This window comes from Ulvibacter sp. 2305UL32-6 (genome assembly GCF_058148545.1).
The window spans coordinates 1,037,406-1,095,076 of record NZ_JBYVKA010000001.1 but is presented as its reverse complement, the minus strand read 5'-3'; the positions used below and the strand labels follow the sequence as shown (position 1 = coordinate 1,095,076).

43 protein-coding genes (2 of these 43 cut by a window edge) are annotated in these 57,671 nt (G+C 39.1%); 30 read left to right on the top strand and 13 right to left on the bottom strand.

Features of this window, described 5'->3' with window-relative positions:
- Positions 1–2,235, top strand: the 3' portion of a protein-coding gene (locus ACY2RU_RS05230; RefSeq protein ID WP_490137351.1) for a GEVED domain-containing protein. It extends 681 nt beyond the left edge of the window; the window shows 2,235 of its 2,916 coding nt (coding positions 682–2,916); its start codon lies off the left edge, out of view; its stop codon occupies positions 2,233–2,235.
- Positions 2,236–2,297: 62 nt separating this feature from the next.
- On the opposite strand, the gene ACY2RU_RS05225 is transcribed toward ACY2RU_RS05230, so the two are convergent.
- Positions 2,298–5,711 carry a DUF8818 domain-containing protein gene (locus tag ACY2RU_RS05225; RefSeq protein WP_490137350.1) on the bottom strand — a complete coding sequence of 1,138 codons (3,414 nt, stop codon included), beginning with the start codon at positions 5,709–5,711 and terminating at the stop codon, positions 2,298–2,300.
- 157 nt (positions 5,712–5,868) lie between these two features.
- Between ACY2RU_RS05225 and ACY2RU_RS05220 the strand changes: the two genes are divergently transcribed.
- The 4 genes from ACY2RU_RS05220 (at position 5,869) to ACY2RU_RS05205 (ending at position 11,915) form a co-directional block, all read left to right on the top strand.
- Positions 5,869–6,633, top strand: a complete 765-nt coding sequence (locus ACY2RU_RS05220) for an exodeoxyribonuclease III (protein ID WP_490137349.1) — start codon at positions 5,869–5,871, stop codon at positions 6,631–6,633.
- A 9-nt stretch (positions 6,634–6,642) separates the two neighbouring features.
- Positions 6,643–7,596, top strand: a complete 954-nt coding sequence (locus ACY2RU_RS05215) for an OmpA/MotB family protein (RefSeq protein ID WP_490137348.1) — start codon at positions 6,643–6,645, stop codon at positions 7,594–7,596.
- 140 nt (positions 7,597–7,736) lie between these two features.
- Positions 7,737–11,294, top strand: coding sequence for a T9SS type A sorting domain-containing protein (locus ACY2RU_RS05210; protein WP_490137347.1), 3,558 nt, complete (start codon positions 7,737–7,739; stop codon positions 11,292–11,294).
- A 72-nt stretch (positions 11,295–11,366) separates the two neighbouring features.
- Complete coding sequence (locus ACY2RU_RS05205) at positions 11,367–11,915, top strand: hypothetical protein (RefSeq protein WP_490137346.1); 549 nt, start codon at positions 11,367–11,369, stop codon at positions 11,913–11,915.
- A 17-nt stretch (positions 11,916–11,932) separates the two neighbouring features.
- On the opposite strand, the gene ACY2RU_RS05200 is transcribed toward ACY2RU_RS05205, so the two are convergent.
- Complete coding sequence (locus ACY2RU_RS05200) at positions 11,933–12,673, bottom strand: tetratricopeptide repeat protein (RefSeq protein WP_490137345.1); 741 nt, start codon at positions 12,671–12,673, stop codon at positions 11,933–11,935.
- Positions 12,673–13,260, bottom strand: a complete 588-nt coding sequence (locus ACY2RU_RS05195) for an RNA polymerase sigma factor (RefSeq protein WP_490137344.1) — start codon at positions 13,258–13,260, stop codon at positions 12,673–12,675. The genes ACY2RU_RS05200 and ACY2RU_RS05195 overlap by 1 nt, the downstream gene beginning before the upstream one ends.
- A 134-nt stretch (positions 13,261–13,394) precedes the next feature.
- On the opposite strand from ACY2RU_RS05195, the gene ACY2RU_RS05190 reads away from it, so the two are divergent.
- The 6 genes from ACY2RU_RS05190 to ACY2RU_RS05165 all read left to right on the top strand — a co-directional run bounded on the left by ACY2RU_RS05190 (position 13,395) and on the right by ACY2RU_RS05165 (position 24,288).
- Positions 13,395–15,137: a T9SS type A sorting domain-containing protein gene (locus tag ACY2RU_RS05190; protein WP_490137343.1), complete on the top strand. Its 1,743-nt coding sequence runs from the start codon at positions 13,395–13,397 to the stop codon at positions 15,135–15,137.
- 280 nt (positions 15,138–15,417) lie between these two features.
- On the top strand, positions 15,418–17,322 hold the full coding sequence (locus ACY2RU_RS05185) for a T9SS type A sorting domain-containing protein (RefSeq protein WP_490137342.1): 1,905 nt from the start codon (positions 15,418–15,420) through the stop codon (positions 17,320–17,322).
- A 288-nt stretch (positions 17,323–17,610) separates the two neighbouring features.
- A complete protein-coding gene (locus ACY2RU_RS05180; protein ID WP_490137341.1) occupies positions 17,611–18,609 on the top strand; it encodes a hypothetical protein in 999 nt (332 codons plus the stop codon).
- 1 nt (position 18,610) lies between these two features.
- On the top strand, positions 18,611–20,629 hold the full coding sequence (locus tag ACY2RU_RS05175) for a DUF7849 domain-containing protein (protein ID WP_490137340.1): 2,019 nt from the start codon (positions 18,611–18,613) through the stop codon (positions 20,627–20,629).
- On the top strand, positions 20,617–23,208 hold the full coding sequence (locus tag ACY2RU_RS05170) for a CHAT domain-containing protein (protein WP_490137339.1): 2,592 nt from the start codon (positions 20,617–20,619) through the stop codon (positions 23,206–23,208). The genes ACY2RU_RS05175 and ACY2RU_RS05170 overlap by 13 nt, the downstream gene beginning before the upstream one ends.
- Positions 23,209–23,250: 42 nt before the next feature.
- Positions 23,251–24,288: an NADP(H)-dependent aldo-keto reductase gene (locus ACY2RU_RS05165; RefSeq protein WP_490137338.1), complete on the top strand. Its 1,038-nt coding sequence runs from the start codon at positions 23,251–23,253 to the stop codon at positions 24,286–24,288.
- Here ACY2RU_RS05165 and ACY2RU_RS05160 read toward each other — a convergent pair.
- The gene (locus ACY2RU_RS05160) at positions 24,285–25,649 is read right to left on the bottom strand and encodes an acyl-CoA dehydrogenase family protein (RefSeq protein ID WP_490137337.1); all 1,365 of its coding nucleotides are present in this window, start codon (positions 25,647–25,649) and stop codon (positions 24,285–24,287) included. The genes ACY2RU_RS05165 and ACY2RU_RS05160 overlap by 4 nt on opposite strands.
- A 295-nt stretch (positions 25,650–25,944) precedes the next feature.
- On the opposite strand from ACY2RU_RS05160, the gene ACY2RU_RS05155 reads away from it, so the two are divergent.
- Positions 25,945–29,904 (top strand): T9SS type A sorting domain-containing protein, encoded by a 3,960-nt coding sequence (locus tag ACY2RU_RS05155; RefSeq protein ID WP_490137336.1) that lies wholly within the window; start codon positions 25,945–25,947, stop codon positions 29,902–29,904.
- 3 nt (positions 29,905–29,907) lie between these two features.
- Here ACY2RU_RS05155 and radA read toward each other — a convergent pair whose 3' ends face one another.
- Positions 29,908–31,281: a DNA repair protein RadA gene (gene radA, locus ACY2RU_RS05150; protein WP_490137335.1), complete on the bottom strand. Its 1,374-nt coding sequence runs from the start codon at positions 31,279–31,281 to the stop codon at positions 29,908–29,910.
- A gap of 47 nt (positions 31,282–31,328) precedes the next feature.
- On the opposite strand from radA, the gene ACY2RU_RS05145 reads away from it, so the two are divergent.
- The 4 genes from ACY2RU_RS05145 (at position 31,329) to ACY2RU_RS05130 (ending at position 36,806) form a co-directional block, all read left to right on the top strand.
- Positions 31,329–33,335: a tetratricopeptide repeat-containing sensor histidine kinase gene (locus tag ACY2RU_RS05145; RefSeq protein WP_490137334.1), complete on the top strand. Its 2,007-nt coding sequence runs from the start codon at positions 31,329–31,331 to the stop codon at positions 33,333–33,335.
- Between the two features lie 47 nt (positions 33,336–33,382).
- Positions 33,383–35,407: a sensor histidine kinase gene (locus ACY2RU_RS05140; protein WP_490137333.1), complete on the top strand. Its 2,025-nt coding sequence runs from the start codon at positions 33,383–33,385 to the stop codon at positions 35,405–35,407.
- A 22-nt stretch (positions 35,408–35,429) separates the two neighbouring features.
- The gene (locus ACY2RU_RS05135) at positions 35,430–36,056 is read left to right on the top strand and encodes a response regulator (RefSeq protein ID WP_490137332.1); all 627 of its coding nucleotides are present in this window, start codon (positions 35,430–35,432) and stop codon (positions 36,054–36,056) included.
- Positions 36,057–36,146: 90 nt separating this feature from the next.
- Positions 36,147–36,806, top strand: a complete 660-nt coding sequence (locus tag ACY2RU_RS05130) for a response regulator transcription factor (RefSeq protein WP_490137331.1) — start codon at positions 36,147–36,149, stop codon at positions 36,804–36,806.
- 421 nt (positions 36,807–37,227) lie between these two features.
- Here the strand turns inward: ACY2RU_RS05130 and ACY2RU_RS05125 are convergent, their stop codons facing one another.
- From ACY2RU_RS05125 to panC, 4 genes are all read right to left on the bottom strand, one after another.
- Positions 37,228–38,376 (bottom strand): alpha/beta hydrolase, encoded by a 1,149-nt coding sequence (locus tag ACY2RU_RS05125; RefSeq protein WP_490137330.1) that lies wholly within the window; start codon positions 38,374–38,376, stop codon positions 37,228–37,230.
- 76 nt (positions 38,377–38,452) lie between these two features.
- A complete protein-coding gene (locus ACY2RU_RS05120; protein WP_490137329.1) occupies positions 38,453–39,418 on the bottom strand; it encodes a lysylphosphatidylglycerol synthase transmembrane domain-containing protein in 966 nt (321 codons plus the stop codon).
- Position 39,419: 1 nt separating this feature from the next.
- Positions 39,420–39,767, bottom strand: a complete 348-nt coding sequence (gene panD / locus ACY2RU_RS05115) for an aspartate 1-decarboxylase (protein WP_490137328.1) — start codon at positions 39,765–39,767, stop codon at positions 39,420–39,422.
- A 147-nt stretch (positions 39,768–39,914) separates the two neighbouring features.
- Positions 39,915–40,766: a pantoate--beta-alanine ligase gene (gene panC / locus ACY2RU_RS05110; RefSeq protein ID WP_490137327.1), complete on the bottom strand. Its 852-nt coding sequence runs from the start codon at positions 40,764–40,766 to the stop codon at positions 39,915–39,917.
- A gap of 182 nt (positions 40,767–40,948) precedes the next feature.
- On the opposite strand from panC, the gene ACY2RU_RS05105 reads away from it, so the two are divergent.
- From ACY2RU_RS05105 to ACY2RU_RS05080, 6 genes are all read left to right on the top strand, one after another.
- Positions 40,949–41,767, top strand: a complete 819-nt coding sequence (locus ACY2RU_RS05105) for a glycogen/starch synthase (protein ID WP_490137326.1) — start codon at positions 40,949–40,951, stop codon at positions 41,765–41,767.
- Positions 41,768–41,808: 41 nt separating this feature from the next.
- Positions 41,809–43,422, top strand: coding sequence for a BamH family beta-barrel-assembly machinery protein (bamH, locus tag ACY2RU_RS05100; RefSeq protein WP_490137325.1), 1,614 nt, complete (start codon positions 41,809–41,811; stop codon positions 43,420–43,422).
- Positions 43,423–43,428: 6 nt separating this feature from the next.
- Positions 43,429–45,276 carry a glutamine--fructose-6-phosphate transaminase (isomerizing) gene (gene glmS / locus ACY2RU_RS05095; RefSeq protein WP_490137324.1) on the top strand — a complete coding sequence of 616 codons (1,848 nt, stop codon included), beginning with the start codon at positions 43,429–43,431 and terminating at the stop codon, positions 45,274–45,276.
- Between the two features lie 418 nt (positions 45,277–45,694).
- Positions 45,695–47,200, top strand: a complete 1,506-nt coding sequence (gene atpD, locus ACY2RU_RS05090; RefSeq protein ID WP_490137323.1) for a F0F1 ATP synthase subunit beta — start codon at positions 45,695–45,697, stop codon at positions 47,198–47,200.
- 41 nt (positions 47,201–47,241) lie between these two features.
- Positions 47,242–47,520 carry a F0F1 ATP synthase subunit delta/epsilon gene (locus ACY2RU_RS05085; RefSeq protein ID WP_490137322.1) on the top strand — a complete coding sequence of 93 codons (279 nt, stop codon included), beginning with the start codon at positions 47,242–47,244 and terminating at the stop codon, positions 47,518–47,520.
- A 108-nt stretch (positions 47,521–47,628) separates the two neighbouring features.
- On the top strand, positions 47,629–48,705 hold the full coding sequence (locus tag ACY2RU_RS05080; protein WP_490137321.1) for a hypothetical protein: 1,077 nt from the start codon (positions 47,629–47,631) through the stop codon (positions 48,703–48,705).
- Here the strand turns inward: ACY2RU_RS05080 and ACY2RU_RS05075 are convergent.
- The 3 genes from ACY2RU_RS05075 to ACY2RU_RS05065 are packed head-to-tail and all read right to left on the bottom strand — an operon-like array spanning position 48,702 to position 49,989.
- Positions 48,702–49,259 carry a GNAT family N-acetyltransferase gene (locus ACY2RU_RS05075; RefSeq protein WP_490137320.1) on the bottom strand — a complete coding sequence of 186 codons (558 nt, stop codon included), beginning with the start codon at positions 49,257–49,259 and terminating at the stop codon, positions 48,702–48,704. The genes ACY2RU_RS05080 and ACY2RU_RS05075 overlap by 4 nt on opposite strands.
- Before the next feature lie 38 nt (positions 49,260–49,297).
- Positions 49,298–49,501 (bottom strand): helix-turn-helix domain-containing protein, encoded by a 204-nt coding sequence (locus tag ACY2RU_RS05070; protein WP_490137319.1) that lies wholly within the window; start codon positions 49,499–49,501, stop codon positions 49,298–49,300.
- Between the two features lie 2 nt (positions 49,502–49,503).
- The gene (locus tag ACY2RU_RS05065; RefSeq protein WP_490137318.1) at positions 49,504–49,989 is read right to left on the bottom strand and encodes a DUF2975 domain-containing protein; all 486 of its coding nucleotides are present in this window, start codon (positions 49,987–49,989) and stop codon (positions 49,504–49,506) included.
- A 117-nt stretch (positions 49,990–50,106) separates the two neighbouring features.
- Between ACY2RU_RS05065 and ACY2RU_RS05060 the strand changes: the two genes are divergently transcribed.
- Genes ACY2RU_RS05060 through bioA form a run of 4 tightly spaced genes read left to right on the top strand, consistent with a single transcriptional unit; the run spans position 50,107 to position 53,590 of the window.
- Positions 50,107–51,258 carry an aminotransferase class I/II-fold pyridoxal phosphate-dependent enzyme gene (locus tag ACY2RU_RS05060; RefSeq protein WP_490137317.1) on the top strand — a complete coding sequence of 384 codons (1,152 nt, stop codon included), beginning with the start codon at positions 50,107–50,109 and terminating at the stop codon, positions 51,256–51,258.
- Positions 51,258–51,671, top strand: a complete 414-nt coding sequence (locus ACY2RU_RS05055; RefSeq protein ID WP_490137316.1) for a putative signal transducing protein — start codon at positions 51,258–51,260, stop codon at positions 51,669–51,671. The genes ACY2RU_RS05060 and ACY2RU_RS05055 overlap by 1 nt, the downstream gene beginning before the upstream one ends.
- Entirely contained in the window at positions 51,668–52,288 is a 621-nt protein-coding gene (gene bioD / locus ACY2RU_RS05050; RefSeq protein WP_490137315.1) for a dethiobiotin synthase, read from the top strand. The genes ACY2RU_RS05055 and bioD overlap by 4 nt, the downstream gene beginning before the upstream one ends.
- A gap of 36 nt (positions 52,289–52,324) precedes the next feature.
- Positions 52,325–53,590 (top strand): adenosylmethionine--8-amino-7-oxononanoate transaminase, encoded by a 1,266-nt coding sequence (gene bioA / locus ACY2RU_RS05045; protein WP_490137314.1) that lies wholly within the window; start codon positions 52,325–52,327, stop codon positions 53,588–53,590.
- On the opposite strand, the gene ACY2RU_RS05040 is transcribed toward bioA, so the two are convergent.
- On the bottom strand, positions 53,582–54,016 hold the full coding sequence (locus ACY2RU_RS05040; RefSeq protein ID WP_490137313.1) for a cytochrome c oxidase assembly factor Coa1 family protein: 435 nt from the start codon (positions 54,014–54,016) through the stop codon (positions 53,582–53,584). The genes bioA and ACY2RU_RS05040 overlap by 9 nt on opposite strands.
- A gap of 52 nt (positions 54,017–54,068) precedes the next feature.
- On the opposite strand from ACY2RU_RS05040, the gene ACY2RU_RS05035 reads away from it, so the two are divergent.
- The 4 genes from ACY2RU_RS05035 to bioB form a co-directional block, all read left to right on the top strand.
- Positions 54,069–55,232, top strand: a complete 1,164-nt coding sequence (locus tag ACY2RU_RS05035; protein WP_490137312.1) for a beta-ketoacyl synthase N-terminal-like domain-containing protein — start codon at positions 54,069–54,071, stop codon at positions 55,230–55,232.
- Between the two features lie 275 nt (positions 55,233–55,507).
- The gene (locus ACY2RU_RS05030; RefSeq protein ID WP_490137311.1) at positions 55,508–56,083 is read left to right on the top strand and encodes a hypothetical protein; all 576 of its coding nucleotides are present in this window, start codon (positions 55,508–55,510) and stop codon (positions 56,081–56,083) included.
- A 1-nt stretch (position 56,084) separates the two neighbouring features.
- Positions 56,085–57,491, top strand: a complete 1,407-nt coding sequence (locus ACY2RU_RS05025) for a flotillin family protein (protein WP_490137310.1) — start codon at positions 56,085–56,087, stop codon at positions 57,489–57,491.
- Between the two features lie 111 nt (positions 57,492–57,602).
- Positions 57,603–57,671 carry the beginning of a biotin synthase BioB gene (bioB, locus tag ACY2RU_RS05020; RefSeq protein WP_490137309.1) on the top strand. Its footprint extends 1,017 nt past the window's final position, so the window shows 69 of its 1,086 coding nt (coding positions 1–69); it begins with the start codon at positions 57,603–57,605; its stop codon lies off the right edge, out of view.

Sequence of the window (57,671 nt, the reverse complement as noted above, 5' to 3'; positions counted from 1 at the left end):
GTGTGGGCATTAGAAAGAGACGAAATGCTTGCAGGTAATGCAGGTGCTGGAATTCAAGGATTTGATCTTCCCGGAATTGTAACTAGTGGTTTTTATAGCCCACAAGCGCTTAATGTAACCGATGATAACATGCCAGCTCCTGGTGGTCTTCCGGTAATCTACCTTCAAGATGATGCTTGGGGTGGTGTAGGTGCAGATCACGTTAAAGTATGGACTATTGATGTTGACTGGGCAACTCCAGGGAACTCAACAGTTTCTGCTCCAAACGAATTAAATACAACACCATTTATCTCTGTGTTTGATGGAGGTAGTTTTTCTAACCTTACACAACCAGGTGGAGGAACACCAATTGATGCGCTTCAGGCGACCATCATGAATCAAGCTCAGTTCCGCAAATTTGCAGGTCATAACTCTGCTGTTTTTAACTTTGTGGTAGATACTGATGCTACTTCTGGTGAGCGTGCAGGTGTTCGTTGGTTCGAATTAAGACAAGCAGGTGATGGTCAGCCTTGGGGTATTTTCCAAGAAGGAACATATACATCTCCTAACAATAAGCACGCATGGCATGCGAGTATGATGATGGATGTTCAAGGAAATATTGGTATGGGATACTCTGGTATGACAGTTGATCCTAATGATCCAAATCCTGTACAAGTTAGTTCATTCTATACTGGACGTTTCGCTGCAGATCCATTAAACACAATGACTATTACAGAAGAATTGATCGCAGCTGGAAATGCAAATATTCCAGGATTGCGTTATGGAGATTACAGTAAAATTGATATTGATCCTGTAGATGATAAAACATTTTGGTTTATCAACGAATATATGAACAGCGGTCGTAAAGATGTTGTTGGTGTATTTAAAATTGCTCCTAATTTCAATAATGATCTAGGTGTTGTTAACTTGGTAACGCCAGTTACTGGAACATTGACAAACGCTGAAACAGTAACTGTTGATATCTTCAACTTCGGTCAATTACCTGCAACAGGATTTAATGTTACGTATCAAGTTGATGGTGGAATGGTTGTTTCTGAACCGTATGTAGGTAGTATTCCTTCTGCGACTTCAGCACAATTTACTTTTGCAACAACGGCTGATCTTTCTACTGTTGGTCAAACATATTCAATTACAACAGGAACTGTTTATGGTACTGATGAAGATACATCAAATGATGATATTACAGTTGAGGTAACACACTTACAGCCAAACGATCTTGGAGTTATTAGTATTTCTTCACCAGTTTCAGGTGAGAACTTATCAAATGCTGAAACGGTAACTGTTGAGATCAACAACTTTGGAGGTGCTACCCAAACTAATTTTGACGTAAGCTACGATCTTAACGGTACCGTGGTTACAGAAGTAGTTCCTGGTCCTTTGGCCGGAGATACTTCAATGGTTTATGACTTTACTCAAACAGCAGATCTTTCAGCTTTTGGTGTTTATGATCTTAGTGCTACTACTTCATTAACTGGAGATAGTGACACGGCTAATGATGAAACGGCTGTTCAAGTTGTGAATTCAAACTGTTTGCCATCTTCTGATTGTTCTTTTGGTGACGGTTTCCAATTGTTTAGTGTGACTGATATAAACAATCCATCAGCTTGTGAAGGTTATGGTGATTTTACAAGTCTTGTTGCAGGTTTTGAACCAGGTACTACGTACGATCTTACAGTAACAACAGGTTACGGTGATCAATTTGTAGTAGTTTGGATCGATTTTAACGACGATTTCATTTTTACAACAGACGAAATTGTAGTTGATAACTACGAGATCGCAGACGGACAAGCAGGTGGAACATACACTGAAACGATGGATCTAGTAATTCCTGCCGGTGCTACCTTAGGGCAACACATCATGAGAGCTAAAACAAACTGGGATGCTGAAGTGCCTACCGATGCTTGTGAAACAACCGATTTTGGTGAAACTGAAGACTACTCTGCTTTAATAGGAGTTTTGGGTGTTAATGAGTCAACTTTCTCAGGAGCAGATTTCAAAGTAATTGAAACTTCTACCGATATGTTTGAGATCACTTTAAGCAATGTTGCTTATGACGATAAACTAGAACTTAATGTTTATAATACTTTAGGACAACGTTTAACTAACTATCGTTTAGAAAAGGAAAACAATCAGTATAGCTACACATTAGATATGTCGTATGCTGCTTCTGGTGTTTACTTGATCAAACTAGGAACAAAAACCGATGGCGTTGTAAAACGTATTATCGTGAAGTAGTTTTTCTTCGGAAGAATTTAAAAACAAAGGCCGTCTTGCATCGCAAGGCGGCTTTTTTATTTTTAAAAGAATGCACGTAGTTGAATATTTCCTGTGTGAATCGCGTTCGAATTTTCACTCTTTCTTCCGAAGTACGAAAGATTAGCATCCAAATACTTCGTTATTTTCTTCTGAAGTAAAACGTTCCAAGTAAAATTGGTCCCTGGCTGTAAACCTTCTAGCATCTGATAAGCAACCGGCGAAAAAGCACTTCCGTCGAAAGCATTTTGAATATAATTAATGGTTCCGCTCATCGAGATCTTTTCAGCATTGTTGTAAGCGAAAGAGAAGCCTGTTTTCTGCTGTTTAAGCGTTTCCATGGCTCCTAATACATTCGTTTTATTTAAGAAGCCATAAAACAGATCAAAACGTGTTTGCCGATTCAATAAATACGAAACCTTCGGATCTATATCGTAAGTGTCTAACTCAAAATTCCGGCTCTCAAAATTTTCAGAAATACTCGCTGTTTCTCCTAAAGAACCTTTCAATGTTACCAGCCAGCTTTCCCAAAATTTATGATTAAAATTAAACTGATGACTATTCAAGGTTGAAGTTTGAAGTCCTAAAGAGATCAAATTACTACTTGAGGTCTCCAAATACGTATAGCTTGTTGTGAAATATTGTTTTCCACGGTTAAAGAAAAGTGCGTTTCTAAAATTCTTTGTAAGACCCAATTCGTCTTCACCACCATCTTCAAAAGGGTTTAAAAGCAATTCGTCCTTGGCGCGGCGTACTTTGCGATTGATCTGAAAAGACGTTTGATTGTAAAAATGTGATAAGGTTTTTAAAAAACCTTCCTTATTGTTCCATGACTGCGGATTCAAAGTCACGATCTGACTCAATTTATTCTCTCGAACTTTTAAAAAGATCTGATTGGGCAATAAGACACGTACATACTCGGCTTCATCCTGATATTGGGCGATTTCAAATTCTTCCAATTCTTGAATTCCATTGTTATTATAATCGATCCACGTATACACTCCTTGACCGGGCTCCACCTTTAAATATGTAAATTCCTGCTGAGCGATCACACCGTTATTCGATTCTAAAGCGGTATTCCATTGAATTCCACCTTTTAGAAAACGTTGATTGTAGAGCAAGCGTGCATTTAATGATTGATCGTCTTCTTCACTTCCGAAGTCATCCTTCAACACTCTATAATTCGCAAAAATAGAGAGTTGAGACGCCGTTGTTTGAATCGGTCTTGATTTGAGATAAAATGTACTCGCATGATTTACTCGCTGTACTTTATTATTGCGCAAACTATCATTAGTTCGATATTGATAACCTCCAGCAACAAAGACCTTGGTGCTATCGCCAAGTCCAACAAACGCTTCGTAGGCCGCGTAGCGTTGGCTTACGGGTGACAAACTATCGCGCATTTCGTTTTTTACTGAATTGTCTTCGGAAGAGATCTTGCCGCCCACCCATGCCTTGTTAAACGAATAGGTCGTAACATTGTGAACTCTAAAAAAGTTTGAATTGATACTATCACCTTCGCTTTCTAAATAACTTCCATTGGTTCGTGACCGAAGATTTTTATAACGCAATCCCGAGGTAAATACATGTCGCAAGCCATCAAAATTTTCAGAAAAGTTTAATTGCTGAACTTCGTAACGTCCGCCACCGTATTTGGGATGACTAGCCTCCAAACCACCTGTGATCAAACGTTGATCACCCGTAGCATTTTGAAGGTTCCAGTCACGGTTAAATTCGATATTATAGATGCGCTGTACATTTCTAAAATCTGTATTCACATAATCTAAGGTTCCAAAACCAACAAGGTTTAAGGTGTCTTCGGAAGTGAGCAACGCCTGTCTTATATCTAACCTTCCCGCAAAACCGTCATTATCATCATCGGCGAGATCCGAAAATAAGTTAAGATCATTGTTACTGGCAGCTAACTCAAAACCTATTCGGGTCTTTTCCGAAGGGCGATAATTACCATGAACTCCACCCAACTGCAATTTGGTTGGAGCTGTTAACTGAATGATCGGTTCATAATCTCCTTGCGGCACGCCGTTTATTGGTGGCACAAACTCAAAAATTCGATTAATGGCGCTACTTTCACTCAGTATATAATTACCAGCGTTTACGCCTACTTGGGTAAAACGGACATTAAATAGTTCTTCCGTAGGGTCAATAGAGAACTCAAAGATCTCAATCCCGTTTAGCGTTACTTTTCGGTAAAGAATTTTGTTTTCTGAAAAGGTATCTGATACAGCCGAAGGTGCCGTCATTGCCATCATATCATCACCCGCAGCTTGTAAAACATCAACCTGTTCTTCAGATAAGTTTTGTTGTAATGGCTGATTTTTAGCATCATTTTCAGAATACAAATAGGTGCCAATAGAAAGTGTTTCACTCTCGTAACTTCCACCGCCATAGCCAATAAAACGTGTATAATTACGGTCTGTAAACTGATAATCTACCACAATTCGCATATTGGCCGTAATAGGATATGTAGGATTAAATTTGATCTCTCCACTGTTATAATCAATCACATAATCTGCATTTTCGCCGCGCTCTAATAGGAGTCCGTTGACATACACCAATTCACTCCCAGAAACCACCAAAATGTATAGCTCGCCATTCGGACCGATAAGTTTATAGGGTCCTTGATTTCCTTCTTGGGCGGTAAACTGACTGCTAGTAAAGACACCTCGAACTAAGGCACCTGCTGCAAAAGCTGAAGTTTTACTTCCATCCTGATGATCAAGGGTTCCCCCGAGTGAGATTCCTTGTACTTTTTTAGTGAATTGCCCAAAGTAGCTCGTGTTGTTTTGCAGATCAATATCTCCGGCCCTAATTTTCCAAGAGTCGCTAAACAATTCAATAAATATTTGATCAAACTCGTTTAAATTTTGTGAATAACCTCCTTCTTGAGTAGGAACATTAGCATCCTGTAGCGAAGCGCGAATGGATACTTTATCACTTAATTTCCCTGTTATTTGGAGATCGAGTTCCGAATTAACAACCGCGTTTTGATTGTTTCCAACCGTTATACTTCGGGAGATATTTCCAACGGTATTTAAACCGTCAAAGGGTGTAAACTGGTTTTTAGCGGTGTTTTCTTCCAACTTATACAAACGATCCTGAATATCGGTATTGTTTACAATGACCTTGGGGTCAAAGGTAAAATAGTCGCGCGTCAGGAAATCAGGATAGCGCAAATAATGAATAGAGAGCGTGTCTTGAAATGCTTTAATTTCTTCAGAAAAAACCACATAACCCCTTTGATAATCTACCTCATAAGAAGTTTTAGGTAATTTCTCTCCTTTATTGTAGATGTCAAATTTGGCGGGATTGATGCTCACGCTGTCTAAAACAACAGTATCGCGGGCTACTACCTTTTTTATGCGATAATTTGAAGTAATATCCTGTGCATAGCCATAAGACAGTATGCAAAACAAAGAAAGAAATAGATATAACTTCATCAACTATACAACTTGGTGAGCGGCTTTTTATTTTGTTGATTCTTTTTTGAAAATCTTTTAAAGAACACCCGTGGTAAAAATACAATCTTATTTATTTTCGCATAAGTGCGTTTAAGCACGCAATAGATTGCAAGATAAACCTTAAAACACCTTTGATTTGAAGATAATCTCTTATAATGTAAATGGCATCCGTGCCGCCATGCGAAAAGGCTTTTTAGACTGGCTTCAAGCTGCAGATCCTGATGTGGTTTGTATTCAGGAGACAAAGGCAAATATGGATCAAGTGGAAGTAGCCGAAATTGAAGGAGCAGGTTATCCGTTTCATTATTGGTTTAGCGCTCAAAAGAAGGGTTATAGCGGCGTGGCAATTTTTTGTAAAACCGAACCCAAACATATAGCATACGGTACTGGTATTGAGTCCATGGATTTTGAAGGAAGAAATATTCGGGTTGATTTTGATGAACTGTCTGTGATGAGCTTGTATTTACCAAGTGGAACAAATATGGCTCGTTTGGAGCATAAGTTGGATTATATGGCGCAATTTCAAGATTATATAAACACACTTAAAAAAGAGATCCCAAATCTTGTGATCTGCGGTGATTACAATATTTGTCACCAAGCAATAGACATTCACGACCCGGTGCGCAATAAAAATGTTTCAGGGTTTTTACCCGTTGAACGTGAGTGGATCGGGAACTTTATCGATAGCGGATTTATAGATAGTTTCCGTCATTTTAATAAAGAACCACATCAATATACGTGGTGGAGTTATCGCGCTAACTCGCGTGCAAACAATAAAGGATGGCGTATAGATTATAATATGGTTGCAAATCCATTACAAGAAAATCTAAAACGCGCCGTTATATTACCCGAAGCTCACCATAGCGACCATTGCCCTCATCTAGTAGAATTCAAATTTTAAACTTGACCTATGTTTTATAAAATTTTCCTCGGAATTGCACTTGCATTCCTTAGTACCTCTTGCGTTTCATCGAAGATCTATGACGATCTAAAAAATAAATATGACGTGCTCAAAGCCGAAAACGAATCGTTAATGGCGCAATTAGACGGTTCTGAAGGAAACGGAGAAGTGTATAGTGTTGCGAATCTTCGGAAGGAGATCGAGAAGTTACAGGCTGAAAAAAGTAGACTCGCTATGGACTTATCAGCATGTGAAAGCAGCCAAAAACGACTACAAGAATCGTATGACGCATTAGAAGCGAATAGCTCTTCATCACTCACAGAAAATTTAGAACGCAATCGGGCGCTACTTACCCAATTGGAAGAAAAGGAACGTGCCCTTGCTGCCGAAGAATCGCGTTTAAAGCAAGTTCAAAAGGAACTGTCAGCGCGTTCTCAACGCGTGGAAGAACTAGAAGGGATCATCGCGGCAAAAGATGCAAAGATGCGTGCTTTAAAGGATGCCATTTCTGCGGCGCTCACTAATTTTGAGGGCAACGGACTCACAGTAGAGCAGCGTGATGGGAAGGTGTATGTTTCTATGGAAAACAAGCTGTTGTTTGAAAGTGGAAGCTGGGCAGTGAATACTCGAGGTAAGGAAGCTGTTGTCGCTTTAGGACGTGTGCTAGCTGAAAATAAGGAGATCGCTGTACTTATTGAAGGTCATACAGATAATGTGCCTTACGGTGGAAGTGGAAATATTGAAAATAACTGGGATCTGTCTACAAAACGAGCTACAGCTATTGTAAATATCCTTACCCAAAATGGCAATATTCCGAAAGATAATTTAACCGCTGCAGGACGTGGCGAGTTTTCGCCAATTGCACCAAATTCAACTTCCGAAGGGAAAGCAAAAAACAGACGTATTGAGGTCGTTCTTACGCCTAAATTGGATGAGATTAATAAATTGCTAGAGCAATTATAAGATTATTCTGAAGTCATTTTTTGTTTGAAAAATTAGGTTATAGTTAGTTAGACAATAATCATTACCCACTTTTTATTTATATTGCAATAAGTCAATTTCAGTGGCTATCCCCTGATCACAGCCTCCAAATAAATGTACTTATGATAAATCGCTTACTTTTTTTATTACTTCTTTCTTACGCGTCAAGCTCTTATTCTCAAATTAGCTTTGATCCGAATGTGGTCATGGAGAATGATATTACTGCCGAAAACGTAACGTCTATTTTTGATGCAGACCTTGATGGTGATGGGGATGTAGATTTACTATTTACCGATTCTTATACCATTACTTGGTTCGAAAATGTAGATGGACAAAATGGTACTATCGAAAAACATGTGGTAGTAGACTTATCGGTTCGATATATTTCTGCTTCAGATATTGACAACGACGGCGATATGGATATAGTCGCTGAAAGTTCCAGTAAAGTATTCTGGCTTGAAAATATAGATGGTTTAGGAACTTTTAGTCAGCCCATACAGATTTTACAGACTAGTAATGCACCCATTTACACAACATTTACGGTAGATTTTGATTCAGATGGAGACTTAGATATTTTGTACTCTTATCAGGCAACTGCCTTTACTTCTAGAATATCCTGGCTTGAAAATACAGATGGTCAAGGGACTTTTGTGGACGGTATCTTAGTTGAATTTGCAGACTCTCGTTATATCCATGCTGCAAATTTAGACAATGACAACGATATAGACATCCTCTCATTTAATATCGACAATGGTGAGGTTGAATGGTTCGAAAATGTTGGAACCTCAAATTATGTAGCACATAGCATAATAGACGCTCAAGATAATGGATTAGGAACCATTCGTGTTAACGATATAGATAATGATAATGATCTCGATCTTTTAATTACAGATTCAGACCCTTTTGCTGGTGCCATTGAAAGTATTATGATCTTAAAAAATGATGGCGCAGGAAATTTTGCTCTGTTTCAGGAATTTATAACTGATGTAGTTGGTTTATCATTCATGGAACTATATGATATTGACACAGATGGCGATGACGATGTAGTGTATTCTTCCTTTGAGAGTAATTCGGTAGGGCTGGCTCTAAACGACGGACTAGGAAATTTTGGGGGCTTAACCATTGTCAATGATAATGCTGTGGGAGCAGTGGCTGCGAGATGCTATGATTATGATAGTGATGGCGATCTTGATATCATTTCGGCGTCTAGAATAGACGACAAAATTGCTTGGTATATTAATGATGGTACTACTACCTTTTCCGAAGAAATTATTTTAACTGCAAGCATAAATTTACCATTGAAGGCAATTTCTGCGGATATGGACAATGATGGAGATCTTGATATTGTTTCGATATCGCAATATGATAATAAAGTAGCCTGGTATAAAAATATTAATGGGCAGGGAAATTTTGGGAGCCAGCAAATTGTTGGGGTTGATATTACTACTCCTAAAGCGCTTGAAGTAGTAGATATAGATGGTGATGGTGACCTAGACATTCTCACAGGAGATCACAATAGTAATTCGGCGGATCGACTATTATGGTTTGAGAATATGGATGGCTTAGGAAACTTCGGAAATGCTCAGGTCATCTATGAGAATGACTCAGGTCCAGAATCAATAGTGGGTGAGGACCTTGATGGCGATGGAGATATTGATCTGGTTTTTACTAAATACTTCGGATCTGATTTATTTTTTATGTTAAATACTGATGGACAAGGAAACTTTGGTTCAATTCAAACCATTAGTACGTCCCAAGGTTCTGCATCACCCACGGTGTTTACAGGAGACCTGAATGGTGATGGAAACATAGATATTTTATACTATAATTCTGGTCCGCTATCGTGGTTTGAAAATGATGGTAATGCTAACTTTTCTTCGGAAGAATTAATTTTTAATATTTCAGAAGAAGGTTATGGAGCAACGGTTGCCGACTTAGATGGCGATAATGACAATGATGTTATCTATGCGCACAGAACCAATACATTTAATAACACAGATCTCGCTTGGTTCGAAAATGTGGACGGTCAAGGTACTTTTGGTCCAAAGTTGTTGATATCAAATGATATCCAGTTACTACATGACGTGGAAGCGGTTGATATAGACAGTGATGGCGATTTGGATATTGTTTCAGGTTCCGCAGAAAAACTTGCATGGTATGAGAACACAGACGGCTTAGGCGTTTTTAGCTTTCAGCAAATTATCGTGGAGAACTTGAATATATCAAATACCGCAATTATGGGCGATATAAACGGTGACGGAAGTCCAGATGTTATTACCACTAGAGCGGCAGACTATGGAGCTACTTCTAGTAGTGATGATAAAATTGAGTGGTATGAAAATTCTGGACTCGGGTCTAATGAAATTAATGGTTATGTGCGATTAGATGCTGCATTAGACGATTGTGCAACCTCCAATACGCCCGTTCCGGGTTTAATGGTTGTTGCTGAAGACGGTTCTGAAATTTTAGCAACGTTCACTTTAAGTAACGGCTTTTATCAACTCTTCCCGAGTCTCGGAGATTATTCAACTAGTGTTTTATCTACGCTACCAAGTTACTATTCATCTAATCCGCTTTCGCACGATTTCAATTTTACAACCACAGGAGATACCTACGAGGCAGATTTTTGTGTTACTGCCTTAAATCCTGCCGAAGGCCTCAACGTAAGCATCATTCCAATCTCTGACGCAAGACCTGGTTTTGATGCATCATATCAAATCATCTATGGAAATAATGGAACAGCACCAATAGATGGATCTGTTGAATATGTATTTGATGATGCTAAAATGGATTTTCTTAGTTCGAGTGAACCTACAAGTTCTCAAACTGCGAACAGTATAACGTTCGATTTCTTAACATTAGAACCTTTTCAAACGAGAACCATCGATGTTGAAATGAACATTTTGCCGCCACCAACTGTGAATATCGATGATATATTAGTTCATGTGTTGACCTTAACTCCAACCATGGGAGAGGTTATTTCGTTTGGTTATAACCAAACAGTAGTAGGATCTTTTGACCCCAATGACATGACGGTTTTGGAGGGAGAATCGATATTAATTGAAGATATAAACGAATATCTGCACTACCTAATTCGCTTTCAAAATACTGGAACAGCAAGCGCCATTAACGTAAATATAGAAAATGTACTAGACGGTAAATTAGATTGGACTACTCTGCAACTAGAAAGTTATAGTCATCCAAACCGAGTTACTATTGAAAACGGAACAGACATCAATTTTATTTTTGACAACATTAATCTACCAAGTAGTTCTATGAATGAGCCAGAATCTCACGGTCATGTTGCCTATAGAATTAAACCAAAAGCAGATGTTGTGATAGGGGATGTCTTTTTTAATGATGCCGCTATTTACTTCGACTTTAACGCACCGATAATCACAAATACAGTGGCTACAGAAGTTGTTGATGAGGTTTTTGGTGTAGAAGAATTCTCAAAAATCAAATTTCAAGTGTATCCAAATCCTACCAGCGAATTGTTTACCATAGTGCCAGGGTCGCGGGTAGCACAGGTAGCATTGTATAATACCTTAGGGCAGGAAGTATTTTCAGAGGTGGGTACTAACGAAATCAACATTTCAAATCTAGAAGTAGGCTTATATTTTCTGAAAATACAAGACGATTTGGGAAGAGAAAACATAACAAAAATTATCAAAAGATAGCAGATTCATCAAAGGTTTAGCGAATCTTTTGCAATTGAACGCAAGATCATTTCCGGAAAAAAAGAAATGTCTATGGATAAAACCCTAGAAGTCAAAGAATTCATTGATCAACATCTAATCTTTGTGCTACCAGCCATAATTCTGATCCTTGTTATTCTTAAAAAGCTTTTTAAAGATCGCTATGAAGTTTCAAAAACGCTCAATCTCATTCGTTGGATCATCGTTGGATTTGCGATCATTGGTATTGTTACCACTACAATCGGACTAATAATAGAGCCTGACAAATATGCTATTACCTCTCGCGCAACAGGGCCGTATAAATATGCATATTGGTTGATGTTCTTTGGGGCTACAATTGTTCCTCTCACGCTTTTAAGTAAAAAATTAAGTTCAAAATGGTTATACTTACTATTTGTGTCCGTCGCAATAAAAATTGGTGCCTACATGGAAATGTTTGTGGTTATAGTGACCAGCTTTTACAGAGATTACTCGCGTACAGGTCAGAGTTGGAACTTATTTCCTTTAGAAACCTTTTTGGTGTATATCATACAAAGCGTAATTCTCAGCGTTGCCTTATTAACAATCGCAACTGGCTATTCAAAGAGTTTTCGAAAGCATTAAGGAGACAAAGCAAACAACTATAGATCCTTCAGCAGTCGCTTTGCCTTCTCATATTCCGACGCATTTTCAGGGATCTCGTGTAATAACTGCTTGCTTTGTAATATGTCATCTTGCTTCCAATAACTAATAGCGCCGTAGTAAAGCGCTTTGTTTTTGTACGCTGAATTACCCTTCGCTAATGTTAAAAACAGTGTGTTTGCTTCGTTAAAATCTTCAACAGCATCGTGTGCAATTGCCTTATAGAATTGTACTTCAGCGTTGTTTGGATCTTGAAGTAGTAGTTGTTCAAATTGCGGGATCGCTTTTGCATATTCTTGGGTGTTAAAAAGCAATTCGGCTTCTTTTGCTGTTGCATCAGAATCTCCACGTACTCCCAGCGAGATACGTTCCTCAAATTGATAATCGGTATAATCTAAGCTGCTGTTTTGATTAAAGAACACAACGCCAAGCGCAAGTACAACACTTGCGGCAACAGCTAATTGCCAGGGTTTGAATTGGATCAGTTTGCCCCCTTTTTTAGTGCTACTTTCTTCCAAATTATAGGCATCAGTGATGTTTTTAAGGTTCGAGGCGAATGCTTTCTTTTCTTCGGAAAATTCATTCGCTAAAAATGAACGCATTTCTTTATAGGTCGCAAAATCGTTGGCAAATTCGCTGTCTTGACTCAGTCGTGTTTCAAAAGCTGTGGTAACCGCGTCTGAAAGTTCGTTTTCCAGATACTGATCAAAGAGGAGAGATGTTTCTTCATTTAGGGCCATTAGTAATCTTCTTTTAGTTGCTTAAATTCGGTAGATTCTTGAACCCATTTTGTGAGTTGACCAATACATAACGACTTCTTTTTACGCGCATAAGCGTATGAAATGTCTAATTGCGTTGCCACTTCTTCCATCGAAAAACGTGAGAATGACAACTGTAATATCTTTTTACAGGTATCACCCAACTTTTGAAAAACGGTTTTATACAATTCCATTTTTGTATCAAAGGTTTCGGTTTCGGTGACGTGATCGGCTACCGTTTCAGAAATAAATCCACCAAGTGGCTCATTTGTTACCCTTTGCTTGCTATTCTTTTTCAAAACATTGAGCCATTTTCGTTTGCAAAGCAAGAAGAAATAGGCATCAAATGGGCAGGTAAGCTGTAAGTTCTTGGTTTTGGCCTGATCGTATACTATAATGAGTACTTCCTGAATGAGATCTTTGGCTGCAGCTTCGTCTCCACTGTTTTTTTTGATATACCCAATAACCTTAGGAGCGTATTTGCTATAGATCTCAGAGATGATCAGACTATCATTTTTGAGTAGCCCGTCAATATATTTTTGATCGGTGTGAACGGTTGTTTGCCCCATAGTGGTTGTAAAGAGAGACCAAAGTAAAAAAAAAATGTCACAAGGGGTAACAATCTCGAAGGTATGGGATATAAGTTCAAACAAAGGCAAACATTGAAAAGCCAAAAACTAGTTAGAACTCTAAATTATATATTATGAAAACAACATTACTTTTATCTGTATTCGCTTTATTACTGAACGTATCTGTTTACGCCCAATTCCAAAAGAATGTAGGCGCAGCGGGCGAAAATTATCACGATCTTAACCAAGAGCCCATGAATGACGGCTCCAACGACATTATGGTAGCAGCCAATCTTTTTGATGCCAGCATGACCAACCAGACGTTTACATTAAAGCGAATTGATCAAACAGGGACGGTTTTGTGGGCGCAAAAATATGACAACCCCTCCTTTCCAAACGCTCGTGTTTTTGACATCGTTCCTTATTTAGATATGATCGTCGCCACAGGATCAATTGATGTGGGCGGAACCAAACGAACTTTTATTGCACGTATTCTAGCCACCACAGGTTCTGTGATCAACGTCAAATATTATGACATAGTTTCACCCAACTTCAATTCACGTGGCTTGCAAATTGAATATACAGATAGCGACGCTAACGGCGATGCTACACCCGACCCAGGCTTTATTGTTGGAGGCTTTTTTAGCTCGTGCTATAATCTAGATACAAACTGTTCACTCAATATTGGGTTTGTTTTACGAGTGAACAATAATTTGGATCTTATTTGGGCTTCAGAATTAGATACTTCAGTGCCTGCAACGGCCGATTATGATTTTATCAACGGAATTACTGAAACAAATGACGGTTTTTTCCTTACCGGAAGCGCAACCGGTCTAAACGCTGCCAATAATACACAGCAAGGTGTATTAGCGCATAAAATTGACTTTACGGGAAGCCCGGTTTGGGATCGCAGTTATATCTTCGGAAATTCTCGTGACGTAAGTGTTGATGCCTATTTTGACGTAACTTCTCAAAAGATCTATATGCTGGCAAATTACTCTGTGTCACATTATTTTGGAGTAACTGTACTAGATAATACCACAGGAACTATCGATATGACAAGCTCTTGGTATGCTACTTCAGGTGATGTAGATCGCTATGGTTTTACGTTGATGGAATCGGCTACCAGCTCAAATAATCTAGTTGTAACAGGTTATGATCGTCAGGAAAACTTCGTTGATGCTGCAGGGGTAGCACAGACCGGGGAAAGCAACATTTTTGTCTATGAATTTGAAAAATCTAGTGGTAACGCCGTGGGTGTAAACTATCAGTTTTTACTGCCACATACAGAGCCAGTAGGTGATGAGTTTAACTTTTGGAACGGACAAATGCCATTGATCTACTATCCAGACATAAGCTTTTTATATAGTGAAATTCCAGGCGCAGTAGGGAACTACTACCATGTAGGATATCGTACGCAAGCTGCTGGAAGCTTTACGGAAGCCGAACTTTTTAAAACAGGAACCGATAAGCGAAATATTTGTGACAATCTTGTATTGAATATCACCCCAAGTAGTATCAATATTTTTCCGATCCAGGTGATGTCTGGTTCAACACCTGCTTCGGAAACGCCCATGAGCTTTACTGTAAATGGATTTAATTATACAGAAAATTCATGTTCAGATATCTTAGGAACAAAGGATTTTGAAAAGGAAACGGGCTTTATCTATCCGAATCCTGTGCAAAATGAGCTTCAAACTACAGTGAAAAATGCGCAAGAGTATCAGGTCTTGGATGCAACAGGACGTGTGGTTCGTAACGGAAACTTTGCCCAAGAATCGGTTGTGAATACAAGCGAATTACCAAACGGACTCTATTTTATAACCATATCAAACGAATTAAGACAAGTTCAAACCTTTAAATTTTTGAAGAAGTAAGCCCCCCGCTCATAGGGTTTACTACCTAGCCGGAGATCCCATACTACTTTTTTGTAGTGTGGGATTTCTTCTTTCTGAAGTACTTCGGAAATCGCACGGAATGGGCGGTAAATGCGCACACGAGAATCGCCATCGCTAGCCGCTGAACCACCAAAATACCATGGATGTTTAAAATTTCCGAAGAAAAAATAAATACAAGGGGTAACAATTTAAAAAGTAAGGGATATAGGGTTGAAATGCTAGCAAATAACAATCAGTATAAATTTTAAATCTAATAATTATGAAAACAAAAAATTATCTTTTCGCTTTGGTGTGGCTTTTAAGTCTGGGCACCATTTTTTCGCAGAATGAGATCTGTACCACCTTTGAAAGTGGAACACAAGAAGGCTGGGTGCAGCTTTTATCAACAACCAGTATTGCAGCACCCGCGCTTGATGGAACTAACTACCTTCGGGTACGAGACAATTCGGGTGCTTCATGGGCCCATAATAACACGAGTTATCCAAATGATTGGGTAGCGTATGAAGGCAGCTGCCTTTGTTTTGACTACAAGGTGTTTAACGACGCTGCGGCAGGTTCGCCAACACTATATCCTAAAGTGACACTCTATCAAGGCGCCAATCCAAATGCAGGTGGCTTGCGTGCAACCTTTGTAGGAACCACACCTATCACCGAAAACAGTGAGTGGGTTCATGTTTGTGCTCCTATCGCATTAGCAACTGGAGGTACTTTCCCGAGTAATGCTGAAGGTGCTTGGACCATGGGTGGTGGTGCTACGCCAGCCGATTTTAACACCTTACTTGCCAATGTGAGTGGAATTGCTTTTTGGGTAGATGTTGCCGGTTCTGGAGCTCAAAATGAGATCATCGGGGTTGATAATATCTGTATTCAACAATGTGATAATGACGAACCACCAAGTAATGAAGGAGCGTATTGCTGTGATGATGAAAACTTGGTAAAGAATGGTAATTTTGAAGCAGGAAATACTGGTTTTACGAGTAGCTATACTCAAAATGCTGCTACTTTTCCTGGTGAGTATGATGTGACCAATAGTGCTGCTGCTTTTGGAGCAACAGTGACCGATCATTCCTTTTGCGCAGACCCAGTGACCTATGCCTCAAATGATCTGTTTATGACTGTTAACGGAAGAACACAACAAATGAGTACTGCAGTTGTTTGGGAACAGACCATCGGCGGACTGGAAGAAGGTGAAAGCTACCGTTTTTGTGCAAATTTCAAGAATATGCCACAATGTACGTTCGATATTTTACCACAAATATTTTTAAATGCTGGAATGACTTCTTCGGGTGCCCAAACTATCAATACAGTGGCGTCAGATCCTTGCGACTGGCAAACGGTTGATATTATATTTACGGCAACTGGTTCTACTCAAAACGTGCGTATCTTATTAGATGAAGGCGGAAATGGCGATGGAAATGACGTTGCTATTGATGATATCTATATAGGTAAATTGGCAGATCCAAATTTGGAGATCACGGTACAACACGATCCTACAACAGATCAAATCACAGGTTCATTGAATACCATTGCAACGGGTGATGACACCCTTCACGGTAACTGTGAAGAATACTACTGGTATGTAGCTGAAAGCTCAGGGTTTCCAGTAAGTATCATTTGGAGTACTTTTTCTTATGGAAATGGTAGCGGAAGCTTACTTCCACCATTTGCAAGCGTACCAGGGCCTAATTGGGATCTTACCACAACCTTTCCGGGTTATACTTTTGATAGTAACAAACTATATGTAATTGGTATGTATGCACCACAATGTGGATGCTATGACGAAGGATTTACATATCAGCTTACTTTCAACCAAGAATCTAGTGGGATGAGTGAAGAAACCAAAGCCGATATTATTGATGCTATCATGAATGGACTCGACAGACCTACCACAGGAGTTGGGATTAGTAGAAATGCTGAGACTGGTAGCTCGCTACAACTGTTTCCAAATCCATCAGAAGATATTGTTACGCTTCAACTATTAGATGATACTATTACTAATGTGACGGTATCTAGTTTAAACGGACAGCAAGCAATGGCAAAACGTGGGGATGGAAAAGAAGGTGCTATGACCTTAGACGTATCTGGATTGCCTTCGGGAATCTATATGGTTCAGGTGACTGGAGCTAATGGAAATCCGTATATAACCAAACTTGTTAAAAAGTAGCATACTTTTTAACGCTATGGGAAACCCTTCAAACTTGTTTTGAAGGGTTTTTTGTTTTTCCGAAGAAAACAAGGGGTAACAAAAGCAAAATTTGATTGATATAGGGTTGTAAGGTTCTTAAGAGTGTTCTTGAGAATTTGAGTAACATACTTTTTGCCTCAATGTTAAACACATGCTTTTGTGTTGGTTTGTTTGTTGATGAAGCGCGCTGGGATCATTTTGTGCCTAGCGCGTTTCTGAAACAACCGGTATCAGATTTTTACCTAACTTTAATCCAAACTAACTATCATGCGATTTTTATCTTTTTATATAGGAATACTCTTTCTATCAGTTGCGCTTAGTGCATGCTCCAATGATGAGGAGGCTAATTGTGACGACGGACCAATTGTGCTGCCTAATGCCATTGATCCTATTGACGGAGCCGAATATCGACAAAGCCTAATGGATTGTAGATTGCCACGTGTGCAAACCTTTTTGGCATCCAACATAGAAGGAGCACAGATCATGGCTGCTCAAGGAACTATTCTCTTTGTAAATCCCCAAACCTTTATCGATGTCAACGGAGAATTTATAGACGGTGATGTCACTATTTCATTGATCGAAATGTATGAGCCTGGTGAGATCATTGCTTGTCAGTTGTCAACCAACGGAATAACCACAACCAATCTCATTGAGCCTATTTTTAGTGAAAGTATGTTCTATATTGATATTACGTACCAAGATCGACCCGTTACTTTTTTACAGCCTATTCGCGTTTTCGCACCTTCAGATAATCTGGGGATCCAGCAATTTCTATTTAGTTCTCCAAGCTGTCCCGAACTGGAATGTACTGTGCTCTGGGAATTTGATCCTGAAGGACAAGTTTTTGAAGAGCCAATTGTAGATCCTGTAGGAAACAAGATCTTTGGATATAGCGTTTTTATTAGCGATGTAGGTTGGAAAGACATTGGCCGCTACAATACAGATGCAAATACACGAACAACAGTCTACAATAAGGCGCCCAACGGATATAATAAGAGTAACGCCAACGTTTTTATTCACTATAATACACCAAGTACCGCAATCGGACTTTTTGAACGTTATGACACCGATTTTGATGTCTTTACTGAAAGTTTCGGTCAGTTGCCCGTTGATACGGCTGCCGATGTTGTTTTTGTGACAGTTCAAAACAACCAATATGTCTTTGGGACCAATCGTGTTACCATCACTCCAGATCTGGTCACCGCTACTTTAGAGCCTTCTGAAGCAAACGAAAACAACTTTATTAATGCAATAAACAATTTGTAATATGAAAAACACATTACGCCTATTGTTTGTTTCCATCTTGCTCTGTTTTTCTTCTGAAGGAATTGCACAGCAAATAGTTAATGACACTATTACCCGAAGCGCTCCTATTTCGTTCGATATTCAGGGAAATACGGTTCAATATAACGCAACCATGCCTCCACTGAATCAAGTTGCGGGAGCTCCCAAAGCCTATTATACCTATTATTGGGAGACAGGTGACGGCGATTATAGTTTTAAAGAAAAACCAAAGCACACCTACAAAAAACCAGGAAAATATACTGCCCGTTTATGGAGCACAAATAACTATGATAATGGAAAACCCCCGCAAAGTAGACCCACAGATGTCTCTGTAACATTTGATCCCGAGGAAGCTACAGATTTAGCAGATACTGAAGGTGCGTCGCCATTTATAGGAGAAGACGATCTGTTGGTAAAGACAAATCGTGAGGCATTGCCAGATCAAGATCTCGTTTTGATCACAAGCTATAAAAACACAAAACCCTATGTAACAAATGGGAAGCTCTTTTTATATTACAATGATGTACAATTTAAGGATGACAATTTTGTACTCGAAGATACGCGCCTGCATCATGGTGAGCGCATTGAAGATGATCTGGTTTTCGCTGCTGCGGAAACAGAACAGCGCTATGAAAAAACCGACTATAACCCTGCTACATGGCTCGCTTCCGAAGGAAATGAACTCGTTTTTCAACGTATTGCACAACAAGACACAACCAAACGAACCACCCTACCCGTTACTTTGGAAGAATCTAAAACCTTGTATCGTAACCGGCAGGTGATCACCTTTGAAAACATGCAGCCGGGTGAAGAACGCAATATCTTTCGAACGTTAAAAACAACGCCAGAAATGCTTAAAGATACGAGCGCAATCGTCACCCTACGTAGCATTTATGTGCCCGATGTAAATGAAGGAACGCATACCGTAAAAGATACCGAATTAGAGATCGTTACCTCTCACGACCCAAATAAAATGTCGACCAGCGGAACAGTTCTTAATTATCGCTTTGCCCGCTTAAAACGCATCAAATTTAAAGTGCGTTTTCAAAATGATGGGGAAGGTCCGGCAAATACCATTCGTCTGGAAGTTGATACCCCCGAAATGTTCGATAAAAGTACACTGGAAGTTCGCGATATGTATCCCGAATGTCGTATTTGTCCGAAAGACAGAGAAGTCAATTATTCCTGTCTTGATACCCTTTTCCAAAAGGATAAAATTGTCTTTACCTTTAAACGCATCTATTTACCAGGTACTGCTCAGGAAGGTGTGACACAAAAGGATTCAACCAAAGGATTTGTACGTTACAGCATGAAATTCGGCGATAATTTTCACAAACAGAAAACCCGCAGTCGCACCGCTATTTATTTCGATAAAAACGAGCCTATTATCACCAATTATAGTGTGACGCGTTTTCTTCCAGGAATTTCCATCGGTGCAAAAGCAGGCTATATTTTAAATCCAGGTTTAGATAATAGTAAAGAGTACTTTGCTGGAGTTACCTTATCACCTTTTAAAAGTTATCGTGGTTATTTGCAAGCCGAATTGTTCCTTTCGGCCAACTCGTTTGACGATCTAAAGAATTTTGAAGCTATTAATGTAAACGAACTGGGCATTAAAGAAATAAGGCGTTTTGCCGAAGCCAATGAGGAAAAAGGCATCACAACCTATCTTGTGCCTGCGTCCTATCGCTATAACATCAATAATTTTCTTGCCGTTGGTGCTGGGGTTCAGTTAAAACTAGACCTCAGTAATTCATGCGTTACGGAAACCACGGGTGAGTATTCCATTGAAATACCAGGGGAGGGCGAAATACGCGATGAAACCTTAGATACCTTTCAGCGAAGCGAATGTAGCAGCAGTTTTACCAACTTTCAAAGCGGTGTTTTTATAGGAGCCAATGTGGGAGGAGCACGTATAGGGCCTAGCTTGGGCGCACGTTATGTGTTTAATTTTAACGAACCTACTTCACAGATTCAAGTATACGGTATTTGGAAATTCTAAAAATCATAAAGGCAACTTGTTTGATCTGTTTGCTGATGTTTTCTTCGGAAATTTTAGCACAAGAAAAGACGCTAGATCAAGCCTATGATCGCTTAGATTCTTTTAATGTAAAGCCCACCGAAACTTCTATCGTAGACTTTAAAAATGAGCTTTCGGACTGGCAACCGGCTTCTTCAGAACTACAACTTGCAAAGGTTATTTCGCTGTGTAATTTAGGGTTTGCTCAAAACCAATTCGGGCAAGTTTCCGAAGCTATTCAAAGTTACGAAACTGCTAAATTAATTTTTGAAACGCAACAACTGTCACGTTATGACATGGTCAATTCATGTTACATTCCCTTAGGTAATTTATATACGCAAACCAATGCATGGAGTGAAGCAGAGAACCAGATCAAAGCCTATATCTTGGAGGCCGAAAATAAGGGTGATACATCAACCGTTGTAACAGGTTTATTGAATCTGGCAGTAGTTTTTGAAAGTGCAGGGAATCCAACACAGGCAATTGTCATATTAAACCGAGCACTCGAGTTCACGCCAAATGACAACCGACTCTTAATACGATTGGCGACCAATCAGATCACAACTGGCAAACTTGATTTAGCGACCGAAATAACAGGAGATCTACTAAAAAATAACTCTGAAAAAGCTGAGGTACATGAATTACATGCCAAATTACTCATAAGGGAAGGCAATCATAAGGAAGCGTTGGATGCATATAAAAAGGCACTAGAAATTTTACAGAAAAGTAAGGATACGTCGCCAAGAAGACTTGGCAAGGCTCATATGGCGGTTGCAGAAACTGAGCTGACCTTACAGCATCTTCAATCTACTAAAAAACATCTTCAATCGGTTTATAAAATTCTTATTGATGATTATTCGGAAGCAGTGGAAATCCCTTCGGAAGCTCAATTGTATGCAGAAAACACGCTTATTGATGCCTTAGATCTGCAAGCGAAAGTCTTTACTTCCGAAGAAAAACCAAAGAAGGCTTATAAATGCTACCAAAGAGCTTTTTTCGTAACCAAAATTTTAAGCGAGATTAATAGTTTACAGAGCACAAAATTGATTGAGCAAAGTGCAAACAAACGCAGGGGTGAATATGCTTTAAACCTATTGTTTGATCTATATCAGAAAACGAATGATACTATTTGGATAACAGAATCATTACAGCTTGATCAACTTGTAAAAGCACCAGTTCTACTGCAAGCTCAACGTTTACAGCAACAACTTTTTAAGCATCCCGAAAGTGAGCTCACTAAAAAAATTCAGGCTTCCCAATGGCAACTTGCAGCACTTCAGGACCAGCTTGACCAAGTGGAAAAAGGAAAAATTACCCACCCAGATACTGTGGCTTCCATTCAAAATCAATTTAATATTCTTCGTTTGAGGCAATTGGAGCTTTTAAATGATTTTTCAGAAAACTTTTCCAGAATTGAACCAGATCATTCGATCTCATTGAGTGCGCTCCAAAAAAAAGCAGCTCATCACAAAAACACATTGGTCAGTTATTTTATAGGGAACTATGCTATTTATCAGTGGGTCATTTCCGAAGAGACAGTACAGTTCAAGAAAATTAGCAAGACAATTGAAGAGCGGGATGCTTTTCTCGATATCGTTCGGAAGTTTAATGGATTTTTTCAGAAAGCAGCCAATATTGTAAACAATCCAATACAATTTGCTGAGGTTTCAAATAGCCTTTATAACCAATTGGAACTACCCAAAGCGAAGCGTATGGTTGTAATTCCAGACGGAATTCTGGCGTTCGTTCCCTTTAGCAGCCTACTCGTAAAGTCATCGCAAGAAAGTAGTTTCGGTTCATGGCCTTATCTTCTTTTTGAAAGTGATGTGTCATATCAAGTTTCTTTAGATGGATTTTTAATGTCAGAAAAGAAACTAACTAAAAAACCTAAAGTGCTCGGAATTTTTCCTGTGTTTAAAGGGACAGCTCGTGAGTTAACCTATTCTAGTTATGAGGCCGAAGCGCTTTCAGAAAAAATGAACACAACGCTTTTAATGAATGAGCAAGCAACGGCACAAGCTTTTTTAAAGCAGTCAACAAATGCAGATATCATACATATTTCTACACATGCCATTGGTGGTACCTTTACCCGTAGTGCCAAAATAGAATTTTACGATCGAGATCTAACCGACACCGAACTTTATGGTTATCCATTTCAAAAAGATCTCGTTGTTTTAAGTGCTTGTGAAACGGGTGTAGGGATGGTTTTTAAGGGCGAAGGCCCCCAAAGTATAGCACGAGCTTTTCAATATGCGGGAACCCAAAATGTTTTGTTTTCACTGTGGAAAGTAAATGATCTTAGCACCGCACAATTAATGGGGAGATTTTATTCAGAAGTAGGTAAGTCGCAATCTTATCAGAATGCTTTGCATAAGGCACAGATAGCATTTTTAGAAGATGAGACCATAGATGATCTACGCAAATCGCCTTATTATTGGGCGGGTTTTGTTTACTACGGAAGCACCTCAACTCAAAGTACTTCAAGCCCTTGGTACTTGTGGCTTCTATTACCTTTAGGTTTATTATTGAGTGGCGTATACCTTCGGAAAAACAGAAAATGAGGGTAGTAAAGGATGCTGAAAAGCTGTAAATTGCGCCGAGCTATGAAATACACTACTTTACCCAATACCGATCTTAACGTAAGTAAGATTTGCCTAGGAACCATGACGTGGGGCGAACAAAATACCGAAGCCGATGCCCACGCTCAATTAGATTTTGCCTTTGAAAAAGGTGTAAATTTTATTGATACTGCCGAAATGTATTCGGTACCGGCAAAAGCTGCAACCCAAGGCAAAACAGAGCAGTATATTGGGAGTTGGCTCGCTAAAACCGGTCTGCGAGATAAGATTGTCTTAGCTTCAAAAGTCGCTGGCCCGTCACGCGGATTTACTCACCTAAGAAAACAATTAGATTTTAGCAAAGCCTCCTTACAGGATGCGCTAGATAAAAGCCTTCAACGACTACAAACAGATTATTTAGATCTTTATCAATTGCATTGGCCTGAGCGCAGCGTTAATATTTTTGGTGTTCGTGATTATAACTATAAAGCCAATTCACAATGGGAAGATAATATTGGGCAAATTTTGGATAATGTAAGCAGTTTTGTGGCCCAAGGGAAGATCCGTTATGCAGGCTTATCGAATGAAACACCTTTTGGATTGATGCGCTATATGGAAGAACATAGGAAGGGTAAGCTAAAGATGGTTTCGGTACAAAACGCATATAGTATGCTGCAACGCCGGGATGAGGTTGGTTTAACTGAAGTTCTACAAATGGAAAAGATAGGTTATTTGCCGTATTCGCCACTTGCTTTTGGAGTGCTTACAGGGAAGTATTTAAATGATCAGAAACCCGCAGATGGTCGGGTAACACTATTTCCAAATTACAGTCGGTATAGCGCAAAAGGTGCATTAAAAGCTACCGAGTTATATCGTGATATTGCAATAAAACATAGTTTGTCGCTTACTCAGATGGCTTTAGCTTTTGTTACTCAAAAACCTTTTGTTACTTCAAATATCATTGGAGCGACAAAGCTCTCCCAGTTAAAGGAAAATATAGGTAGCATCGATGTTCATCTTTCCGAAGAAATTCTTGCTGAAATTGAAGCGGTACATACCCTGTTTCCGAATCCAGCCCCTTAACTCACAAAAGCGCTATAACCAGTAATTGCGCGCCCCACAATGAGAGTGTTTATTTCTTTGGTGCCTTCATAGCTATAAATAGCTTCAGCATCGGCAACAAAACGAGCTACATCATATTCAAGCAGAATTCCGTTTCCACCCATGACTTCACGCGCTCTACTTACAACATCTCGGGTTCTCATACTACAAAATACCTTGGCGAGAGAGGCGTGCTCATCGGTTAAGATCTCTTGATCTTGCATTTCAGAAAGGCGGAAACACATGGTTTGCATGGCAGTAAGATTGGCAACCATTTCAACCAAATGACTTTGTATTAGTTGAAATCGAGCAATGGGTCTGCCAAATTGTTCTCTCTTTTTAGTGTATTTTAAGGCACTTTCGTAAGCTCCACGAGCGCAGCCCACCGCTTGCCAGGCAACACCTGCTCGGGTCATCTTAAGTACCTTGGCCGTATCTTTAAAAGAGTCGCAGTTTTGGAGTCGGTCGTTTTCAGGAACTCTACAGTTGGTTAAGGTTATCAGGGCATTTTGCACCGTTCTAAGTGCCATTTTATCTTCCATCTTTTCTGCTACAAATCCGGGGTTCTCTTTTTTGACAATAAAACCTTTTACTTGATTTGTTTCCTTTTCACGCGCCCAAATAATGGTAATATCACTAAAGGTGGCATTTCCGATCCATTTTTTTTGTCCGTTGATGACCCATTCTTCTCCCTCTTTATAACAGGTAGTTTCCATACCTCCCGCAACGCCTGAACCCACATTTGGTTCTGTAAGTCCGAATGCACCAATAACCTCCATCCGTTGCATTTTGGGCAACCATTCCTGTTTTTGCGTTTCATCACCACAGAGGTAGATAGAACCCATGGCGAGACCACTATGAACGCCAAAAAAGGTAGAAATTGAAACATCGATGCGGGCAAGTTCCATAGCCATAATACCTTCCATTAAGAAGGTTTCGCCCGGACAGCCATAACCGTGGTAAGCGATACCACAAATATTTAATTCGGCCATTTTAGGAATGATATGATGAGGAAATTCAGCGCGATTCCAAAAATCATTGGCGATCGGTTTGATCTCTTTTTCCATAAACTGTCGCACCTTAAGTTGAATATCCCGTTGATGTGGTGTTAGTTTAAGACTGAGATCGTAAAAATCGCCATCAATGGGAGGCAATTTATGTTGACCTTTTCGGGCTTTGGTTTTAAGCATGCGCATAAGACCCGCGAGTTGTCTATCATCTAAGGACCCTACGGTCTTCATTACTTCGGAAAGGTCTACTTTTTCAGAAAGTTTTGCGATGGCTTGAATATCAACCGATTTTAATACGGAAAAGGTTTGCTTGATTTTTGAGAATACAGACATATTGGTGGTTTTAATGAATTAAAGATAAACCGAAAATGTTCAGACACCGCCCAACAAAGTGTTAATTATAGCTATTGCGGTGGGCAATCGAACTACGTGTGGATGTTAAAATTTCCGAAGAAAATAAAGTAGTTACAGCATATTATTGCCAAAAAACCGATAAAGATAGTCTAAGGGTTTTCATAGATTTTTGGTCCATTTGGCTGCAAAATAGTGTCGTTTGGCTAAATTTTTATAAGGTCTAAAGAGGATGTTTTAGTTTTAAGTAGTTGATTCCCTAATAAAACGACTTACTATGAAACAATTATCGCTCTGTCTATTTTTACTTTTTTTTCCATTGCTAGCTATTGCGCAACCCATGAATGACACCTGTGGAAACAGTATAACCATCACGGTGCCCACAGGTGGCTCAACGCAATATGCAGCCGATTTAACAACGGCTACAGAAACGCAAGAGGGATCTTGTTTGGTTACGGGCGATGATAATCTTGATCTCTGGTATGATTTTGTGATGCCAGTAACTGGAAATGTTCGTGTAACAGATATTGGTTCGTTTGAAAATGTGACCATTTTTGATAGTTGTGGTGGTACCGAGCTGGCTTGTTTTTTTAATGATGGCTTTGTGTATGGTTTAATAAGCGGAATTTCATATAAAATGCGCTTCGGGATTCGTTCTAATTTTACGCTCAATCAAACCTTCAATATTGAGGCATTTGAGGCTATTTCAAATGATGAATGTGCAACTTCCGAATTGATAACAGTTACCACAACTGGAATCACACAGGTCAACTTAGATTATAGAGCGGCAACCGAAAGTATAGATGGCTCCTGCGAAACGCCTGCAAACACAAATCACGATGCTTGGTACACTTTTGTGATGCCAGAAGACGGTAATATTCGAGTGACTAGTTTAGGCTCATTTGAAACGGTTACCTTATTTGATAGTTGTGGAGGCACTGAAATTACGTGTTTTTATGATGATGGCTTTATATATAATTTGACCAAAAACCAAACGTATACCATGCGTATGGGGTTATTCTCAAACTTTACGACCGATTCATCATTTGATATACAGGCTTTTGAAGCTTTGCCTAATGACGACTGTATTGATCGTGAAACTCTGACAATTACAACGGCGAATTATCTTGAGACTTCAGTAGATATTAGACGGGCGACTGAAAGCATTGATGCAAGCTGTGAAACGCCTGGAAATACAAACTTGGATGCTTGGTACGAATTTGAAATGCCCGTTGACGGAAATGTTCGAGTAACTGGTATTGGCGGATTTACAAACATAGCGGTTTACGACAGCTGTGGAGGCACCGAGATTGCTTGCTTCTTTGATGATAATTTTGTTTATAATTTGACTGAAAATACAACCTATGTCTTACGTGTTGGTCTTGTAGCAGGTTTTGCAGGGGTTATTAATTTTAGACTTCAAGCTTTTGAAACACTACCTAATGATGAGTGTGTCTCTTCTGAAGAGATCACTGTAACTACTATTAATTACACTGAAACAGCGTTAGACATACGTCGGGCCACCGAAAGTATAGATAGTAGTTGTGAATCGTCTGGAAATTTAAATTTAGATGCTTGGTATAATTTTGACATGCCCGTAGACGGAAATGTTCGAGTTACTAATATCGGCGGATTCACAAATATTACGCTCTTTGATACCTGTGGCGGGACAGAAATTTCATGTTTTTATGATGATGGCTTTTTTTATGATTTGAGTGAAGGCCAAAACTACACCATGCGAGTTGGTTTAGTTCAAGGGTTCGCAGACGAAATGAATTTTAGATTGCAAGCCTTTGAGGCGGTTGGGAATGATCAATGTGTAGATAAAGAGACCCTTTTAGTGGAAACGGCAAATTATATTGAAACCAGTTTGGAAATTCGAGGTGCTACAGAAAGTATAGATAGTAGTTGCGAAACTGCGGGGAATACAAATTTAGATGGTTGGTACGAATTTGAGATGCCTGTTAACGGAAGTGTTAGAGTAACCAATATTGGTGGTTTTACTACAGCTACGCTTTATGATAGTTGTGGTGGTGCTGAAGTTGCCTGTTTTTACAATGATGACTTCTTTTATGGTTTAACTGAAGGAAATACCTATACGCTGCGTCTCGGCTTAGTTGAAGGATTTGCCGACACGATCAATTTTAGGGTTCAAGCGTTTGAACAAATACCCAATGATGAATGTGCTAATGCAACCGTTATCAATGTGCCTACTGTAGATTATTCAGAAATTACGGTAGAATTTCGCGGAGCGACAGAAAGCATAGATTCATCTTGTGAAACTGCTGGGAATACCAATCATGATGCCTGGTATCAATTTGTCATGCCAGTTGATGGTACGGTTCAGATCACTAATGTAGGCGGTTTTGATAATGTTTCTTTATTTGAAAGCTGCGGAGGCACTGAAATAAGTTGCGATTTTAATAATACTACATTTTTTAATCTAGCTGCAGGAACAACCTATACGCTTCGTATGGCTATTGTATCTGGTTTTTCAGGTTTGTCAAATTTTAGAATACAAGCTTTTGCTGCACCTTTAGCTGCTTGCGTTGCAACGGTCGAATTTGTTGGCGGGGTATGGCTACCTAACGCCCCAGACATAACTACAAACGTAATTCTTAGAAATAACTATGATACCACAACACCCGGTCTTGGAAGTTTTAGTGCTTGTAGCGTTTCTCTAGACAATAATGTGACGCTAACAATAGGTGCCGGTGATTATGTAGAGGTGGGTTATGATGTCAACGTTCCGCCAACGGCCATACTCGATATTTTACATGAAGGAAGTATTGTGCAGCGTGACGGAAGCTCAGTTACAACCAACAATGGTACGGTTCGCGTACGTAAAACTACACCGTTTTTACGCCCAAGAGATCTAATGCTCATGGGAAGTCCTATGGATCTAGAAACCCGCAATGGTGTATATAATAATGCATTTTTAGTATTGAATCATACCACGAGTAATTTTGTTCCAAACCCAGCAGTAGCCGCCATGTTTCCGCTCGCTGAAAATTTTATGGATGACAACAAAGACAATTGGACGCGTTATGATCTTGGGCCTATTAATGTGGGCGAAGGTTATATTGTTCGTCCGCAGTCGGGTTATTTAGACGGAAATACCACCTATGATCTTATCTATGATGAGGGAACACTTAATAATGGAGATATTCCCTTTAATGTGATCTTTAACAACGACAAAAATGACAGTCCGAATTTCCTCGGAAATCCATATCCATCGGCCATCAATGCAGATGACTTTATTAGAACCAACAGCATGATCGATGAAGTTTACTTTTGGGAACACCTTACGAGACCATCTAATTCCCTTCCAGGACCGTATCCGAAAAACTTTAACATGGAAGATTTCTCTATGTATAATCTTGCAGGAGGGATCGCAGCCGCATCAGATCTTACTGGCGATACGCAGCCGGATGGGAACATTGCTTCGGCCCAAGGTTTTGCGATCAAAGCGAATGCAGCTGGAACGGCCATGTTTACGAATGAAATGCGCAGACTAACCAATAATGATACTTGGAGAACTTCTTCCGAAGAGAAAAATAGACTTTGGTTACAAGTTGCTAATCAGGAGTTTGAGTTTCAAGGAACAACGCTTGTTGCCTTTTTAGATAATGCAACCGCGGCTTTAGACCAAGGCTATGATAGTCGGCGTATTGCAACGGTTGTCTCCTTGTATTCACAGCTTGAGACGGGAGAAGAATTGGGGATTCAGTCGCGTGAAGCATTTGATGCAAGTATTAAAATACCGATTGGATTCTCGTCACTAGTAAAGGCGGCCACAGATTACACTATTTCCATAAAGAAGATAGAAGGTGCAGATCTACTAGCTTCGGAAGTTTTTCTGTTTGACAGTGTAAAAAATGTAATTACTAATCTTTCTTCGGAAAATTATACGTTCACAGCCTTTGCCGATGATTATAAAAGTAGGTTTACCGTGTTCTTTTCGCAAGAAGTATTGGGTGTAGCTGGTTTTGCTTCCGAGGACATTACGCTGCTCCCAAATCCGGCTAGAGATCAGGTAGTTTTGGCAAATCCAAAAGGGTTAACTTTAGAACAAGCCGTTTTTTACGATATTTCGGGGCGTGTTGTAAAAGAGGTCACATTAACGGGCATGGGAAGTGCTAAGACAATTGATATTTCAGACTTAGGTTCGGCTATGTATATGGTTCAGCTTTCAGGAGTTGATATTTCAATAAGCACGCGCTTAATAAAGGAATAAAAGTTAGCCGAATAGGTGATGCACTACGTCGTGTACTTTAGCAACTTTAATAATATTGATGCCGTAGTTTTGCTTCGGAAGTTTACAGTGCTTAGAAATAATTATGGATGAGAAGCCTAGTTTTTCAGCCTCTAAAATACGTTGGTCTACGCGGGTTACAGGACGAACCTCGCCCGCAAGGCCAATTTCGGCAGCAAAGCACATTCCTTTTTCAATAGCAATGTCAATATTGCTGGAAAGCACGGCAGCTACAACAGCAAGATCGATAGCGGGATCGTCAACGCTAATCCCTCCTGTGACGTTTAAAAATACATCTTTCGCGCCTAATTTAAAGCCTGCTCTTTTTTCAAGAACAGCTAGGATCATGTTGAGTCTTTTAGCATTGTACCCTGTAGCGCTTCGTTGTGGCGTACCATAGACTGCAGAGCTTACCAATGCTTGAATTTCGATCATTAATGGGCGCATGCCTTCGAGCGTTGCGGCGATGGCCGTTCCACTCATGGGCTCATCATTCTTCGATATTAAAATTTCCGAAGGATTACTCACTTCCCTAAGTCCGCTGCCCTGCATTTCGTAAATACCCAGTTCGTTTGTACTTCCGAAGCGATTTTTGTTTGCACGCAGAATGCGATACACGTGATTGCGATCGCCTTCAAATTGAAGTACGGTATCAACCATATGCTCCAAGATCTTAGGACCTGCAATATTTCCGTCTTTGGTAATATGACCAATTAGAATTACGGGTGTAGCCGTTTCTTTGGCAAATTTGATGAGTTCGGTAGTGGTTTCTCGAATTTGCGAGATGCTTCCGGCACTGCTTTCAATATAATCGGTATGCAGTGTTTGAATAGAATCGATGACAACGATATCAGGTTGCATTTCGGCTATATTGGTAAAGATATTCTGTGTTTTAGTTTCTGTAAGAATGTAACAATTCTCTGAATTAGGATGAATTCGGTCTGCGCGCATTTTAATTTGCTGCGCACTTTCTTCGCCAGAAACATACAAGGTTTTATACGGAAGTTGCAACGCGATTTGCAACATCAGTGTACTTTTTCCAATTCCAGGTTCTCCGCCTAAAAGGGTGAGGGATCCTGGGACGAGGCCGCCACCCAATACTCTATTCAACTCATTGTTTTGCGTGTTGAGGCGCGCTTCGGCCTGCATAGAAATATCGGCTAAACGTTGCGGTTTAGCAGCTCGCTTTGTGGTTGATGTGCTTGCGGCTGAAGACGTGTTCCAGGCCACTTTTTCGGCTTTTTGAATGATCTCTTCGGCAATGGTGTTCCATTCCTTGCAAGCATTACATTGTCCTTGCCATTTGGCATATTGCGCGCCGCAGTTTTGACAGAAAAAGGTGGTTTTAGTTTTGGCCATAATCGTTTTGCTAAAATAGCTATATTTACACGACTAGTAACCAACTTATGAAACAACTTGCCTCACTTTTTTTCCTGTTTTGTTGCACTTTTATTTTTGCTCAAAGCACCGAATTGTCTCAAAAAGTAACAGAATTAAAATCTAAAATTGCCATTTCAGAAAAAGCTGAAAAGCTGGCTTGGATGGATAGCTTAACGTTGCTGGTCGAGTTTAATGAAGCCTTTGGTTATGAAGCTATCATCAATCAAAATATAGCGTATGCATTAGCCATTAATTCGTTGAGTACCGCCACGCGGCATACAGCCGATATCTTATTTTACAAGAGTTCTATTCTTGGTTTACCTGCGGAAGGATTAACTGTATTCAATGCCTTTGTTGCCAAGCACCCACAGTTACTTGAAGATCGAAATACGGTTAACTTGTATCTCTATGCTGGCGACTGCTATTACGGGCTGGGAGATCTAGAGGCTGCCATGGAGAGCTTTCAAAAAGCAAAACAAATTGCGACTTTAATTGGAGATAAAAATAGGATTGCTTTGGTCATGCAACGTATGGCCTATGCCAATATTGAAATTGGAAAATTGGCGGAGGCTTCAACCGATTTGCAAGCATCATTTAATATTTTTAGTGAGATCAACGATACCATCAGTATGGTTAATTCCAAAAATGGCTTGGCGAATTTGTACAGCCATAGTGGATTTTATGCTGAAGCATCGGCCGAAAGGCAAGAAGCATTAAGGCTTATAGAAAATATTGGAGGAGGAGCATTAACCTCACTATATTACAACGAAGCGGCCGATCATAGGTTACAAGGAAATAATAAAGAATGGATCCGATATTTGAATTTGGCTCGTGAAGTGAATGAAAAGTCGGAGTACCGCCAGGCACTTTTGCCAAACATCTTAAGCAATTTGGTCATTGCGCATGCATTAAATGATAGTCTTAGCAAGGCCGAAAGTTATTTTTCAGAAGTAAAAGCTATACCTTCTATTACAACCGATTACCGAACATTTTATGTAGAAGCCTTAAAGCAATTATCTTTTGCCAAAGGAAACTACAACGAAGCGTTGCAATACGGAACCGAACATCTTGCTTTAAAAAGAGCGGAAGACGGCTTTGTTGAGATCTATAATGCCGAAAAATTTTTAGCTGATGTTTATGCTGCTATGGGCAATTCAAACAAAAAAAATTATCACTTATCGAATTACTACGCCATTAAAGATTCGATTTCGAATGTTCAAAACGTTCGGAATCTAGCGTATTATCAAACCTTGTATGAAACAGAAAAAAGAGATAATAAGATCGCGGCGCAGCAGAGTAATATTGCTCTATTAGATCAAAAGAATAAAATTAAAAACCAATTGCTTCTTTTGGGTGGTATTGGATTGCTAGTAGTTTTTGTGTCGATTATTTTATGGCGGTCACGGAATGCAGCTAAGCGCAGGGTGTTAATGCAAGAGCAGTTTTCTCAGGATCTTATTAACGCACAAGAAGATGAGCGTATACGAGTTGCACGTGAGCTTCATGATAGTGTAGGTCAAAAATTAATGCTACTTTCAAAAAAAACCAGAGGTATGGGAGATGCTTCGGTAGACTCTCTTGCAGATGGAACTTTAGCCGAGTTACGCAATATTTCTCGCGGACTTCATCCTAGTATTTTAGAAGACTTGGGGCTTACAGCTGCCATTGAATCTATGGTCAATGAAGTTGATGCAAATACCTCCATTTTCTTTACAAATGATATTGAAAACATCGATAATGCTTTGTCTAAAGAGTCTTCCTTACATTTATACCGAATTATTCAAGAGGTTTTAAACAATATGGTCAAACATGCAAATGCGAAAGTGGCTTCAGTTGTAATTGATAGGAGAGAACATACTATTGTTGCTGAAATAAAGGATAATGGAAGTGGTTTTGACATAGCTATTGGAAAAGGAACGCGGAGTCTAGGAATGAAAACACTTCGCGAACGAGCAAAGATTTTAAAATCGAATTTACAGATCAAGAGTGATATAAATGCGGGGACTATAATTAGATTGGACATTCCTTTATAAGGTTGAAAACGAGTATATTTACCGTTATAAACAAGTTCCTACTTCCTGTGAAATATACTTTTTTACTTTTATTGTGTTTAGTGATAAGCTTGCCTAGTTTATCTCAAGAGCCTACTTCCGAAGAAATTACAAGAGAATTAGAGCAAAAAATTGCCGAAACAGAGGGTGCCCAAAAACTTGTGTTTATGGATAGCCTATCAAATTATATTGCGTTTGACACAGCGTTTCAAGATGATAGCATAATACGCGAAACTGTAGATTATGCGATTGAGCTTGATTCTTTCGATATTGCCATGGCACAAACGGCAAATCTTATCTATTATCAGAATAATATAAAGGGAAACCCGATTCAGGGGAAAGAGCTTTTAATAAATTCTTTGCAAAACGCATCCAAAATCAATAACCATCGTATTCTTTATAAACTTTACCTTGAAGGTGGAGACTCTTATTATTTTATAGAGGATCACGACAACGCCATAAAGTATTATGACTTGGCAATTTTGGAAGCTCAGAAGGCCGACTATCAGCGTGGTGTTGGCGTTGCAAAACTCTATAAAGGAGGGTCTCTTAGCTTTACAGGAAAGTATGCTGAGGCGTCAAAGATATTTCAGGAAGCTGCAGTTATATTTAAGCGAGAAAAAGACACGTTCAACATCATTGGAGCGAAAAACTCACTTTCTGTGTTGTACAGTCAGAATGATTTTTTTGAGGAAGCTCAGAGAGAACGGGAAGAAGCAATTACACTCGCCAAAAAAATTGGGAGTACAGAACATTTAGTCTCATTTTATTATAATGCCGCAACAGATGCAAGTAAGCAAGATGATACTAGGGCCGAAATTTCCTATTTGAATTTGGCACTAGAAGCCAATGCAAAAAACCGAAATAGGGAAGTTATGTTGCCTGTGCTTTATTCAAACTTGATACCAGCCTATGCCAAGGCCGATAGTTTAAACAAAGCAAAATCATTGCTAAGAGAGCTTGAAAAGGATCCTTCAAAGTTTACCGAAGGAATTAACAGAGAAAATTATGTAAAAACTCTAAAGAATTTGGCCTTTGTTGAGGGGAATATGGCCGATGCAATTCGTTATGGTAATGAGCACCTGGCCTTTAAATACAAGGGCAATCATTATGAAGAGATCGAGTTGGCAGAAAGTTTTTTGGCACGTGTATATGAAAAAATGGGCGATAAGGTAAGTGCATATGGCCACCTTAAGAATGCAACTCGTTTAAAAGATTCTATCTCAAATGTACAGCGAGTTAAAGCATTAACCTATTATCAAACACTATACGAAACTGAAAAGCGGGATGCTACTATTGCTACCCAGCAAAAAGATATTCAATTGCTGGATGCAAAAAACAAAATTAAAAATCAATGGATGATTGTGGGTGCCATGATTTTGTTATCTATTTTCGGTTTTATACTTTTTATGCGTTCTCGTAAAAGTGCTAAAAAAAGGCAACAGATGCAAGAGGTATTTTCTCAAGACTTAATTAAGGCTCAGGAAGAAGAACGCACGCGAGTAGCGAGAGATCTGCATGATAGTGTTGGGCAAAAGCTTATGTTATTAACAAGGCAGACCAAGACACATGGTGATACGGCACTTCAAACACTCGCTGGCAGCACATTGGAAGAATTGAGAAATATTTCACGTGGTCTCCATCCGTCGACCATCGAAAAATTAGGCGTGACAGCTGCCATCGAAACTATGGTAAATGAAGTGGATGCAAATTCTAATATATTTTTTACTAATGAAATAGAAAATATTGACACACTGCTCTCAAAAGAAGATGCTCTGCATTTATATCGTATTATTCAGGAAGTACTGGGGAATATGGTAAAGCACTCGCAGGCTAAGGCAGCTTCTGTTGTGTTGAGAAAGGATGATCACAGTATTCGTGCAGTTATCAAAGACAACGGGATAGGTTTTGATTATGCTGAAAAAGAGCAAAAAAGTATTAGCTTAGGAATGAAAACCTTGATGGAGCGAACTAAAATTATTAGATCTAAACTTTTTATTGAAAGTATAAAAAATAAAGGAACCACTGTTTCATTACAAATTCCGTCCCTATAGTATGATTAATAAAGATTTTTCCGTGGTGATCGCAGACGATCATCCCATGTTATTAAGAGGTTTATTAGACGAGCTTAATAGTCATAATTACAATGTAGTTGCTGAAGCAGGAAACGGAGCAGAAGCTCTGGAAGCGATTTTGCTCCACAAGCCTACCATAGCGCTATTAGATATTGACATGCCTGAATTAACCGGCTTTGAAGTAGTAAGAGCGGCTAGAGAGAAAGAAATAGACACAAAATTTATCGTGCTCTCATTTCACAAAGAAATGGAATATGTGATTCAAGCCAAGTCGCTTCAAATTGATGGATATTTACTCAAGGAGGATTCCTTTGCAGAAATTGAAAATTGCATGCAATCGGTGTTGGCGGGACGTGAATTTTTTAGTAGCGCCTTTACTACTCTATCGCTAGAACATGTCTCTGATGAGCTTGATAAACTCAAAGTTTTGACTCCTTCAGAAAAAACCATTCTCAAGTTAATAGCACAAGGAGTAAGTACTTCTTCTATCGCAGAAACATTATTTGTCTCATCTCGAACTGTTGAAAAGCACAGGAGTAATATAAAGTTAAAACTAGGAATTGCCGGTGGAGCAAATAGTTTAACTACTTGGTGTCTGACCAATAAAAATATTATTCTAGACATCTAAACAAGGTCATGTTTTGGTAAAATCTACGTAGTAATGCGTATTTTATTCTCGTACTTGTTTTCTTACCTTGCAGGAACTAACAACCAAGACATGAAAAAAATTAAGCTCTACCTGGCTCATAGTCAGGAGGTTTTCCTATTTGGCCTACATCAGGGTTTAGCAAATTTGAATTGTCAAATAGTAGCTTCTCACAAGACAGGAATTGATGCTCTTAATTATATTCTCGAGGAACGCCCTTCCATAGCGATCATAGAGGCAAATATGCCAGTGCTTTCAGCTTTTGACATCATGAAAACAGCTAGCGACAAAGGTGTTACTACAAAATTTATTATTGTATTCTCAAATCTTCAGGAAGAGCACTTAGTCCTCTCGCGTATTTGGCAATTGTCTGGCACTATTTACACGGGTGATAGTTTTGAATCTATAGTGGTCTGTATTCAAAAAGTCGTTGAAGGGAAAAAATGTGTAAGTGATTCCTTTCTGACAAAACAGGAAATCTTTGATGATGTCCCTTTAAAAAATGTGCATCTGCTTTCAGAAACACAGATCAATATTCTTTCTTTAATAGCCCCGTATAAAACTTCGGCAGCAATTGCTAAGGTGCTTAATTTGAGCGAGCGCACAATTGAAAAACACAGAAGTAATATCATTAACAAGTTGAAACTTCCAAAGAAAACAAATAGTTTAACTAAGTGGGCCATGAAAAATCATGTACTTATTCGAAATATCGCTTTACGCACCAATACTTAAAAATTACGTAGTATCACGTATTTACTTGCATGTTTAAATATAATACCTTGCAGATGATATATTCGATTACTAGAAACCAAGTTTAAATTACCCGGTATGATATATGCCGGGTTTTTTTATTCTAAGAACTGAAAAAAAGCATTTTACCCTATATGCAATTTACCTTCATCGATTTCACGTTTCTTTCATTATAACGAAATAATATACCCTACTTTTTTCAATCCGGTAATTACAAAAATAGAAAGTGGCAAGCCTGATATCTACCGTCCAGGTCTCTTTGAAGATCATTTATGGCAAACAGGGGAGTTAGTTCAATATGTGATCTTACTTCGGAAGCAGGAAAAGCCAAGTAAAACCAAATTAACTAAAAAAGCCATCCTCGTTTAGATAAAGGATGGCTTTTTTACGATGTTTATTTTTTTTAATACCCGAAGTCTTCTTTGATCTTATCTGCTTTATCCAGCATCATGTCTACAGTGATAAAGTCTACCTCTTCCTTGTCGAATGCCGCTTGATAAGTACGCATTGCTTTTTTAGGTTCGCCAACCTCTTCATAGTAACGTGCTAAATAGTAATCGCCCAAAACCGTATCTGGATAATCTTTTTTAGCCATGGTTGCGATCTCACGAAGAGATTCCCACTGCTTCTTTTTTTCGGAGGCAGTAGCTGTCGCGATATAATCATTTACGCGAATAGGATTCGTCAAACCGAAAAGGTCTTCAATGGTGCTGTACTTTTCTATCAGATACTGGTGAATGGGAGTTTCCAATTTCATAAGCTTATCTGAAAACTCTTTTTTGCTGATGGGGCGATAGACAGCAAAGATCTTTTCCAGAGCATTCGGAATTCCGCGTCCTACTAAAGAGTAATGTGTGGCTCCATCAAAATTATCAAAATTATAGCTAAAGCGGTCGCTTTTTAGCCCTTTAAGCTTGTTGTTCAAGTCATCTGATGTTTCCATCAAGCCTTTGATATCATCAGTTCCTGTCGCTAAGTAATAAAAAACTTTAGATTCAATGGCCGGGATCCTTTCAGGAAGACGTTCTTCAAGCATGGGTGCTAAGTCTGGACTTAGAATAATATATCCATTAAATAAAGGTGGATCTTTAAAGAGATAGTAGTTTAAAAAGTTTGCCGTAAAGTCGTGACCTACGCCAATTACAAATTTGGCCGTTCTGTAGTTTGTGTCAAGATATGGAACCAATTCAAGACCAATAAATTCAAAAAAATCGGAACCTTTATCGGCGGGCAAAAAATTTGTGTCGTCGTATGCACAGTCTTCATAACGCGTATTACCTTGCATAATTCCCACAACGATAGATTCGGGCATGTCCTCCCAATAACTAAAATAATCTACATTTCCTGCAACTGGCTCAAAAAGGTAGTCGGCATCCAACACGATCACAATTGGATATACTTTCTCAGTATTCGTGTCGTAATTTCTGGGGAGTTGTATTTTAAGTCGTCGAGTCTCGCCTAGTTTCGTAGAATTAAACTCTTCATACACCACTTGAGCCGTAGCGGCAAAGGAGGTTATAAAACAAACAAGTATAAGCAGTATATTCTTCATTGAGGTGTTTTTTAGATGCCGAAAGATAAAAATTAAAAATGAAAGTTGTTTTTCTTCGGAAGAATAACCGGGACCGCTATACGCGGTTTTTATTGTAGAACGGTAATATAAGAAATGCCAATACACCAAAGAACACTATAGACGCGATGTTTGAGGTCCAAACGATCCATCCAAATGCGGTTCCTACAGTTTCTGGAATTCCTAAAATGGCAAGAATTCCTGCAACAAAGAAGGGATACACCCCAAAACCGCTGTTAGTAAAGGCGAAAGAGAAGCTACCCACAACGAAAGTAATGATGAGTGTGCCGATCGCAATAGCTGAAGTTTCCTCAAGCGCTTGGGTTGCTGTATAAAAGGACAATAAGTAAAGACCCCAAATTATAAAAGTATGAAGTATAAATGCGCCCTTCTTCTTCATTTTTAAAATACTAAAAACACCCTCTTTTAATCCAACTAAAAATGTGGTGAGTTTGTGCTTAAGCTTCGATTTAGAGAATTTCAGAAACACTAAAAACAATATCCCCATAACCACTAAACCTAAAACTCCTAATAAGAGCTTTGATGGTTGTATAATGGTGGCTAAATAGTCGTACAACAAATCAAACTGTAAGGCCAACGCGGCCACTGTAAATGCCAATAGGAAGATGAGATCAACAATACGTTCAGTGATAATGGTTCCAAAACCTTTTTCAAAGGGCACGCCCTCGTATTTATCTAAAACAATACCTCGAGAAACCTCCCCACTTTTTGGAATAAACATATTCATTAAATAGGCAATACAAATTGACATAAAGCTATTGGCTAGCTTAGGTTTGTAGCCTAAAGGCTCTATCATAAAAAGCCATCGATAGGATCTTGAAATATGACTGAAAATAGAAAAGGTCACCGCTAGAATTACAAATCCATAATCGGCTTTGCGAAAGTAGAATTTGATTTCTTCAAGTTGTTCCGGTGTGAATTTGGCGTAGCTGTACCAAATAAGAAAAATACCCAGACCTAAGGGAATGGCAATTTTTAGGAACTTGACGAGTGATTTGTTCAAATTAAGTGAGTAAGTTGTCGCTATTTGGGAAAACCAATGCTGGTTTAAAAGCTTTTGCTTCTTCCTGTGTCATGAGCCCGTAGGTAATTAATATAAGAATGTCACCGGGAGCTACTTTGCGTGCAGCAGCACCGTTCAATGTGATTTCACCGCTACCTCTTGGGCCAGGAATAGCATAGGTTTCAAGGCGCTCACCATTGTTATTATTCACAATTTGCACCTTTTCACCTTCTGTGATATTTGCAGCGTCCAGCAAATCTTCATCAATGGTAATACTCCCTATATAGTTGAGGTCTGCACCTGTAACTTTAACTCTATGGATTTTTGATTTTACTACGTGTATAAGCATGGTGCAAAGATAACTTTTAAATTTTCAAGTTTCAAAATTTTTAAAGACAAGACTAAAAGCTGAACGCGGTAGGTTGTAAGTGGCAAACTGTTTAGAGATTTTTGGTTTTTCGATTGTCTAACATCAAGCTTATAGCATCGGGCTTCGCTACCCTTTCCCTAAGTCCATGTTGTCAATAAGACGAATATCTCCTGCAAAGGCTGCAATAAAGGCTCGGTATTGGTTTCCTTTTCGTTTTCGTTGTGCTGTTTTTAAGGTATCACTATTCGCAATTTCAAAGTATTCAAGGCTGAGGTGTTTGCTTTGCGCAAAACGCTGCTGTACAATTTTGTTGATCTGGGAAATGGAATGCGATTTGAATAATGCTTTGGTTTCTTTAAGGGTTTTAGAAATAAGGGTTGCTGCCTCAAATTGTGTTTCAGTTAGGCGTTTGTTTCGAGAGCTCATAGCAAGGCCATTCGGTTCCCTAACAATAGCACATCCTGTGATTTTTGTTGGAATTTGCTCAATTTCGACTAATTTTTTTATGATTTGAAGCTGCTGATAATCTTTCTCTCCGAAATAGGCTGTATTCGGCTTTACAGTCTTCAGAAGCAAACTTACAACCGTACCCACTCCGTCAAAATGCCCTTTTCGATGCTTGCCTTCCATTTCATTTTCAAGATTTCCGAAGTTGAAATGCCGAGAAACTACGGGTCCGTGATAGAGATGTGATGCTTCAGGAGCAAAAACATGTATACTGTCTCCAGCCTTTTTAAGGAGTTGAACGTCGGCATCCAAGGTACGCGGGTATTTTTTTAGATCCCCTGCATTGTCAAATTGTGTTGGGTTTACAAAAATGCTAACCACCACGCAATCATTTTCTTTTAAGGCCTGTGATACCAAGCTTATATGGCCATTATGTAAGGCCCCCATAGTAGGGACAAAGCCAATTTGTTTTGCTTTTCTGAAAGGAGATAGGGCCTTTAAAAGCGATGCTTCGGTAGTGTGTATAGGCATAAAATTGATTTAACGTACAGCAATATTAAGATATTACGGTCAATCTGCATAAAATTTCGTAATTTTGCGTGTTTTTAAAAGCATCAGCAACAGTGCTCTAGAGAGATCCTGTTTTTGCTGCAACAAAGTTCCTAGAAAGGAGTCTTTATCAACGTAGTATTCAATACACAAAAATAAATTAGATGAAAGATAAAAGAATCTTGTATGTGTCTTCGGAAGTAATTCCTTATTTACCTGAGACCGAGATTTCTTCAATGTCGTTTGAAGCACCCAAAATGGTTAATAACAATAACGGGCAGATTCGCATATTTATGCCGCGTTATGGAAATATCAACGAGCGCCGTCATCAATTGCATGAGGTCATTCGTTTGAGTGGAATGAACTTGGTGATCAACGACCTTGATATGCCATTGATAATTAAAGTGGCTTCGATCCCAAAGGAGCGTATGCAGGTTTATTTTATTGATAATGAAGATTATTTTAAACGGAAGGCAACATATGCCGACGAAGACGGAAAATACTTCAAAGACAATGATGAACGCGCAATATTTTTTGCAAAAGGCGTTATAGAAACAGTTAAAAAGCTCAATTGGTCACCAGATATTATTCATGTTCATGGATGGCTAGCAGCTTTCTTGCCGTTATACTTGCGTAATTATTATGGAAATGAGCCACTATTTGAAAATAGTAAAATTGTTACATCTGTATACAATCAAGGCTTCGAAGGAACGTTAAATATGGACGTATTCAATAAGATCATGTTTGATGCCATCGACGATGAAGCGGTCATGGAGTTGAAAGATCCTACATATGAAAATGTAATGAAGGTTGCATTAAAAAATTCAGATGCAGTTATTATTGGTTCTGAAGAAATACCAGCAGGTCTCGAAAGCTATATTGAAGGGCTTAATAAACCGGTTTTAAAATATCATTCAAAAGAAGATATGGAACAGGCCTATTTAGATTTCTACAAGACTGAACTGCTAGAAGAAGAAAAGTAACTTCCCCAAGTTATAGTAAAAGAAAAAAATAAAAAAATTAGATGAAGCGTACCCAAATCTTGCCAAAAGTAATGATCATATTACTTGTCATTATTGGCTTGGCATCATGTGACGAAGATTTTACTTCGTTAGATTCAGAGGTTATCAATAAGCCTATTAACGACATTTTGGATGAGACAAAAACAGTTGTTACCTACAGCCGAAAATTTTTACCTGTAGCAACCAATGGTCTCCCAACGTATCAATTGGGGGTTTATAATGATCCCGTATATGGTAAATCTACAGTTAGTTTACAGTCTCAGGTCACTTTAAGCGAGAATAACCCCGATTTTGGAGTTGATGTTGAATTAGACAGTGTGGTGCTCTATATACCGTATTTCAGTAATCTAGAGATAAATGACGGTATCCGTAGTTTTACACTAGATTCTATCTACGGAAATCAGCCTATTGATATTAAAATTTACGAATCAAATTTCTTTTTACGCGATCTTGATCCCGATTCTAATTTTGAAGATCCTCAGTTGTATTATTCTAATCAAGCAGCGCAGTTTGAAGGATTTTTAGGTCAGGAACTAGCTTCGATTGAAGATTTTAAGCCTAGTGCAAGTGAAATTGTCTTTTTTGAAGATGACTCCGACAAAGAAATGCGGATTAATCCGGGCTTGTATCAAAAACTTCCAAATGATTTTTTTCAGGAAAAGATCATAGATCAAGAGGGCATGTCCGCACTCCTTAATAACAACAACTTTAGAGAATTTTTTAGAGGACTTTATTTTGACGTGCAATCAAGTTCTAATGATGGCAGTTTGTTTTTGTTTGATATGGACGAAGCCTTTATAACACTTTATTACACAAGAAATTCTACCAGTGATACTGACGATAATAGTGGGCCAGATGAAACAGATGACGACGGACGAGCGGAGGATACCTTTAACCTCCGATTTGCAAGTCAGAATGTCAATGTTTTTAAAAATGATCTCAATCCCGGGATTGCTTCAGATCTATTTAATCCAGATTTTGAAAACGGGGAGGAAACCTTATATGTTAGAGGCGGAGATGGTATTGTTACCATCATTGAGCTCTTCGGAAAGACAGACGAAATAAGTTTTGTTGATGGAGCGGAAGTACTTGAACCTAATGGGGTTTCAGACGAATTAGATCGTTTAAGAGAGGATGAATGGCTTATTACAGAGGCTAATTTAAAATTTTATATCGATAAGGATAAGGTTACCGGCGGTTCACAAGAACCAGAACGCCTATCTATCTATGATGCTGTAAATGGGTCTGTTTTAGCAGACTACGCACAAGATGTCACTGGTGGATATGAAGATGTTGATGCTTATAATCAACATTTAGGAAGAATAGTTCGTGATAGTGATGACAATGGTGAATATTATGAAATGAACATTACTCATCATCTCAAGAATTTGATCAATAGAGATTCTACTAATATTCCACTTGCACTTGTGGTATCAAGTAATGTGACGATTCAAGAATATCAATCTCTACAGAATCCTCAAAGCCCTGGTATTTTTAAAGTGCCTGCTGCTACTGTAGTTTCTCCAGAAGGAACTGTGTTGTACGGGAATAATACAACAAATGAGGCTAAGCGACTTAAGTTGCAGATTTATTATACAGAAATTAACGAAGACTAAGAGCACATGTGTGGTATTGTAGGTTACATTGGAAAAAGAGAGGCTTACCCGATTATTATTAACGGGTTAAAGCGCCTTGAATACAGAGGGTATGATAGTGCTGGAATTGCATTATTTGATGGAAATGAAATTCAGTTGTGTAAAACCAAAGGAAAAGTTGTCAATCTTGAAGAGCGAGTAGCTCAAGAGATCTCAACAAAAGGAAGTTTAGGAATTGGCCACACACGTTGGGCTACTCATGGCGTACCAAATGATGTGAACGCACATCCACATTATTCAAATAGTGGGAATTTAGTGATCATACACAATGGAATCATTGAAAATTACGGTTCTATAAAAAAGGAATTGATCAATCGCGGCTACACATTTAAATCCGATACAGATACCGAAGTTTTGGTAAATCTTATCGAAGAAATTAAAAAGAACGAAAATGTAAAACTAGGAAAAGCAGTTCAATTAGCTCTAAATCAAGTAGTAGGAGCATACGCGATCGCTGTATTCGATAAAAATAAACCAGACGAGATCGTTGTGGCTAAACTAGGAAGCCCTTTGGCCATTGGTGTTGGTGATGATGAATTTTTTGTTGCCAGTGATGCAACACCCTTTATTGAGTTTACTAAAACTGCGATCTATCTCGAAGATGAAGAAATGGCGGTTATTCGCAGAGGACGCGATGTAAAGATCAGAAAGATCAAGAATGATAAATTGGTTCATCCGTATGTTCAGGAGTTAAAATTAAATTTGGAGCAGATTGAAAAAGGGGGCTATGAACACTTTATGCTCAAGGAGATCTACGAACAGCCATCGGTAATAAAAGACACCTTTCGAGGTCGATTATTGGCAGACGAAGGGATCATTAAATTAGGCGGATTAGAAGACCATATTTCAAAATTCACCAATGCAAATCGTATCATTATTGTTGCCTGTGGAACTTCATGGCACGCAGGATTAGTAGCTGAATATATTTTTGAAGATTGGGCGCGAATTCCTGTTGAAGTAGAATATGCTTCCGAATTTAGATATAGAAACCCAGTTATTACAGAAAAAGATGTTGTCATTGCTATTTCTCAAAGTGGTGAAACGGCCGATACACTTGCCGCTATTAAATTAGCAAAAGAGCGCGGTGCTTTTGTCTACGGAATTTGTAATGTAGTTGGATCAACAATCTCGCGTGAAACACATAGTGGAACATATACGCACGCCGGACCTGAAATTGGAGTGGCTTCTACAAAGGCCTTTACAACACAGATCACAGTACTGACTATGATTGCTTTAAAATTGGCTAAAATAAAAGGAACTATCTCACAAAGCGACTATATGCTTCACTTACGTGAGTTAGATAACATTCCTGCAAAAGTTTTAGAAGCTTTAGAAAGTGATGACAAGATCAAGGAAATTGCAGAGATCTTTAAAGATGCCTCAAATTTCTTATACCTCGGAAGGGGTTATAACTTCCCAGTAGCTTTAGAAGGGGCACTCAAATTAAAAGAGATCTCGTATATCCACGCAGAAGGCTATCCAGCTGCTGAGATGAAACACGGACCTATTGCCTTAATTGATGAGCAGATGCCGGTAGTTGTGATCGCTGTAAACAGTAATCACTACGATAAAGTGGTAAGTAACATTCAAGAGATCAAATCTCGAAAGGGTAAGATCATTGCTGTAGTTACTGAAGGTGATACAACCGTTCGTGAAATGGCAGATTATGTAATGGAAGTTCCTAATATTCCTGAGATGTTATCTCCGTTAGTAACTACAATTCCTTTGCAATTGCTTTCGTACCATATTGCTGTTATGTTGAAACGCAATGTTGACCAGCCACGAAACTTAGCAAAATCTGTTACTGTAGAGTAATTTTTATAAAGAAGATAATAATTAAAGCCTTCCTTTATTTAAGGGGAGGCTTTTTGTTTATAGTTATGTTGGTTTGTCATTTCGAGGCTAGCGATAAATGACATGTGTTTTACTTTTTTGCATGCTGTATACTGCCATCGGGCAGGGATTGCAGCAAGCTACCCCGCCTTCACGTTCGTTTCGGACGGGCAGGCGTGTAGCGCGGAAAGCCCGGTTCTGCAAAGCGCGGCACGTTAGTAGGCTGTTTTTTCTGAATGGCTTCGCGAAGCAGAAGCCCGCCCAAAGAAACTTCTTCAACTACATCTAAATTTTTCCATCGATTGGGTTGCATATTTAAAGTAGAAAAAACTATCTTTGCACCGTTGAAAATCAAGGTGCTTAAGGCACTTGCATAGTACTAAAATATAAATAGTTATTCATGTCACAAGTTACAGGAAAAGTTGCACAGATTATTGGTCCAGTTGTCGACGTTGCGTTTGAAAGCGGAGCGGAACTTCCAAAGATCTATGATTCATTAGAAGTTAATAACAACGGAAATTTATTGATCCTCGAAGTACAGTCGCATATTGGTGAAAACACCGTGCGTACCATCTCTATGGATTCTACCGATGGTTTAAGCCGTGGTACAGATGCTGTTGCAACGGGAGCGCCTATTCAGATGCCTATTGGGGATGCTGTTTACGGACGTCTTTTTAATGTAATTGGAGATGCAATTGATGGAATTGGTAACTTGCCAAAGGCGGGTGATCAAGGTCTTTCTATTCACCGTCAAGCTCCAAAATTTGAAGATTTATCTACCTCTACGGAAGTACTTTTTACAGGTATTAAAGTAATTGACCTAATTGAGCCTTATGCAAAAGGTGGTAAAATTGGTCTTTTTGGTGGTGCTGGAGTAGGAAAAACAGTACTAATTCAAGAATTGATTAACAACATTGCAAAAGGACACGGTGGTTTATCTGTATTTGCTGGTGTAGGAGAGCGTACTCGTGAAGGAAATGATTTACTTCGTGAGATGCTTGAATCTGGTATTATCAAGTACGGTGACGCCTTTATGCATTCGATGGAAGAAGGTGGATGGGACCTTACGAAGGTAGATAAAGAAGCATTAAAAGAAAGTAAAGCAACGTTTGTATTCGGACAAATGAATGAGCCACCTGGAGCACGTGCGCGTGTTGCCTTGTCTGGTTTAACAATTGCTGAATATTTCCGTGATGGAGCAGGAGATGGTCAAGGGAAAGATGTGCTTTTCTTCGTTGATAATATCTTCCGTTTTACACAAGCAGGTTCAGAGGTATCGGCGCTTTTAGGTCGTATGCCATCTGCAGTAGGATATCAGCCAACATTAGCAACCGAAATGGGTGCGATGCAAGAACGTATTACTTCAACTAAAAAGGGGTCTATTACTTCGGTACAAGCAGTATATGTGCCTGCAGATGACCTTACGGATCCAGCACCGGCAACAACGTTTGCTCACTTGGATGCTACAACTGTATTATCACGTAAGATCGCAGAGCTAGGTATCTACCCAGCGGTAGATCCACTAGATTCTACATCACGTATTCTTACAGCTGATATTTTAGGTCATGAGCACTATGATTGTGCACAAAACGTAAAAGAGTTACTACAGCGTTATAAAGAACTACAAGATATTATTGCGATCCTTGGTATGGAAGAACTTTCTGAAGAGGATAAAATGGCGGTAGGACGTGCACGTCGTGTACAACGTTTCCTTTCACAGCCTTTCCACGTAGCAGAGCAGTTTACAGGTATTCCTGGTGTATTGGTTGATATTAAGGAAACCATCAAAGGATTTAATATGATCATGGATGGTGAATTAGATCACTTGCCAGAAGCAGCCTTTAACCTTAAAGGAACCATTGAAGAAGCTATCGAAGCTGGAGAGAAAATGCTTGCTGAAGCGTAATTAGCTTAAAGCCTAAAGCTTAAAGCATAAAGCTAAAAACTATGTACTTAGAAATTGTAACCCCAGAAGCTTCTTTAGTAAGCGGTGAAGTTGAAAGCGTGACCGTTCCAGGAATGGAAGGCGAATTTCAAATGTTGAATAACCACGCAGCCATCGTTTCATTGTTGGTTGAAGGAAAAGTGAAATTTACGGGTAATCCAACGATAGCAGAAGGTTATGAAGATCGCTTTAAGAAGATCGACGGAAATAACTGGGTTATGGAAATCAGTGGAGGTACGCTTGAAATGAACAACAATAAAGTTATTGTACTAGCAGATTAATAAAAGCTATATTATATAAAATCCCAAATTCCAATTTCTGGAGTTTGGGATTTTTTTATTGATAGTGGGTACTGCGTTGTATGCACATTTTCCTGTACTTTTAATACGATGAAAATAGATCAAAAGTTCTATAAATACGAAACACAAATCTCTTATGGGCGACGTATCCTTTCGTTTCTGTTTATTTCTTTAGCAGCCTTTGTTCTTTTGTATTCATTGGTATTGCCATACACTCAAGCATATGACCCAGAATCATATAGTCCTATTGCTGGAGTGTTAGTCGCAATTTTCCCCTTGATCGCAGGTACCGTTATTGGCACGAAAAAAGGAATTTTAATAGACAGGATTAACAAAACACTAACCTTCACAAAGACCGTAGGGATTATTACCTACCACAAAAAGTCAAAAAAATATCAAAGCTTGGAGTATGTGTCGGTTTTTAGAAACTATACAACCTACTTTGAGGCTAAACTATTCTATGATGAAAAACAGGCTATTCTTTTGTTTGAAACAAAGAAAGAGGAGGTAGCTGTTCGTTCTGCACAAAAAGTAAGTAATGCGCTGTCAATACCACTTAATAATATGATTTTTGTTGATCTTGATGCCCTCGAACCCTTAAATATTTTGATGGAAGAACGGCAAATAGATTTTGTTATTTCTGAAGGAGAACGATCTTTGTGGCAAACGTTAATCGCGGCCGCCTCTTTTACCATGGCGGTATTTCTTATCTATTATCTAGGTTCAATTTTCTTTCGGAATTCATCTGTGCAAATGAAAGGCGTGATGAGTGCTATTAATTTGATCATTCTTTGTCTGGGTGTTGGGATCAGTTTTTCGATGGTTCGAGATTATGAATTCGATTTTAAGAATAATCTCTATAGGATGAAGTATCGTGTGGGGCCCATTTCCTATGGAAAATGGAAGATCATGCGACAGATAGACTATGTTTCTATTCATAAAAATAGATCAGGTGCTTATCCGGTGAATCTCTGGTTGAATAGCGGAAGACATGTCAAGTTGGGCGTCTATGGTGATGAAAATGACGCAGTTTCAGCGGCGAAAGAATTAGCGCTAAAATTTGAAGTTTATATTTTGCATTCCAGCCATGCTAAAGGTAAAACGCAAATTTCTTATCAGACGCTATTGGAAGAAAAAAAGAAATTAGACCTTATCATCAACTTTTAAGATAAAACGATCAACATCCAAGCCTGCCCTCCTGCTCTATATCTAGTGACATCTTTAAAACCAATAGCATAATGCGCCTGTAGTGAGCGCGTGTTTGTTGCATCAACCTCTGTGATAATCGCCGAAAACGGAGGAAACAGATAATTTTGCATTGTTTCATATAATTTCCTGAAAATACCTTGCTTTCTGTAGGACTTATCAATACAGATTTGTCCCATGACAATAAAGTTGTCGTATCGCAGTTGTTTCAACATCCCTTGAGGTGAATCAATAACACGGTTAATTTCCTTAAACATAGGTTTCAATACGTCGATACTTTCTCCAAAATCTGGATGCATACTTAGGGCATATCCCACAACGGTGTCATCATCTTTTGCCAAGATATGTGGGCATTTCTCGTGCATGGCTTGAAGCATTTTAAAATCGTGATGTACCGTAACAAAGCCTTCGGTTGTTTTTTCTTCGGAAGAAAGTACATGAGGTAGGTTTGCTCGCTGAAGTCTTAAAATTTGCTTTAGATCATTGTCGGTTTTCGAAGTTGTATAAGTGATCATAGCGAATTTGCTTTAAGTTGCTGTTTATATGTCTCATTTTAAGACTTATAAGTTAAGATATCCCCAGGTTGACAATTTAAAGTTTCACAAATAGCTTCTAATGTCGAGAAGCGTACGGCCTTAGCTTTACCCGATCTGAGGATTGAGAGGTTTGCCTCCGTAATTCCAACAGCTTCCGCCAGTTCTTTGCCTTTCATGTCCCTTTCTGCTAACAGTTGATCTAGTTGTATTTGTATTGGCATCTTTATATGGTTAAATCGCTTTCATCCTTTAACCGTTTTGCGACTGTTATCACGGATGCTACAAAGCTAAAGAGTAGTCCTATCACAATAATTAGTGCGCTTCCCATTGGACCAATGCCCAAAAAGCCAGCAGGTAAAAACTCCCTAAAAGGCATATTGATAGTGGTAAATTCGACACTAAATAAGGAAACCCCAATCGTTAATAAGATGGCGGCCAAGACTTCAATTTTTTTAACGGTACTGGTATCAAAGAAATTCTCTTCTTTCCATTGTTTTAAAGTAATGTTGAAATGTATAAGCCCGAAGAAGATACCTAAAATTGCTAACCACGATATAAGATATAGTGTGCCAGCCCATGTTTGGCGACCTTCATTGTTGATCAAATCTTGGTAAATACTGTAGTTCTTATAGAATTGATGGCAACCCAAGACCAGCACTACAATAAAAATGCTGTTTATAATTAACTTTAATTTCGCTCTATTTACCATAGATATAGTGATTTATTATTGTTTATCGATAACAAATATAACAAAATTATTGAAAAACAATAATTTAATAGAATTTTTTCTAAAGTTATTTTACTCTGACTTCAGTATCTTTGGTTGATGCTTCCGAAGAAATTACAAAGAAAAATAGCAGAACGAGGTAGTGAAAATTCGCTTCGGAGACTGAGTAAAACACTAAATTTAATCGATTTCTCGTCAAACGATTATTTAGGTTTTGCAACTTCAGAAATTATCTTTAAACGTGCTTCGGAAATTTTAAAAGAACACAATCTTGAACGAAATGGTGCTACAGGTTCGCGCCTGCTTACAGGAAATCATCAGTTATTTGAAACGACTGAAACTCTGATCGCAGCATGCCATGGTTTTCCTGAAGCCCTCATCTTTAATAGTGGTTATGATGCCAACATGGGGTTTTTTAGCAGTGTTCCTCAGCGTGGTGATACTATCTTTTATGATGAATATTGTCATGCGTCTATTCGGGATGGTATAGCTATGAGTCATGCGAAGGCTTATAAATTTGCACATAATAATTTTTCGGATTTAGAAAAAAAAATGTCGGTTCGAGCGGAGTCGAGAGCTATAAATGAAGAATACTATGTAGTGACCGAATCTGTCTTCTCTATGGACGGCGATCAACCCGATCTTAGGGCATTGGTAGTGCTATGTGAGAAGTATGACTGTCGGTTGATCGTTGATGAAGCACATGCGATTGGCGTAATGGGTAAGGGGCGAGGCTTGCTTCATGAATTAAGCTTGCAAGCGCGAGTATTTGCTCAAATCGTGACCTTCGGAAAGGCTTTAGGTTGTCATGGTGCCGCTATTTTGGGGAGTGACGAATTAAAGCAATACTTGGTCAATTTTGCTCGCAGCTTTATATACACAACAGGGCAATCTCCACATACTATTGCAACGATTCAAGCAGCGTATGAACAGTTGGTAAGTGCTGCTACAGGAGATGAAATGATTGAACGTTTACATAGAAATATAGCAATATTGCAATCAAACGTTATTGAATGTCAGCTGCAATCACATTTTATTCCGAGTGAATCTGCCATTCACTGCTGTATTGTTTCTGGAAATAGTAATGCTAGGAACATTTCCGCAGTGCTTCAAGCAAAAGGATTTGATGTAAAGCCTATTCTTTCGCCTACAGTTCCATTAGGTTCAGAACGCCTTCGGATCTGCTTGCATAGCTTTAATACCGAAGTACAAATAGAACAACTCCTTCAAATATTAGCTACCTTGCTTTAATGGAATCTACCTTTACTACCGTAGCAACTTTTACTTATTCTTCTGAAGCGAAAATCATTCAAGGTCGCTTAGAGGCAGAAGGAATTCAAGCATTTTTAAGAGACGACCTCACCATCGATACTGATCCCTTAGTAAGCAATGCTATTGGTGGGGTAAAACTTGAGGTTTTTACGGAAGACGCGACTAAAAGCAAAGAAATTTTGGAGACAATTAGCCAATATTCTATTTCAGATGATGGTGAAGATATTGTTTGTCCGAACTGTGGGAGCAACAAAATTAATTTTTTCTCTCATGTAACTGATATAAAATCGCTTTTGGCATTTCTTTTTGGTTTTGTCTTTGGAGGGCTGCCTTTTTACACAAAATATGACTATACCTGTGAGGTGTGTAAAACAAAATTTGTCGCTAAATGAAATCTACATTTTTTATTACCGGAATATCTACCGAAGTTGGCAAGACCGTAGTGTCGGCCATTATCACCGAAGCGCTTGAAGCAGATTATTGGAAGCCCGTTCAAGCGGGTGAATTGAATCATTCCGACTCGCATAAAGTGCAACAATGGGTATCTAATAAAAAAACAATTTTTCACCCATCGGCCTATGCATTGCAAACGCCTATGAGTCCGCATGCTGCTGCGGAAATAGACGGGATCTCTATTTCTACAAAGACTATAAAACGCCCCAAAACAAAAAATAATTTGGTGATTGAGGGTGCTGGCGGACTCCTAGTGCCATTGAACGAAAAAGAAACCATGCTCGATCTAATTCAGCCGATGGACAAAGTGATTCTCGTTTCAAAGCACTATTTAGGTAGTATTAACCATACCTTATTAAGTATTGAAGCTTTAAAGAATCGCGGATTGAATGTCTTCGGAATTATATTCAATGGTGCCGAGACATCCACAACAGAACAGATCATTGCTTCCATGAGCGGCGTTCCTATTTTAGGTCGCATAGACCCAGAACCCTATATTGATAGAAACGTGGTGAGCGAGTATGCTGAGCATTTTCGTGAAACCTTAAATCTATAAGAGCATACAAATAATTTATAAAGTCAACATTAGTACATGCGCATTCAGGATCGAGATAAAAAACACATTTGGCACCCACTTACACAGCATCAAACCGCGGTAGATCCTATCGCCATCGTAAAAGCAAAAGGAGCGCTGCTCTGGGATGAGGAAGGCAATGAATATATCGACGGGATTGCCTCTTGGTATACTGCAATGTATGGGCACTGCAATGAGCACATCACGGCTGCTATGACAAAGCAAATGCAGCAGCTCGATTTTGTAATGTTTAGTGGTTTGACACATGAACCTGCGGTGGAGCTTTCCGAAGCACTCATGAAAATTCTCCCAAAGAACCAACAAAAAATATTCTTTAATGATAATGGCTCTACGGCGGTAGAAGCAGCTATTAAAATGTCGTTGCAATTTTATCATAATCGAGGTGAAAAGCGCGATACACTTATTGCTTTTGAAGATGGTTTTCATGGCGATACCTTTGGTGCCATGAGTGCCTCCGGACTTTCGGCGTATAATGGTCCGTTTGAAGGTTTTCTTCTGAAAGTAGAACGCATTCCCGTACCACAAGACCACAATTTGGAGGTTGTTTTACAACAGTTGGAGGTGATTTTAGCCGAAAATAAGTGCGCTGCCTTTATTTTTGAGCCTTTAGTTCAAGGTGCTGCTGGAATGAAATTTCACTCTGCTCAAGGCTTAGATGCATTAATTGCGCTTTGTAAAAAACATGATGTATTGTGCATTGCCGATGAGATCATGACCGGTTTTGGAAAAACAGGAACTCATTTTGCAGTAGACCAACTTGAACATAAACCTGATATTATGTGTTTGAGCAAGGCATTGACCGCGGGGATGTTTCCCTTGAGCATTACCAGCTGTTCTCAACAGGTTTTCGAAGGATTTTTAAGTGATGAAACATCAAAAGGTTTTTTCCATGCGCATACTTTTAGTGCGCATCCTTTAGGGTGTGCTGCGGCTTTAGCGGGATTAGAGCTGCTGCATTCCGAAGAAATCAAAGCAAATATTAAACGTATTGAAAAATCGCACCTTGAATTTGCCCAGCGTATTGAAGGCCACGATAAGATCGATGATATTCGAACAAAGGGCGTTATTTTAGCTATTGACTTAAAGGTGGACACCCATCGTTATGGAGCGCTCCGGGACAAACTTTATCGATTTTTCTTGGCGCGTGGTGTGCTTTTGCGGCCGTTAGGAAATACCATTTATCTACTTCCGCCCTATATAATTAGCGATTCAGAATTAAAAAAGATGTATCGTGCTATTGACGAGCTCTTGGCTTCAATCTAAAAATTCTTGGTCGTGCAGTAGATCGATGATCTCATCGGTTTCTGGGAGATAAACCTCCATTTTTTGGTAACTCCATGTGTCATCAACCCCGCCGCCTTCAACACGAATGGTGCCTTCTCCTTTTGGACCTTTTACATGGATCGAAATATTGGCCTCACCATAACCATTTCTGTAATTGATATTGCCGCCCATGATGCCATTAGGCTCCAAGGGTTCTCCAAGACGTTCAATGACAATTTCGTTCGTTCGCGCTTTTTCAAAGGCATCTTGATACGCTTGAGAGTCTGACAACATACTGGTGACACCGTAAAAAATAGTGCCTGCAAAAGCCGCAAATAAAATAATCACAAGTAGGCAACCTCCCGTGGGGACTGCCCATTTCCAGTTTCTGTTAAACCATCCTTTGGGTTGTATATTTTCTTCCATAATGAATCGTAGCCTTAATGAGAAGCTTTATTTTTGTGCCAAATTACAAAATTTGAAGCATCCTATTTCCATTACTGCTATTTCCTCCATTTCTGCTTTAGGATTAAGCGCGGAAGCTGTTTGGCAGCGGTATAAATATAAACAGGCACTTTTTAATAGTAAGAAATTAGGTGCTTCGGAAGTTTTTGTTTCTGAAATTTCTTCGGAAACAGAAGAACTTTTAAAGCAACTTCAGCAGTCCAATTTGGCCTACAAAAAATTAGATCGTACTGTTTTATTGGCTATGGCTGCTTCTAAATGTCTTTTTGCGAACGAAGCCCTTCCGAAGAAAAATATAGGTGTCAATATTGGTTCTTCACGCGGAGCAACGCAGTTATTTGAACACTATTATAGTGATTTTCAGAAGCGCGGAAAGGTTTCTCCTTTTAGTTCGCCAACTACCACTTTAGGTAATATTTCGTCGTGGGTGGCCCAAGAATTAGGCGTAGAAGGCATACATATTGATCATTCGGTGACCTGCTCAACAGCTATGCATGCGATGCTAAACGGAATTGCGTGGTTACAAGCTGAAATGGCAGATGCTTTTGTAGTGGGCGGTAGTGAGGCAGCTTTGACTCCTTTTACAGTGGCGCAAATGCAGGCATTAAAGTTATATAGCACTTCTGAAAACCTGCGAGCTTGCGAATCCATGCGCTTTGAAAAGAAGAAAAACACCATGGTGTTGGGTGAAGGTGCTGCCGTGGCCGTATTGGAACGTGGTATTTCAGAAAGAACGAAGGCCATTATTAAGGGATACGGATTTGCTTCGGAAGCAATTACGCACAACAGCTCTATTTCTGAGAATGCCGATTGTTTTCAACGATCAATGAAACGGGCTTTAGATAATGCACAATTACAAACAGTTGATGCGATCATCATGCACGCGCCTGGAACAGTTAAAGGTGATCTTTCAGAAAAGAAAGCTATTGATCTTGTCTTCGGAAAGAAATTACCCTTACTCACTTCCAACAAATGGATGATAGGGCACACTTTTGCAGCTTCAGGGATGTTAAGCGTTGAGATGGCTGTTTTAATGCTTCAACAGAATGCATTTATAGAGAATCCATTTTTTAGTAATGCACGTCATCTTCCGAAGGAATTAAAAACGATCATGATCAATGCGGTGGGTTTTGGCGGCAATGCTGTTTCCATTATTTTGGAAAAGTACGGGGCGTAGGTGTAACAAAACGCTCTAAATGCGACTAATAGCGTACTTATGTGTCCCAACCTCGTGAAGCTTCAAAATAGTAAAAGGATTTAAAAAGTCTTTTTAAAGACACCTCAAGTACACTCTATTAAACTTTTAACATCCCGAAATAGCTCATCCAACATGGGTTTCACAATCATGTATTGCTTCTGCGATATGTTAGTATCCTTGTGAACAATCGATCGAGCAAATTGTCTGGTTGCCTTTAAAAGTTAGTATATTTCTAATCTTTAAAATACTTAACTATGGAACAATGGTTTGCTTCGCTTAGTACGTTTGAAACAGTTTATTGGCTTACTGCTGGTATCTCTTCAATAATCTTTCTTGTCCTTTTAGTATTGACCTTTGTGGGCGGTGAAGTAGATGACTTGGGCGATGTTGATGCGGAAGTTGATGGAGACTCGGGAATAGGGTTTCAGTTTCTTTCGTTTAAAAACTTAATGGGATTTTTCACCATTTTTGGATGGAGCGGAATCGCTTGTTTGGATGCAGGATATTCAACGGGACTTACCATCGTTATTTCGGTAATTTGTGGTTTACTGATGATGCTAGCGATGGCGTCACTGTTCTATTATTTGGCAAAACTAGATAGTGATGGTTCACTCAAGATAAAAAACGCTATTAATAGCGTTGGTGAAGTGTATTTAACTATTGGTGCGAATAGATCTCGAATAGGAAAAGTACAGGTAAACGTACAAGGCGGGTTGCGGGATCTTGAAGCTCTTACAGATGAAAATTATGATTTAGTACAAGGAGACATTATAACAGTTACTAATGTAACAGACAACGGAATTTTAATCGTAAATAAACACACTATTTAATATGCTAACACTACCATTACAACTAGAATCTTTCGCTGGCTTAGCCGCTATAGGGTTCGCTATATTATTTTTCTTTATCATCATCATTAGTTTTATACGCAGGTATAAGCGATGTCCATCAGATCGCATTTTGGTGGTTTACGGTAAAGTTGGAACAGGAAATTCTGCCAAATGTATTCATGGTGGAGCGGCTTTTATTTGGCCTGTAATTCAGGATTATGAATTTTTAGAGCTAACACCAATTTCTATTGAGGTAAATCTAGTGAATGCCTTGAGTAAACAGAATATCCGAGTTAATGTGCCTTCGAGATTTACTATTGGAGTATCAACAGAACCGGGTATCATGCAAAATGCTGCAGAGCGTTTATTGGGTCTTGGTCAACAAGAAATTCAAGAACTCGCCATGGAAATTATTTTTGGTCAGTTACGTCTTGTAGTCGCTTCTATGGACATTGAAGAGATCAACAATGATCGTGATAAGTTTTTAACTAATATTTCAAACAGTGTTGAAAGCGAACTAAAGAAAGTGGGTTTGAAGTTAATCAACGTAAATATTACAGATATCGTTGACGAATCTGGCTATATTGAAGCTTTAGGTAAAGAAGCTGCTGCGCACGCTATTAACGCGGCCCGTAAGTCGGTTGCCGAAAAAACAAGGGACGGATCTATTGGGGAAGCTAACGCGGTACAAGATGAGAGAACCCAAGTAGCTGCAGCAAATGCTAAAGCTGTTGATGGAGAAAATACTGCAAAAATTGCCGTCGCAAACAGTGACTCGTTACGTCGTCAAAGAGAAGCAGAAGCCGAACGTGTTGCGATTGCTTCAGAAAAAGTACAAACAGCAAAGGCTTTGGAAGAGTCTTATTTAGCCGAAAAACTAGCCGAAGTCTCTCGTGCAGAAAGAGAGCGAAGTACACAACTAGCAGACGTTATTGTTCCTGCGGAAATCGATAAAAAGAAAGTAGAAATTAATGCAGAGGCCGAAGCTGAACAGATTAGAAGACTGGCAAAAGGGGAGGCTGATGCGATCTTATTTAAGGCACAAGCAGAGGCACAAGGACTTTATGAAATTCTAACGAAACAAGCGCAAGGTCTCGATCAAATTGTAAAGGCAGCAGGCAACAACTCGAAAGATGCGGTGCTATTATTGGTTGCAGATAAACTACCAGAGCTAGTCAAGTTGCAGGCTGAGGCAATTAAAAACATCAAAATAGATAAAGTGACCGTTTGGGAGAATGGTGGCGGTAAAGATGGTAAAACAGCTACTTCAAACTTTATTTCAGGAATGTATGGTGCTGTACCGCCCTTACAAGAAATGTTTAATATGGCAGGAATGCAATTGCCAGATTATCTAAAAGGAAAAGATATTGAGGGCGAAACGGAGGAAGAAATAACAGACAAGGATTAATTAAAGCCTATCATCGGTAGATTATTTATAAGCCTAAACTTAATTTACTTATTTTTGAAATTACATAAGACCTCATAGATTTTAAAACCTGTGGGGTCTAATAATAACCATATGAGTGTAAAAAACAACTGGACCAAAGACGAGATTTTAGCTATTTATAACAAGCCTATGATGGAATTG

Excerpts from the sequence above, each read along its gene's own strand:
- ACY2RU_RS05130 (WP_490137331.1), top strand. The coding sequence starts at position 36,147 with ATGAAAAAAATTAAGCTCTACCTGGCTCATAGTCAGGAGGTTTTCCTA.
- ACY2RU_RS05210 (WP_490137347.1), top strand. The coding sequence starts at position 7,737 with ATGATAAATCGCTTACTTTTTTTATTACTTCTTTCTTACGCGTCAAGC.
- ACY2RU_RS05200 (WP_490137345.1), bottom strand. The coding sequence starts at position 12,673 with ATGGCCCTAAATGAAGAAACATCTCTCCTCTTTGATCAGTATCTGGAA.
- atpD (WP_490137323.1), top strand. The coding sequence starts at position 45,695 with ATGTCACAAGTTACAGGAAAAGTTGCACAGATTATTGGTCCAGTTGTC.
- ACY2RU_RS05075 (WP_490137320.1), bottom strand. The coding sequence starts at position 49,259 with ATGATCACTTATACAACTTCGAAAACCGACAATGATCTAAAGCAAATT.
- glmS (WP_490137324.1), top strand. The coding sequence starts at position 43,429 with ATGTGTGGTATTGTAGGTTACATTGGAAAAAGAGAGGCTTACCCGATT.
- ACY2RU_RS05155 (WP_490137336.1), top strand. The coding sequence starts at position 25,945 with ATGAAACAATTATCGCTCTGTCTATTTTTACTTTTTTTTCCATTGCTA.
- ACY2RU_RS05065 (WP_490137318.1), bottom strand. The coding sequence starts at position 49,989 with ATGGTAAATAGAGCGAAATTAAAGTTAATTATAAACAGCATTTTTATT.
- ACY2RU_RS05165 (WP_490137338.1), top strand. The coding sequence starts at position 23,251 with ATGAAATACACTACTTTACCCAATACCGATCTTAACGTAAGTAAGATT.
- panC (WP_490137327.1), bottom strand. The coding sequence starts at position 40,766 with ATGCCTATACACACTACCGAAGCATCGCTTTTAAAGGCCCTATCTCCT.
- ACY2RU_RS05085 (WP_490137322.1), top strand. The coding sequence starts at position 47,242 with ATGTACTTAGAAATTGTAACCCCAGAAGCTTCTTTAGTAAGCGGTGAA.
- ACY2RU_RS05175 (WP_490137340.1), top strand. The coding sequence starts at position 18,611 with ATGAAAAACACATTACGCCTATTGTTTGTTTCCATCTTGCTCTGTTTT.
- ACY2RU_RS05195 (WP_490137344.1), bottom strand. The coding sequence starts at position 13,260 with ATGGGGCAAACAACCGTTCACACCGATCAAAAATATATTGACGGGCTA.
- ACY2RU_RS05160 (WP_490137337.1), bottom strand. The coding sequence starts at position 25,649 with ATGTCTGTATTCTCAAAAATCAAGCAAACCTTTTCCGTATTAAAATCG.
- ACY2RU_RS05225 (WP_490137350.1), bottom strand. The coding sequence starts at position 5,711 with ATGAAGTTATATCTATTTCTTTCTTTGTTTTGCATACTGTCTTATGGC.
- ACY2RU_RS05030 (WP_490137311.1), top strand. The coding sequence starts at position 55,508 with ATGGAACAATGGTTTGCTTCGCTTAGTACGTTTGAAACAGTTTATTGG.
- ACY2RU_RS05060 (WP_490137317.1), top strand. The coding sequence starts at position 50,107 with ATGCTTCCGAAGAAATTACAAAGAAAAATAGCAGAACGAGGTAGTGAA.
- ACY2RU_RS05040 (WP_490137313.1), bottom strand. The coding sequence starts at position 54,016 with ATGGAAGAAAATATACAACCCAAAGGATGGTTTAACAGAAACTGGAAA.
- bioD (WP_490137315.1), top strand. The coding sequence starts at position 51,668 with ATGAAATCTACATTTTTTATTACCGGAATATCTACCGAAGTTGGCAAG.
- panD (WP_490137328.1), bottom strand. The coding sequence starts at position 39,767 with ATGCTTATACACGTAGTAAAATCAAAAATCCATAGAGTTAAAGTTACA.
- ACY2RU_RS05185 (WP_490137342.1), top strand. The coding sequence starts at position 15,418 with ATGAAAACAAAAAATTATCTTTTCGCTTTGGTGTGGCTTTTAAGTCTG.
- ACY2RU_RS05145 (WP_490137334.1), top strand. The coding sequence starts at position 31,329 with ATGAAACAACTTGCCTCACTTTTTTTCCTGTTTTGTTGCACTTTTATT.
- ACY2RU_RS05105 (WP_490137326.1), top strand. The coding sequence starts at position 40,949 with ATGAAAGATAAAAGAATCTTGTATGTGTCTTCGGAAGTAATTCCTTAT.
- bioA (WP_490137314.1), top strand. The coding sequence starts at position 52,325 with ATGCGCATTCAGGATCGAGATAAAAAACACATTTGGCACCCACTTACA.
- ACY2RU_RS05080 (WP_490137321.1), top strand. The coding sequence starts at position 47,629 with ATGAAAATAGATCAAAAGTTCTATAAATACGAAACACAAATCTCTTAT.
- ACY2RU_RS05190 (WP_490137343.1), top strand. The coding sequence starts at position 13,395 with ATGAAAACAACATTACTTTTATCTGTATTCGCTTTATTACTGAACGTA.
- ACY2RU_RS05205 (WP_490137346.1), top strand. The coding sequence starts at position 11,367 with ATGGATAAAACCCTAGAAGTCAAAGAATTCATTGATCAACATCTAATC.
- ACY2RU_RS05180 (WP_490137341.1), top strand. The coding sequence starts at position 17,611 with ATGCGATTTTTATCTTTTTATATAGGAATACTCTTTCTATCAGTTGCG.
- radA (WP_490137335.1), bottom strand. The coding sequence starts at position 31,281 with ATGGCCAAAACTAAAACCACCTTTTTCTGTCAAAACTGCGGCGCGCAA.
- bamH (WP_490137325.1), top strand. The coding sequence starts at position 41,809 with ATGAAGCGTACCCAAATCTTGCCAAAAGTAATGATCATATTACTTGTC.
- ACY2RU_RS05215 (WP_490137348.1), top strand. The coding sequence starts at position 6,643 with ATGTTTTATAAAATTTTCCTCGGAATTGCACTTGCATTCCTTAGTACC.
- ACY2RU_RS05025 (WP_490137310.1), top strand. The coding sequence starts at position 56,085 with ATGCTAACACTACCATTACAACTAGAATCTTTCGCTGGCTTAGCCGCT.
- ACY2RU_RS05055 (WP_490137316.1), top strand. The coding sequence starts at position 51,258 with ATGGAATCTACCTTTACTACCGTAGCAACTTTTACTTATTCTTCTGAA.
- ACY2RU_RS05070 (WP_490137319.1), bottom strand. The coding sequence starts at position 49,501 with ATGCCAATACAAATACAACTAGATCAACTGTTAGCAGAAAGGGACATG.
- ACY2RU_RS05125 (WP_490137330.1), bottom strand. The coding sequence starts at position 38,376 with ATGAAGAATATACTGCTTATACTTGTTTGTTTTATAACCTCCTTTGCC.